This window comes from Curtobacterium sp. YR515 (assembly GCF_900113095.1).
Classification (GTDB): Bacteria; Actinomycetota; Actinomycetes; order Actinomycetales; family Microbacteriaceae; genus Curtobacterium.
In genome coordinates, this window is sequence record NZ_FOOD01000001.1 from 227,562 (window position 1) to 283,346 (window position 55,785).

The 55,785-nt window shown below is 71.8% G+C and carries 54 protein-coding genes, 2 tRNA genes and 1 riboswitch (1 of these 57 cut by a window edge); of the genes, 23 read left to right on the plus strand and 33 right to left on the minus strand.

All coding sequences use genetic code 11. The features are described from left to right. Positions 1 to 5: 5 nt before the first annotated feature. Genes BM028_RS01085 through BM028_RS01095 form a run of 3 tightly spaced genes read right to left on the minus strand, consistent with a single transcriptional unit; the run spans position 6 to position 3,105 of the window. Complete coding sequence (locus BM028_RS01085) at positions 6 to 881, minus strand: EamA family transporter (protein ID WP_083403403.1); 876 nt, start codon at positions 879 to 881, stop codon at positions 6 to 8. Positions 882 to 891: 10 nt separating this feature from the next. After that, the gene (locus BM028_RS01090; RefSeq protein ID WP_071295897.1) at positions 892 to 1,554 is read right to left on the minus strand and encodes a response regulator transcription factor; all 663 of its coding nucleotides are present in this window, start codon (positions 1,552 to 1,554) and stop codon (positions 892 to 894) included. A gap of 39 nt (positions 1,555 to 1,593) precedes the next feature. Further along, positions 1,594 to 3,105 (minus strand): sensor histidine kinase, encoded by a 1,512-nt coding sequence (locus BM028_RS01095; RefSeq protein WP_092384048.1) that lies wholly within the window; start codon positions 3,103 to 3,105, stop codon positions 1,594 to 1,596. A gap of 95 nt (positions 3,106 to 3,200) precedes the next feature. Here BM028_RS01095 and BM028_RS01100 point away from each other — a divergent pair, with 95 nt between their 5' ends. Beyond that, positions 3,201 to 3,779 carry a hypothetical protein gene (locus tag BM028_RS01100; RefSeq protein WP_092384050.1) on the plus strand — a complete coding sequence of 193 codons (579 nt, stop codon included), beginning with the start codon at positions 3,201 to 3,203 and terminating at the stop codon, positions 3,777 to 3,779. Positions 3,780 to 3,845: 66 nt separating this feature from the next. Continuing rightward, positions 3,846 to 4,673, plus strand: coding sequence for a helix-turn-helix domain-containing protein (locus BM028_RS01105; RefSeq protein ID WP_139219719.1), 828 nt, complete (start codon positions 3,846 to 3,848; stop codon positions 4,671 to 4,673). A 77-nt stretch (positions 4,674 to 4,750) separates the two neighbouring features. Here BM028_RS01105 and BM028_RS01110 read toward each other — a convergent pair whose 3' ends face one another. From BM028_RS01110 to BM028_RS01140, 7 genes are read right to left on the minus strand one after another with little or no spacing between them, the layout of a single operon-like run. Beyond that, on the minus strand, positions 4,751 to 6,403 hold the full coding sequence (locus BM028_RS01110) for a dipeptide ABC transporter ATP-binding protein (RefSeq protein WP_092384054.1): 1,653 nt from the start codon (positions 6,401 to 6,403) through the stop codon (positions 4,751 to 4,753). Beyond that, positions 6,400 to 6,981 (minus strand): GbsR/MarR family transcriptional regulator, encoded by a 582-nt coding sequence (locus BM028_RS01115; RefSeq protein WP_092384056.1) that lies wholly within the window; start codon positions 6,979 to 6,981, stop codon positions 6,400 to 6,402. Before BM028_RS01115 ends, BM028_RS01110 begins: the two co-directional genes overlap by 4 nt. Then, entirely contained in the window at positions 6,978 to 8,387 is a 1,410-nt protein-coding gene (locus tag BM028_RS01120; RefSeq protein ID WP_254789348.1) for a serine hydrolase, read from the minus strand. The genes BM028_RS01115 and BM028_RS01120 overlap by 4 nt, the downstream gene beginning before the upstream one ends. 39 nt (positions 8,388 to 8,426) lie before the next feature. Beyond that, entirely contained in the window at positions 8,427 to 9,317 is an 891-nt protein-coding gene (locus BM028_RS01125) for an ABC transporter permease (protein WP_092384058.1), read from the minus strand. Continuing rightward, on the minus strand, positions 9,314 to 10,255 hold the full coding sequence (locus BM028_RS01130) for an ABC transporter permease (RefSeq protein ID WP_092384060.1): 942 nt from the start codon (positions 10,253 to 10,255) through the stop codon (positions 9,314 to 9,316). Before BM028_RS01130 ends, BM028_RS01125 begins: the two co-directional genes overlap by 4 nt. Then, positions 10,255 to 11,682, minus strand: a complete 1,428-nt coding sequence (locus BM028_RS01135) for a M14 family zinc carboxypeptidase (protein ID WP_092384062.1) — start codon at positions 11,680 to 11,682, stop codon at positions 10,255 to 10,257. The genes BM028_RS01130 and BM028_RS01135 overlap by 1 nt, the downstream gene beginning before the upstream one ends. 16 nt (positions 11,683 to 11,698) lie before the next feature. Continuing rightward, complete coding sequence (locus tag BM028_RS01140; RefSeq protein WP_229085062.1) at positions 11,699 to 13,291, minus strand: peptide ABC transporter substrate-binding protein; 1,593 nt, start codon at positions 13,289 to 13,291, stop codon at positions 11,699 to 11,701. Between the two features lie 183 nt (positions 13,292 to 13,474). Here BM028_RS01140 and BM028_RS01145 point away from each other — a divergent pair, with 183 nt between their 5' ends. After that, a complete protein-coding gene (locus BM028_RS01145) occupies positions 13,475 to 14,134 on the plus strand; it encodes an FMN-binding negative transcriptional regulator (RefSeq protein WP_092384874.1) in 660 nt (219 codons plus the stop codon). Further along, positions 14,131 to 15,606, plus strand: a complete 1,476-nt coding sequence (locus tag BM028_RS01150) for an amidohydrolase (protein WP_092384064.1) — start codon at positions 14,131 to 14,133, stop codon at positions 15,604 to 15,606. The genes BM028_RS01145 and BM028_RS01150 overlap by 4 nt, the downstream gene beginning before the upstream one ends. A 6-nt stretch (positions 15,607 to 15,612) precedes the next feature. Here BM028_RS01150 and BM028_RS01155 read toward each other — a convergent pair whose 3' ends face one another. From BM028_RS01155 to BM028_RS01165, 3 genes are read right to left on the minus strand one after another with little or no spacing between them, the layout of a single operon-like run. Continuing rightward, entirely contained in the window at positions 15,613 to 16,539 is a 927-nt protein-coding gene (locus BM028_RS01155; protein WP_070416593.1) for an Fpg/Nei family DNA glycosylase, read from the minus strand. Between the two features lie 19 nt (positions 16,540 to 16,558). Next, positions 16,559 to 17,047, minus strand: a complete 489-nt coding sequence (locus BM028_RS01160) for a ribose-5-phosphate isomerase (protein ID WP_070416594.1) — start codon at positions 17,045 to 17,047, stop codon at positions 16,559 to 16,561. A 22-nt stretch (positions 17,048 to 17,069) separates the two neighbouring features. Beyond that, a complete protein-coding gene (locus BM028_RS01165) occupies positions 17,070 to 17,699 on the minus strand; it encodes a helix-turn-helix domain-containing protein (protein ID WP_083413707.1) in 630 nt (209 codons plus the stop codon). Between BM028_RS01165 and BM028_RS01170 the strand changes: the two genes are divergently transcribed. After that, on the plus strand, positions 17,698 to 18,225 hold the full coding sequence (locus tag BM028_RS01170; protein ID WP_092384066.1) for a GNAT family N-acetyltransferase: 528 nt from the start codon (positions 17,698 to 17,700) through the stop codon (positions 18,223 to 18,225). The genes BM028_RS01165 and BM028_RS01170 overlap by 2 nt on opposite strands. 54 nt (positions 18,226 to 18,279) lie before the next feature. Here the strand turns inward: BM028_RS01170 and BM028_RS01175 are convergent, their stop codons facing one another. Next, the gene (locus BM028_RS01175) at positions 18,280 to 18,840 is read right to left on the minus strand and encodes a mycothiol-dependent nitroreductase Rv2466c family protein (protein WP_217647222.1); all 561 of its coding nucleotides are present in this window, start codon (positions 18,838 to 18,840) and stop codon (positions 18,280 to 18,282) included. 208 nt (positions 18,841 to 19,048) lie between these two features. On the opposite strand from BM028_RS01175, the gene pepN reads away from it, so the two are divergent. From pepN to BM028_RS01190, 3 genes are all read left to right on the plus strand, one after another. Continuing rightward, positions 19,049 to 21,628: an aminopeptidase N gene (gene pepN, locus BM028_RS01180; RefSeq protein ID WP_092384070.1), complete on the plus strand. Its 2,580-nt coding sequence runs from the start codon at positions 19,049 to 19,051 to the stop codon at positions 21,626 to 21,628. Between the two features lie 77 nt (positions 21,629 to 21,705). Further along, positions 21,706 to 22,782 carry a mechanosensitive ion channel family protein gene (locus tag BM028_RS01185; protein ID WP_092384072.1) on the plus strand — a complete coding sequence of 359 codons (1,077 nt, stop codon included), beginning with the start codon at positions 21,706 to 21,708 and terminating at the stop codon, positions 22,780 to 22,782. After that, a complete protein-coding gene (locus BM028_RS01190) occupies positions 22,779 to 23,219 on the plus strand; it encodes a globin (RefSeq protein WP_229085056.1) in 441 nt (146 codons plus the stop codon). Before BM028_RS01185 ends, BM028_RS01190 begins: the two co-directional genes overlap by 4 nt. Before the next feature lie 73 nt (positions 23,220 to 23,292). On the opposite strand, the gene BM028_RS01195 is transcribed toward BM028_RS01190, so the two are convergent. Together BM028_RS01195 and BM028_RS01200 are read right to left on the minus strand one after the other, a co-directional pair. Beyond that, entirely contained in the window at positions 23,293 to 24,135 is an 843-nt protein-coding gene (locus BM028_RS01195) for an NAD(P)H-binding protein (RefSeq protein WP_092384074.1), read from the minus strand. A gap of 38 nt (positions 24,136 to 24,173) precedes the next feature. Beyond that, positions 24,174 to 24,875: a DUF8185 domain-containing protein gene (locus BM028_RS01200; protein ID WP_071301729.1), complete on the minus strand. Its 702-nt coding sequence runs from the start codon at positions 24,873 to 24,875 to the stop codon at positions 24,174 to 24,176. 58 nt (positions 24,876 to 24,933) lie between these two features. On the opposite strand from BM028_RS01200, the gene BM028_RS01205 reads away from it, so the two are divergent. Further along, on the plus strand, positions 24,934 to 25,791 hold the full coding sequence (locus BM028_RS01205) for an acyl-CoA thioesterase (protein ID WP_070416601.1): 858 nt from the start codon (positions 24,934 to 24,936) through the stop codon (positions 25,789 to 25,791). Between the two features lie 26 nt (positions 25,792 to 25,817). Here BM028_RS01205 and BM028_RS01210 read toward each other — a convergent pair whose 3' ends face one another. Beyond that, a complete protein-coding gene (locus BM028_RS01210; protein ID WP_070416602.1) occupies positions 25,818 to 26,273 on the minus strand; it encodes an acyl-CoA thioesterase in 456 nt (151 codons plus the stop codon). Between the two features lie 29 nt (positions 26,274 to 26,302). Beyond that, on the minus strand, positions 26,303 to 27,988 hold the full coding sequence (gene ettA / locus BM028_RS01215) for an energy-dependent translational throttle protein EttA (RefSeq protein ID WP_071295909.1): 1,686 nt from the start codon (positions 27,986 to 27,988) through the stop codon (positions 26,303 to 26,305). Between the two features lie 157 nt (positions 27,989 to 28,145). Here ettA and BM028_RS01220 point away from each other — a divergent pair, with 157 nt between their 5' ends. Continuing rightward, complete coding sequence (locus BM028_RS01220) at positions 28,146 to 28,868, plus strand: hypothetical protein (protein ID WP_070416604.1); 723 nt, start codon at positions 28,146 to 28,148, stop codon at positions 28,866 to 28,868. A gap of 28 nt (positions 28,869 to 28,896) precedes the next feature. Here the strand turns inward: BM028_RS01220 and BM028_RS01225 are convergent, their stop codons facing one another. The 3 genes from BM028_RS01225 to msrA all read right to left on the minus strand — a co-directional run bounded on the left by BM028_RS01225 (position 28,897) and on the right by msrA (position 30,420). Next, complete coding sequence (locus BM028_RS01225; RefSeq protein WP_070416605.1) at positions 28,897 to 29,520, minus strand: single-stranded DNA-binding protein; 624 nt, start codon at positions 29,518 to 29,520, stop codon at positions 28,897 to 28,899. A 130-nt stretch (positions 29,521 to 29,650) separates the two neighbouring features. Beyond that, entirely contained in the window at positions 29,651 to 29,854 is a 204-nt protein-coding gene (locus BM028_RS01230; protein WP_070416606.1) for a hypothetical protein, read from the minus strand. Between the two features lie 38 nt (positions 29,855 to 29,892). Continuing rightward, a complete protein-coding gene (gene msrA, locus BM028_RS01235; protein ID WP_070416607.1) occupies positions 29,893 to 30,420 on the minus strand; it encodes a peptide-methionine (S)-S-oxide reductase MsrA in 528 nt (175 codons plus the stop codon). Between the two features lie 164 nt (positions 30,421 to 30,584). Here msrA and BM028_RS01240 point away from each other — a divergent pair, with 164 nt between their 5' ends. Both BM028_RS01240 and BM028_RS01245 read left to right on the plus strand, forming a co-directional pair. Then, positions 30,585 to 30,851 carry a hypothetical protein gene (locus tag BM028_RS01240; RefSeq protein ID WP_070416608.1) on the plus strand — a complete coding sequence of 89 codons (267 nt, stop codon included), beginning with the start codon at positions 30,585 to 30,587 and terminating at the stop codon, positions 30,849 to 30,851. Between the two features lie 112 nt (positions 30,852 to 30,963). Next, on the plus strand, positions 30,964 to 32,328 hold the full coding sequence (locus BM028_RS01245) for a prolipoprotein diacylglyceryl transferase (protein WP_092384076.1): 1,365 nt from the start codon (positions 30,964 to 30,966) through the stop codon (positions 32,326 to 32,328). 58 nt (positions 32,329 to 32,386) lie between these two features. Here the strand turns inward: BM028_RS01245 and BM028_RS01250 are convergent. The 3 genes from BM028_RS01250 to BM028_RS01260 form a co-directional block, all read right to left on the minus strand. Next, a tRNA-Arg gene (locus BM028_RS01250) sits at positions 32,387 to 32,459 on the minus strand. Positions 32,460 to 32,473: 14 nt separating this feature from the next. After that, positions 32,474 to 33,034: a P-loop NTPase family protein gene (locus BM028_RS01255; RefSeq protein ID WP_092384078.1), complete on the minus strand. Its 561-nt coding sequence runs from the start codon at positions 33,032 to 33,034 to the stop codon at positions 32,474 to 32,476. Positions 33,035 to 33,043: 9 nt separating this feature from the next. After that, the gene (locus tag BM028_RS01260; protein ID WP_092384079.1) at positions 33,044 to 35,179 is read right to left on the minus strand and encodes an ArnT family glycosyltransferase; all 2,136 of its coding nucleotides are present in this window, start codon (positions 35,177 to 35,179) and stop codon (positions 33,044 to 33,046) included. A 160-nt stretch (positions 35,180 to 35,339) separates the two neighbouring features. Between BM028_RS01260 and BM028_RS01265 the strand changes: the two genes are divergently transcribed. From BM028_RS01265 to BM028_RS01275, 3 genes are all read left to right on the plus strand, one after another. Further along, the gene (locus BM028_RS01265; RefSeq protein ID WP_092384081.1) at positions 35,340 to 36,113 is read left to right on the plus strand and encodes an acylneuraminate cytidylyltransferase family protein; all 774 of its coding nucleotides are present in this window, start codon (positions 35,340 to 35,342) and stop codon (positions 36,111 to 36,113) included. After that, positions 36,110 to 36,982, plus strand: a complete 873-nt coding sequence (locus BM028_RS01270; RefSeq protein WP_092384083.1) for an N-acetylneuraminate synthase family protein — start codon at positions 36,110 to 36,112, stop codon at positions 36,980 to 36,982. Before BM028_RS01265 ends, BM028_RS01270 begins: the two co-directional genes overlap by 4 nt. 95 nt (positions 36,983 to 37,077) lie before the next feature. Further along, positions 37,078 to 38,475: a DUF6716 putative glycosyltransferase gene (locus BM028_RS01275; protein ID WP_139219721.1), complete on the plus strand. Its 1,398-nt coding sequence runs from the start codon at positions 37,078 to 37,080 to the stop codon at positions 38,473 to 38,475. Here the strand turns inward: BM028_RS01275 and BM028_RS01280 are convergent. Together BM028_RS01280 and BM028_RS01285 are read right to left on the minus strand one after the other, a co-directional pair. Continuing rightward, entirely contained in the window at positions 38,419 to 38,679 is a 261-nt protein-coding gene (locus BM028_RS01280) for a thioredoxin family protein (RefSeq protein ID WP_092384087.1), read from the minus strand. The genes BM028_RS01275 and BM028_RS01280 overlap by 57 nt on opposite strands. Positions 38,680 to 38,741: 62 nt before the next feature. Then, positions 38,742 to 39,032 carry a hypothetical protein gene (locus BM028_RS01285; RefSeq protein WP_071295918.1) on the minus strand — a complete coding sequence of 97 codons (291 nt, stop codon included), beginning with the start codon at positions 39,030 to 39,032 and terminating at the stop codon, positions 38,742 to 38,744. Between the two features lie 61 nt (positions 39,033 to 39,093). Here BM028_RS01285 and BM028_RS01290 point away from each other — a divergent pair, with 61 nt between their 5' ends. From BM028_RS01290 to BM028_RS01310, 5 genes are all read left to right on the plus strand, one after another. Next, positions 39,094 to 39,540, plus strand: coding sequence for a MarR family winged helix-turn-helix transcriptional regulator (locus BM028_RS01290; protein ID WP_175495948.1), 447 nt, complete (start codon positions 39,094 to 39,096; stop codon positions 39,538 to 39,540). After that, on the plus strand, positions 39,537 to 40,778 hold the full coding sequence (locus tag BM028_RS01295) for an MFS transporter (protein WP_070416617.1): 1,242 nt from the start codon (positions 39,537 to 39,539) through the stop codon (positions 40,776 to 40,778). The genes BM028_RS01290 and BM028_RS01295 overlap by 4 nt, the downstream gene beginning before the upstream one ends. 784 nt (positions 40,779 to 41,562) lie before the next feature. Then, positions 41,563 to 42,189: an oligoribonuclease gene (gene orn / locus BM028_RS01300; RefSeq protein ID WP_092384091.1), complete on the plus strand. Its 627-nt coding sequence runs from the start codon at positions 41,563 to 41,565 to the stop codon at positions 42,187 to 42,189. A 111-nt stretch (positions 42,190 to 42,300) separates the two neighbouring features. Beyond that, a tRNA-His gene (locus BM028_RS01305) sits at positions 42,301 to 42,376 on the plus strand. 89 nt (positions 42,377 to 42,465) lie between these two features. Further along, a complete protein-coding gene (locus BM028_RS01310; protein ID WP_070416619.1) occupies positions 42,466 to 42,810 on the plus strand; it encodes a metallopeptidase family protein in 345 nt (114 codons plus the stop codon). A 123-nt stretch (positions 42,811 to 42,933) separates the two neighbouring features. Here BM028_RS01310 and BM028_RS01315 read toward each other — a convergent pair whose 3' ends face one another. Together BM028_RS01315 and BM028_RS01320 are read right to left on the minus strand one after the other, a co-directional pair. Then, the gene (locus BM028_RS01315; RefSeq protein WP_092384093.1) at positions 42,934 to 44,214 is read right to left on the minus strand and encodes an acyl-CoA dehydrogenase family protein; all 1,281 of its coding nucleotides are present in this window, start codon (positions 44,212 to 44,214) and stop codon (positions 42,934 to 42,936) included. Then, entirely contained in the window at positions 44,211 to 45,638 is a 1,428-nt protein-coding gene (locus tag BM028_RS01320) for an LLM class flavin-dependent oxidoreductase (protein ID WP_092384876.1), read from the minus strand. The genes BM028_RS01315 and BM028_RS01320 overlap by 4 nt, the downstream gene beginning before the upstream one ends. Positions 45,639 to 45,727: 89 nt before the next feature. Here BM028_RS01320 and BM028_RS01325 point away from each other — a divergent pair, with 89 nt between their 5' ends. Continuing rightward, on the plus strand, positions 45,728 to 47,107 hold the full coding sequence (locus tag BM028_RS01325) for an MFS transporter (RefSeq protein WP_092384878.1): 1,380 nt from the start codon (positions 45,728 to 45,730) through the stop codon (positions 47,105 to 47,107). 153 nt (positions 47,108 to 47,260) lie between these two features. On the opposite strand, the gene BM028_RS01330 is transcribed toward BM028_RS01325, so the two are convergent. The 5 genes from BM028_RS01330 to BM028_RS01350 form a co-directional block, all read right to left on the minus strand. Next, entirely contained in the window at positions 47,261 to 47,848 is a 588-nt protein-coding gene (locus tag BM028_RS01330; RefSeq protein WP_092384095.1) for a nucleoside/nucleotide kinase family protein, read from the minus strand. Between the two features lie 13 nt (positions 47,849 to 47,861). Further along, the gene (locus BM028_RS01335; RefSeq protein ID WP_254789350.1) at positions 47,862 to 48,683 is read right to left on the minus strand and encodes an energy-coupling factor transporter transmembrane component T family protein; all 822 of its coding nucleotides are present in this window, start codon (positions 48,681 to 48,683) and stop codon (positions 47,862 to 47,864) included. After that, the gene (locus BM028_RS01340; RefSeq protein ID WP_175495949.1) at positions 48,680 to 50,320 is read right to left on the minus strand and encodes an ABC transporter ATP-binding protein; all 1,641 of its coding nucleotides are present in this window, start codon (positions 50,318 to 50,320) and stop codon (positions 48,680 to 48,682) included. The genes BM028_RS01335 and BM028_RS01340 overlap by 4 nt, the downstream gene beginning before the upstream one ends. Next, the gene (locus tag BM028_RS01345; protein WP_092384097.1) at positions 50,317 to 50,958 is read right to left on the minus strand and encodes an ECF transporter S component; all 642 of its coding nucleotides are present in this window, start codon (positions 50,956 to 50,958) and stop codon (positions 50,317 to 50,319) included. Before BM028_RS01345 ends, BM028_RS01340 begins: the two co-directional genes overlap by 4 nt. Continuing rightward, positions 50,955 to 51,064: riboswitch (TPP riboswitch) on the minus strand. Its footprint overlaps the gene before it by 4 nt. Positions 51,065 to 51,165: 101 nt before the next feature. Beyond that, positions 51,166 to 51,489 (minus strand): hypothetical protein, encoded by a 324-nt coding sequence (locus BM028_RS01350; RefSeq protein WP_070416624.1) that lies wholly within the window; start codon positions 51,487 to 51,489, stop codon positions 51,166 to 51,168. Positions 51,490 to 51,618: 129 nt separating this feature from the next. Between BM028_RS01350 and glgX the strand changes: the two genes are divergently transcribed. Together glgX and treY are read left to right on the plus strand one after the other, a co-directional pair. Beyond that, on the plus strand, positions 51,619 to 53,856 hold the full coding sequence (gene glgX / locus BM028_RS01355) for a glycogen debranching protein GlgX (RefSeq protein WP_092384099.1): 2,238 nt from the start codon (positions 51,619 to 51,621) through the stop codon (positions 53,854 to 53,856). Beyond that, positions 53,853 to 55,785, plus strand: partial view of a malto-oligosyltrehalose synthase gene (gene treY, locus BM028_RS01360; RefSeq protein ID WP_092384101.1) — the 5' portion only. The gene runs 530 nt beyond the window's last position; the window shows 1,933 of its 2,463 coding nt (coding positions 1-1,933); the start codon lies at positions 53,853 to 53,855; the stop codon falls past the right edge of the window. Before glgX ends, treY begins: the two co-directional genes overlap by 4 nt.

The window sequence follows — 55,785 nt, forward strand, 5'->3', positions numbered from 1 at the left end:
CGGACTCACGGAACGGGATCCGCGCCTCCCGTTCGACCGCCCCGACCACGACGCGCGGACAGCGTCACGCCCACGCTCGCGGCGGTGACGCACGCGAGGGCGACGACCTCGAGCAGCGCGAGCGCTTCGTGCAGGATCAGCAGGCCCGCGAGGGCCGCGATCGCCGGCCCGAGGCTCTGCAGGACCCCGAAGACACGGGTCGGCATCCGCCGGAGCGCGAGCATCTCGAGCGCGTAGGGCAGGACGCTCGACAGCACGGCGACGCCGCCGAACACGAGGAGGAGCACCGGTTCACGGACGACCCCGTCGACCGCCGACCGGAGCCCGAACGGCAGCGACACGAGCATCGCGACGAGCATCGACACGGCGAGCCCGTCCACGCCGGGGATCGCGGCGCCCACGTGCCGGTTCATGACGATGTAGCCCGCCCAGCACACCGCGGCGAGGACGGCGAACACGACACCGCCGACCGCGGTCACCGCCGCCGGACCGACCCCGAGCAGCACGACCCCGGCGAGCGCCAGCACCGCCCAGAGCACGTCGCGCCACCGTCGGGTGTGCACGAGGGAGAGGGCGAGCGGGCCGAGGAACTCGATCGTCACCGCGACCCCGATCGGGATGCTCGCGAACGCCACGTAGATGAAGACGTTCATGCCGCCGAGCGCCAGCCCGAGGCCGATCGCACCGAGCCACTGCGGCCGGGTCCAGTGCCGGACGCGCGGCCGGACCACGAGCGCGAGGACGACGGCCCCGATGACGAGCCGCAGTGTGGCGGCGCCGACCGAGCCGACGTCGTCGAACCGGGTCTTCGCGATCGCGGCGCCGAGCTGCACGGACACCATCGCCGCGAGGGCGAGGAGCGGCGCCGGGACGCGGTTCACCGGTGCGCCGTCACCCGAGGTAGGCGAGCACGGCGAGGACCCGCCGGTGGTCCTCGCCCGTGTCCTCGAGCGCGAGCTTGCCGAAGATGCTCGAGACGTGCTTCTCGACCGCGCCGGTGCCGATCACGAGCGCGCGGGCGATCGCGGCGTTGGTGCGGCCCTCGGCCATCAGCCCGAGGACGTCGCGCTCGCGCGGCGTGAGCGCTGCGAGCGGGTCACGGCGGCGGCTCATGAGCTGGGTGACGACCTCGGGGTCGAGCACGGTGCCGCCGGTGGCGATGCGGCGGACGGCGTCGTCGATCTCCTCGAGCCGGGTGACGCGGTCCTTGAGCAGGTAGCCGATGCCGGTCGCGCCCGCCGCGAGGACGTCCTCGGCGTAGGTGGCCTCGACGTACTGGGACAGCAGGAGCACGCCGGTGCGCGGAGCCCGGCGCCGGGTCTCGACGGCGGCGCGGACGCCCTCGTCGGTGAAGGTCGGCGGCATCCGCACGTCCATCACTACGACGTCGGGGGCACCGTCTGGGAGCGTGGCGAGGAAGGAGTCGGCGTCGGCGTACTGCCCGATGACGTCGATGCCCGCTTCGTCGAGCACACGCGAGAGTCCTTCGCGCAGGAGCACGGCGTCGTCGACGACGACGGCCCGGATGCGTGCTGCATCCGGGCCGTCGCTCATGCCGACCAGCCTAGTGGGAGCGCGGACGCTCCCGGGGGCTCACGAGCGCGTCACGGGCACGCCGTTCAGGGCACCGAGCGGGATCCGTGCCGTCGCCTCGGTCGGACCGCCCTCGGGGCTCGAGACCGTCAGCTCGCCGTCGAGGGCGCGCATCCGACCCATCAGCCCCTCGATGCCGTGCCCCTCCTGCGGGCGGGCCCCACCGCGGCCGTCGTCGGTGACACTGACCGTGAGGTACCAGAGTCCGGAGGCGTCGACCACGAGTCCGAGGTACACCCCGGCGGTCGAGGCACCGGCGTGCTTCGTGGTGTTCGTCAGCAGCTCGCTCACCGTGAAGTACACGTTGCGCTGGATCTCGGTCGCGAGCTCGAGTCCGTCGGGCAGGCGGACGTCGAGGCCGACGGGGATCGGGGTCCGGGCGACGAGGGCCTCGAGCGCGGCGACGAGCCCGCGGTCGAGCAGGATGGGCGGTGCGAATCCGCGGGACAGTGCACGCAGCTCGTCGAGGGCGTCCTGGGCGTGCTCCGACGCCTCGCCGATGAGCTGCTTCGCCTTCGCCGGGTCCTTGTCGAAGGCACGCTCGGCCGCGGACAGGTCCATGCGCAGGCGGACGAGTCGCTGCTGCGGGCCGTCGTGCAGGTCGCGCTCGATCTGGCGGAGTGCCTGGCCCTCGGCGGTGACGGCGCCGGCACGGGAGGCCTGGAGCCCGGCGACCCGGCGCTCGAGCTGCTCCGCACGGAACCCGCCGAGCAGACCGAAGTCGATCCAGAAGTGCGCGATCACGGAACCGCGGGCCCACAGCGGGAAGAGCACCACCGAGGCGGCCATCGACAGGAGTCCGAGGAACCCGAAGCCCACGACGGACGTCATGTCCCACCCGAAGTACTGCGCGCTCATGCCGTTCACGAACGCGACCCCGGCGAGGCCGATCGGCCAGAGGAAGCCGGCGAGGAGCAGTGCGCCGGCACCCACCGTGCAGAGCGCCGCGATCGGGTACACGACCGCCGCGTGCAGCAGGTACAGCCAGTAGTGCGGGTTGGCGACGGCCGATCCCGTGCGCGTCCACCAGTTCTGCTGCCACCGGGGCGTCCAGTCGACCGGTCGGATCGGGCGGTTGTCGGCCCACCCGATGCGGAGCTTCTCGAACTGGCCGAGCCACCGCGCGACGAACAGCGCGATGAAGAACATCAGCAGGACGAACGGGTTGAAGAGGTCGCGGAAGCCGCCGCCGAAGATCGCCGCGGGGAACGCGGCGTAGAGCGTGCAGAGCAGCACCGCCGTGAGGGCCATGTAGCCGAAGTCACGCGGCAGGCGCTTCCACGCCTCGCGGTAGAACGCACCGGCGGTCATGCCCGTGCCCGATCCAGACCCACCGGGCGCGGTCGGGTGTGCCGGCCGGACACTCGGGCCCTGGCCGCTCGCGGGCGGCGTCGACGACCACGTCGGGGGCGTCTGGTTCGGCTGTGCGGGCATCGGTTCGGTGGCTCCTGGCGGGACGGAGTCGTGCAGCGGGACGGTCTCGGCCTGGTCGAGGCGGGCGGTGTCGGTCATGACACCAAGCCTCGCGATCACCGGCTCGATCCCCCATCCTGCCCCCTCCCGAACCGGAGGTGGGGTTATCCCCCGCACCGGCGTACCGTGTGGCCATGGGGAACACCACGGGGGTCCGGGTCGCGTCGGCGGCCGCCATTGTCGCAGCGCTCGTCTTCGGTGCCGAGGGGCTCGGCGACGCGTGGGGGGTCCTTGCCTTCGGCCCACCGGCGTTGCGGCTCGCCGGAACGGTCGTCGCCGGTGTCTGCGGAGCGGTCGTGCTCGTCGCCGCCCTGCGTTCCCAGGACCGCCGCGCCGTCGCGTTCGGGGTCGCCGTGCTCGCGTTCGCCCTGGCCTGGGCCGTCCCCGGGCCGATCGGCGACGGGCTGTACTGGATCGCCCGGGCGGCGCTCGTGGCGTTCGGCGTGCTGACCGTCCGTGGTCTGCGCGGACCGCAGCGCGTGCTCGGCTGGGTCGTGACGATCGCCGCGGCGCTGTGGTTCGTCGTGTCCGTCCTGACGCAGACGGTCCCGCCGCCCTCCACCGCGCAGGAGGTCCTCGCCGTCGTGTACGCGGTCCCCGGTGTGCTGCAGGCGGTCGCGTTCCTCGCGGCGGCCGTCCTCGTCGCCGTGCCCCTGCTCCGCCCGGTCGGCACCGGTGCGGGGTCGCTCTGGTCCTCCGCCGAGGTCCGCTGACCCGCACGCTCCACAGGTCGGACACCGGCGCCCTCGCCCGGGTGTCCGACATGGCAGCGTCATGGCGTGGAAGATGCACTCCGAGCACTGGTGGACGCCGTCGGCCTCGACGTTCGCTACGGCGACGAGGTCCTCGCCGACGACGAGCGCTGGACGCTCGACCTCGGCTCGACGACCGACCACGTCTGGGTTGCGTCGACCGCCCGCACCGAGGTGTGGCTCCGACGCGGCGACGACGTCTGGGTGGTCTCGCCGGGGACCGCAGCGATCGTCGCGCCGGGAGTCCAGGTGACGGTGGGCACCGGCCCGGATCGCTCACCAGCACCGACGGCCGACGATGCGTGGTGCAGTCCGACGGGCGTCCACCTCGGGACCGCGTCGTTCGGCCCGTTCGTCGACGAAGCGCTCGGGCTCGGCGCGCTCGTCCACACCGAGCCACCCGAGGCACCGCACGAGGACGTCGTGCTCGCCCTCGCCCACATCGCGTCGCTCGTCGGTGGCCGGTGGAGGGCATCGCGCCGGGATGCCCTCGCGCGTGTCGTCGTCATGACCGTGCTCGGCGACAACCCACCGTCGTTCCTCGCGGATGCGAGCCTGACCCCGTGCATCGATCGGCTCCTCGACGGCGGCGACCCCGTGCCGATCGACGAGCTGCGGCGTGGCACCGGCATGTCGGCGAGCACCGTGCGGCGCCGGTTCCGCGCGACGACCGGCTGCTCGCCCGAGGAGCTCCGGCGGTGGTTCCGGTCGCTCGCCCTCCGTGCCGCACTCGCCGCCGACGACGCCGACCCGGCCGCCGTCGCTGCCCACGCCGGGTTCAGCACCACGAGTTCGATGCGGCGCTCGCTCCGGCGCGTGCGAGCGCCCGATGTCCGTGTTCCATCCGCGCTCTGACCGTTCTGGTTCGCGGATCCCGGGATCCGCGAACCAGGACGGTCAATCGCCGGACAGAACGTGCGGTCGCCCGGGGCTCACGCGCCGAGCGACGCCAGCCGTTCGGAGCGACGCGCGGCCTGCTCGACCGGGTCCGGCACGGGTGCCGCCTGGATGAGCCGCCGCGTGTACGGGTCCTGCGGTGAGCGCAGGATCGCGTCGCGGCTCCCCTGCTCGGCGACCCGCCCGCCGTGCAGCACCACGACCCGGTCGCAGAGCGTGTCCACCACGGCCAGGTCGTGCGTGACGAAGAGGCAGGCGAACCCGAGTCGTTCCTGGAGCTCCCGGAAGACGTCGAGCACCCGTGCCTGAACCGAGACGTCGAGCGCGCTGGTGGGCTCGTCCGCGATGAGCAGCGCGGGGTCCAACGCAACGGCACGGGCGATCGCGACGCGCTGCCGCTGGCCGCCGGAGAGCTCGTGCGGGAAGCGCTCGCGGAAGCCGCCGTCGAGCCCGACGTCCGCGAGCAGGCGCTCCACCCGCTCCCGGACCTCGTCCGCGGGCAGTCCGAGGATCTGCCGGAGCGGTTCGGCGACCGTCTGCCCGACCGTGTACCGCGGGTTCAGGGAACGCAGCGGGTTCTGGAAGACGACGCCGACGCGACGGCGCATGGCACGCCGGGAGGCACGGTGCGCGCCCGCCACGTCCGTCCCCTCGACGAGGACGGCGCCCGCGGTGATCGGTGCGAGTCCGACGGCGGCTCGGCCGATGGTGGTCTTGCCGCTGCCGGACTCCCCGACCAGGCCGACGATCTCTCCCCGGCCGACGGTGAACGACACGTCGTCGACCGCACGGAAGCGCCCACGGAGTGCTCCGCCGTACTCGACCACGAGGTGCCGGACGTCGAGGACGGGTGCGGCGACCTCCGCGGCGGGGTCGACCCGCGCCTCCTGGACCGCACCGGTGCCCATCCGCGGGACGGCGGCGAGGAGTTCGCGCGTGTAGTCGGCGGCGGGTGCGGCGAAGACCGCGCTCGCCGAGCCGGTCTCGACGACGCTTCCGCGGCGCATGACCACCACGCGGTCGGCGATGTCCGCCACGACGCCCATGTCGTGCGTGATGAGCAGGATCGCGGTCCCGGTGCGTTCGCGCAGCCGGCGGAGGACGTCGAGGACCTCGGCCTGCACGGTCACGTCGAGCGCGGTCGTCGGCTCGTCCGCGATGAGGAGGTCCGGGTCGGCCGCGAGCGCCATCGCGATCATGACGCGCTGGCACTGGCCGCCGGAGAGTTCGTGCGGGTACTGGCCGAGTCGGCGTTCGGGCTCCGGGACCTCGACGGCGCGGAGGAGGTCGAGCGACCGTTCCCGCACCGCGGCACGGTCGAGGCCGTCCTCGGCGCGACGGACGGCCTCGGCGAGCTGGAACCCGACCGTGAAGACCGGGTTCAATGCGGCGGACGGGTCCTGGAAGATCATCGAGACCCGGCGGCCACGTGCGGCTCGGAGGGTGCGCTCGTCGGCGCCGAGGACCTCGAGGTCACCGAGGCGGATGCTGCCGGTGGCACGTGCGCCGTCCGGGGCGATGCCCATCGCCGTCATCGCGGTCATGCTCTTGCCGGAGCCGGACTCGCCGACGACGGCGACCACCTCGCCGCGACCGACGGTGAACGAGGCGTCGTCGACCGCACGGACCACGGTGCCGTCGACGTCGAACGTGACGCTGAGGTGCTCGACGGTGAGGACGTCGCTCATGGGGTCTCCGATCGGTCGGGGTGGTCGCGGGCGTCCTTGAACGCCTCCCACTCCTCGAGCATCTTGCGGTGGTAGCCCTGCAGCCACTGCATGTAGTCGCGGCCGTTGAGCAGGCGCTCGCGGACCTCGGCGTCGACGTCGCCGGAACCGGTCCGGCCCGCCGCCTCGACGACGGCGAGACCGTGGCCGATGATGTCGCGCTGGCGGTCGAGGTACTTCCGCTCGCTCGCGAGCCAGGACCCCCACACGTCGGCTTCGGCGCGGAAGTAGTGGCTGCGCTCGCCGGGGACGGTGTGCCGCTTCACGAAACCGGAGTCGACGAGCCGTCTGGTCGCCATCGACACCGAGCCCGAGCTGGCGCCGAGGGCGGCCTGCAGGTCGGCGGACGACGAGTGCGGGGCGCGCGTCATCATGAGGTACCCGAGCACCCGGGCGTCGGTGAGGGGCATGCCCGCGGCGTCGTTGAGCATGAGGGCGAACTCCTCGACGAAGGTCTGCCGCTCGGGTTCGAGGACGACGTCGTCGACGGGGTGCTCGTCGGTGTGCGCGCGGACACCGGCGCGGTCGTCGCCGCTCACGGTGCCAGTCCAGCCGCGACCTCGGGTCGCTCGGACGGGATCGTCCAGGGTTCCTCGCTCATGCCGCCGCCTCCGCGGATCGACACCACGGTGCCGTCGGCGTCGCGCTCGAAGGTGATGTCCTCGTCGATCGACCCGAAGCGGTTGCCGTGGGTCATCCGGAGCGTGTCGGCGTCGACGACCTCGAGCCGGGTCGGGGTGTCGAGCGGCTCGGGGCCCGACGGGTCGACCTCGACGAGTCGGTCCCCGATCCGGGCGATGTCGGTGACGCCCCACGGGTTCGCGAAGCGGCCCGTGAACGTGTCGGTGTCGACGTCGTCGGGTACCAGCGTCCCGGGGGCGTCGTCATCCGCCGCGGCGTCGAGCATCCGGATGATCGCGGTGGCGATGAGCGTCGCCGGGCCGGCCGCGGCGCTGGTGAGCACCGAGACGACGAGACCGGAGGCCGGGTCGAACATCGACTGCGTGATGTGCCCGGGGAAGCCGCCGGAGTGGCCGCGGATCTCCCGGCCACCGATCCGGTCGACGATGAACCCGGCACCGTAGCCGCGCGCCGCGGGGTCGTCCGTCGCGCTCCACGCCTTGCGCTGAGCGAGCCGCTTCGAGTGGTCGTCGAGCAGGGTGCCCTGCCCGATGACGTGCTGCGAGAAGTACCGGACCAGGTCGGAGGCGGTGCCGTGGAAGCCCGTCGCCGCTGCCATCGCGCGGGTGTCGACGTGGTCGATCCGCCGACGCTGCCGAGCGACGTGGAACCCGGTGTACCCGACCACGAAGTCGTCGGCGCGCGCGGGGTCCCAGTCGGGCCCGGTGTTCCGCAGGCCGAGCGGTTCGGTGATCGACTCGCGGACGAAGTCGTTGTACGACCGACCGGCCACCGCGGCGATGACGAGCCCGAGCAGGGAGTACCCGAGGTTCGAGTAGTTGAACGACGATCCGGTGGGCACCTTCTGCCCGCGGTCGAGGACGAGCGCGAGGAGTTCCTGTTCGTCCGGGAAGGGCCGGAGCAGCGACCAGTAGTCGCCGTCGTGACCGTCCCGGATCACGCCGGCCCCCATCTCCATGAGCTCCCGGATCGTGGCGTCGGCGAGGGGCGAGCCGCCGTCCACGAGCGCCGGGAGGTACGTGCCCACCGTGTCGTCGAGCCGCAGCGACCCGCGCTCGGCGAGCTGCAGGAGCGCGGTGGCGGTGAAGGTCTTCGAGTGCGAGGCGATGCGGAAGAGATCGGTGGTGGTGAGGCGGCGCCCGGCCTCGACGTCCGCGTAGCCCCAGGCCTCGTCGAAGAGGACCTCGTTGCCGTACCCGATCGCGACCTGCACGCCGGGGACGCGGAGCTGCCACACCTTGTACGACACCCACTCGTGGATGTAGGGCAGGGTCTTCCGGTAGGCGGCGAGGGTGTCTGTCACGGTGGTCCTTTCGAGGGGCGGTGGGTCGAGTCTGACGGATCAGCGCCGTCGCGGGTCGAGCGCGGCGCGCAGCGTGTCCCCGAGCGCGATGACGCAGAGCACCGTCACGGCGAGGAACACCGCGGGCGCGATGAGCATGTGCGGCGCTCGGAGGAACTGGCTCGTCGCGGCGGAGAGTTGCAGCCCCCACGAGATCGCCGGACTCTCGAGCCCGATGCCGAGGTACGTCAGGGACGACTCCGACACGATGACGCCGCCGACGGTGATCGTCGCGAGCACGAGCAGGGGCGAGATCGAGGACGGCAGGACGTACCGCGTCGTGATCCGCCACGTGGAGAGCCCCATCGTCCGCGCGGCGAGCACGAACTCGGCGTTCCGGACGCTCCGCACGCTCGACCGCACGAGCCGGGCCATCGTCGGCCAGCCGAACAGCGCGAGCACGAGCGAGACCGTCAGCACCGAGCGCTCCCCCACGCTGTTCAGGACGACGACGGCGCCGAGCAGGAACGGGAAGCCGAGGAACACGTCGGTGAGCCGCGCGAGCACCGCGTCGACCCAGCCGCCGACCATGCCCGCGACGGTGCCGACGACGACGGCGACGACCCCGGCGAGGACCGTGGTGAGCACGGCGACGGCGATCGACGACCGCGTCCCGTAGACGACGTTGGCGTACACGTCGCAGCCCTGCAGGTCGAAGCCGAACGGGTGACCGCCGGTCGGCGACGCGCCGCTCCGACCGAGGTCGCACACGCGCGGGTCGCCGTGGCCGAAGAAGCCGGCGAAGAACCCCGGGAAGACGGCGACGAGCACGACGACGGCGAGGACCCCGGCCGGCAGCCAGAACCCCGGACGACGGACGGCCGCACGCAGGGGACGCCGCTTCGTGACGACGGAGGACGGGACGGTCGCGCCGATGGCGGAGGTGGTCATGCGGAGGCTCCTGTCCGGACGCGCGGGTCGAGGGCGGCGTGCAGCAGGTCGACGAGCACGCTCGTGACGAGGAACACCAGGATGAGTGCCGTCGAGATGCCGACGACGACGGCCCCTTCGTGCGACCGGATGCCCTGGAACAGCAGGTTCCCGACACCGGGCAGGTTGAAGATGCCCTCGATGATCACGGTCCCGCCCATCAGGTAGCCCAGGTCCGTGGCGAGGTAGGTCGCCGTCGGGATGAGCGAGTTGCGCATCACGTGCACGCCGACGATCCGTCCCGGCGCGAGTCCCTTCGCCCGGGCGGTCCGCACGAAGTCCGCGTCGAGCGTCTCGATCATCGACGTCCGTGTCAGCCGGGACACCGCCGCGAGACCGAACAGCGCGATCACGAACGCCGGCAGCACGTAGGCCGTCGGCCACCCCGCCGTGGCGCCCGCGACCGGGAACCAGTGGAGCCGGACCGAGAACACGAGCTGCAGCGCGACGCCGAGCACGAAGACGGGGACGGCACCGACCACGATCGTCCCGACCAGGACCGTCTTGTCGAGGACGGTTCCTCGGCGGAGGGCCGAGACCACGCCGAGCCCGATGCCGAGCAGGATCTCGATCGCCCAGGCCGTCAGCGCGAGCGTGATGGTGACCGGCCAGCGCGAGGCCATCTGCTCGCCGACGGACTGGCCGCTGAAGTCCGTGCCGAAGTCGCCTCGGAACAGCCCCGCGAGGTACTGCACGTACTGCAGCCACAGCGGCTGGTCGAGGTGGTACTCGGCGCGCAGCGCCCGGACGACGGCGTCGCTGAGCGGCCGGTCGCCGCCGAGCGCCTTGATGGGGTCTCCCGGCAGCGCGAACGTCATCGCGTAGATGAGGAAGGTCACCCCGAGGAAGACGACGACCAGGCCGCCGACCCGGCGACCGACGGCGAGCGCCGGGCGCATCACGCGCCTCCTGGCACGGCCGTCGCGAGGGACGGACGGGAGGCGCGGGTCGGCCCCGCACCGTGCCTGCCGTCGTCGCCTTCGGCGACGTGGCTCGCGCAGGCGAGGATCGCGCCGAACTGCACCCCCACCAGCTTGCTGATCGGGATCGGCTCAGCGCCGGTCGCCTCGTCGGCCTGCCAGGTCGCGTACCGCTGGGCGAGGCGGTCGCGGAGCCGCCGCAGCGGCGCGGGCGCGGTCCCCGCGGTCGTCTCGGCCTCGAGTGCCCGGAGCAGCATCCCGCCGTACCGCAGGCGGAAGCAGCGCACCAGGTCCTCGCAGCCGAACCGCTCGGCGACGGTGGCCGTCCGGTCCGCGGGCTCCCGGTCGGCGCGGGCACGGTCGGTGTCGGTCATCCCGGCGATCATCGGGATGAACGCGCGGGACCCCTCGAGGAACGGTGACTCGATCGTGAGCATCGGCGAGGCGTCGTCGAGGATCTCCTGCAGTTCCGCGCCCGACGCACCGAGGTCGTCGGCGCAGCGGCGGAGCAGATCCGCGTAGGACTCCGACGTCGGGGTCTGGTCGTCGGCGTCCGAGTGGCTCCAGTACGGCAGCTCGGCGACCATGCAGAGCGCACCGTGGCGCATCGCCCACGCGGCGCTGGACGCACCGTGGATGTGCTCGCCGGGGTCGACGCCGAGGCCCTCGAGGTAGTCGTACGCCGTCTCGATGCCGTCCATCGCGAACACCGCCGGGGCGAGCTCCCGCAGGTACGGCGACTCCGGCTCACCCGTGTCCAGCGGGAGCCCCAGCGAGGCCGGCACCGCGTGCAGGGTGTCGATCACGTCCGGCAGGTCCTCGGACAGGTAGTAGTAGACCCCGCCCATCTCGCCGTTGTGCAGCGACACGAGCAGGTCCGGCCGAGTGTCGTCGATGAGCCGCATGAACGCCAGGGTCTCCGGCAGCACCTGGTCGAAGTACACCGACCGGTAGCTGTTCGGGAACGTCCACTCCACCTGGCTGTCCGGTGCCGGACGGTAGAAGTGCCGCGCGTACCAGGCCCGGTCGAACGGGTCGCGGAACCACGCCTCGTTCAACCGCATGCCGTCCGGGTCGATCGTCGGGACGATGTGCCACGTCGTGTCCAGTGCCCGGGCCGTCGCCTCGTCGCCGACCATCGTCTCGGCGAGGTGCAGGGCCGTCCACGAGCCGATCGGTTCGTTCGGGTGGACGCCGCCGACGACGACGGCGACGTGCGATCCGGAACCGATGCGGTAGCTGTGGAGCGGCTCGCCGAGCCGACTGGTGCCGATCCGGGTAACGGTCACCTGCTCCGGATGGGCCGCTGCGAGCGCGTCGAACCGGGCGTGCAGGTCGTCGACGAGCGGGAAGCCGTCGCGGTCGGGGACCTCGGCGACGAGGCGGAGGATGGTGCGCTGGTCCATGCGGTGGTGCCGGTCCCTACTTGACGGTGATGGCGGGGACGACCGGGCTGCCGTCGACCGCGGGCAGCGAGGCGATCTTGTCGCTCACCACGTACGAGTACTTGTCGAAGAACGTCGGGACGATCGGGAAGTCCTCGAGCACGGCCTTCTGCGTCTGGGCGTAGTAGTCGTTCGCCTCGTCCTGCGAGCCGGCGGAGTCCGCCTTCGCGAGGAGCTGGTCGACCTCGTCCGACTGGTAGTAGCCGGTGCAGGGGGCGCATCCACCCGCGGAGGTGAACAGTGCGCGGAGGGTGTTCTGCTGGCTGGCGTAGAGCGCGCCCCAGTGCCCGAAGTGCGGCCCTTCGATCTTCTTGTCGGTGAGCTCGGAGTAGTACGAGGCCCAGTCGGTGGTGGCCTTCGCGACGGTGTCGACGCCGAGGTTCTGCCGGATCTGGTTCGCGTACGCCTGGTAGAGCGAGTCGAGGCCGTTGCCGCCGGGGTAGACGAGGGTGATGGTGCCGTCGAATCCGCCGGCCTTCGCGAGCAGCGCCTTGGCCTTCGTCGGGGAGAACTCGCACGCCTCGCCGCAGATGCCTTCCTCGGTCCCGGACATGTTCGGCGGGGTCAGCGCGGTGGCGGGTTCGTACAGCCCACCGTAGATCGCCTTGTTGACCTGCTTGCGGTTGATCGACATCGAGATCGCCCGGCGCACGTCGGGGTCCGAGTAGCGCTCGTCCCAGAGCGGGAAGCCGAGGTAGTCGATGCCGGGGGCGTCGAAGGAGTGCAGGCGGTCGCCGAAGTCCGCGCCGGCGCTCGTCATCTTGTCGGCCGGCAGGAAGAGGACGTCGGCGTTGCCCGCGAGCACGTCGGTGTAGGCGGTGTTCATGTCCGAGTAGCTCTTGAAGGTGACGTCCTTCGTCTTCGCCTTCGTGCCCTCGTAGCCCTTCCACGCGGTGACGGTGAACGGCTGGTTCGCCTTCCACGCCTCGGTCATCTCGTAGGGGCCGTTGCCGATCGGCTTCGCGTCGTAGGCCTTGAGGTCCTCGTACGCGGCCTCGGGCATCGGGTAGAACGCGGTCTGCGCCTGGCTGAGCTGGAGCGGGAACTGGCTGTCCGCGTGGTCGAGCGTCACGGTGAAGGTGTCCTTCCCGGTCACCTTGAGTCCCGACATCTCCTTCGTCTTCGGCGTTCCGGACGCCGGGTTGAGGTCCTCGTAGCCGACGATCGCGGCGAGCTCCCCGCTGTTCTCCCACGCGTTCGGGCCGTAGGCGGTGTGGTTCCACGCCTTGACGTAGCTCTCCGGCGTGACCTCCTCGCCGTTCTGGAACGTCCACCCGTCGCGGAGGGTGATCGTCCACGTGGTGTTGTCGGTCGACTCCACGCTCTTCGCGGCGACGTCGTGGAGCTTCCCCTTCGAGTCGGTCTCGGTGAGCGGCGCGAACAGGCTGAGCACCTGGGTGAAGGCCACCGTCTGGCGACCCGGTGTGAGGTGGTCGGGCTCGCCGGTGGCGTAGACGAGGCTCCCGCCGGAGCCGGCCTGGTCGTCCGCGTTCCCGGTGGCCGAACAGCCCGTGGCCACCAGCGCCAGCGTGGCTGCTGCAGCCAGCGCGGCGATCGTCCTGCGTCGCATGTGTGCTCCTCGAGTCCCAGCGCTCCCGGGTCCGGCCCGGTCGTCGTTGACCGAGAAGCTAGGCCCGGCGGAAACCCGAACACAAGACTTCTTTCAGTGATCTCTGAAAGCTTTACCGTTCTGAAACACACCGGAAACGGCGGCCCTCGCGCCGTGGTCACCGCGTGTGCCACGCTGGCGGGCATGCGACACACACCGCACTTCCTGATGACCGACGTCGACGAGGTGCGACGCCTCATCGGGGGCAACCCGTGGGCGACGATCGTCTCGCACACCGAGGCCGGGCTGGTCGCGTCGCACTACCCGTTCCTGCTCGAGACGCCCGCACCGGGCGGCGCTGCCGACCCCGACGAGCTCGTCCTGGTGTCGCACGTCGGCCGCCCGGACGAGGTGGCCCACGAACTCGGTCGACACGAGGTGCTCGTCGTGTTCCAGGGCCCGCACGGCTACGTCTCGCCCGCCTGGTACCCGCCGGAGCAGTTCGTGCCGACCTGGAACCACGTGACGGCGCACTGTTGGGGCACGCCGGAGATCCTGTCCGACGAGGAGAACTTCCGCGTCCTCGGTGAGCTCGTCGACCACTTCGAGCGGGTGATGCCCGAGCCGGTCTCCCTCGAGGTCGACGAGGAGACGGCACGCCGGATGGCGAAGGGCACCGTGGGGATCCGCATCCGCGTCACCCGGTTCGACGCCCGCGCGAAGCTCTCCCAGAACAAGGCACCGGAGGTGGTGGACCGGATCGTCGCGGGGCTGCGCGGCGACGGTCCGTACGCCTCGCCGGCACTCGCCGACGAGATGGAGCGCGCCCACGCGGCACGCGCGGCAGCCCCGGAGGCGCGGTGAACGAGGTCCTGCTCCGCACCGTCCGACGGGTGGGCACGTCCGGCGCCCCGTCCGACGTCCGGATCGTCGACGGGCTGGTCACCGAGATCGCGCCGGCCGGCACGCTCGACCCCACGGACGCCGACACCGACGTCGTCGAGACGGCCGGCGCCTGGCTCGGCCCCGGGCTCGTCGACCACCACGTGCACTTCGACCAGTGGGCCCTCGTCCGCCGTCGCGTCGACGTGTCGGCCTGCGACTCGGCGGAGGCGACCGCCGACCTGCTGGCGGAGGTGGCACGCACCGGTGTGGCGGACCGCGTCCTGATCGGCCACGGCTACCGCGACGGGATGTGGCCCCGCCCTGCACGACGTGCGCTGCTCGACCGGATCGAGCCGCGCCTCCCGATCGTCGTCATCAGCGGTGACCTGCACGCCGTCTGGTGCAACGCCGCCGCGCTGGAGCACTTCTCCGGCATCGTCGGCCGCCCGCTCGTCGCCGGCGACGACGGGGTGCTCCGCGAGCAGGACGCGTTCGACGTGACCGGCGCGCTCTCCCGCGTGCCGGACGAGGTGCTCGACGGCTTCGTCGCCGACGCCGTCGAGGCGGCCGCCGCCCGCGGCGTGACCCGGGTGACCGACCTCGAGATGACGTTCGGACTCGACCGCTGGACCCATCGTGTGCAGGCCGGCACGGACGGCCTCCGCGTCGACTCGGGGGTCTACCCGGCCGACCTCGACGCTGCGATCCGACGGGGACTCCGCACCGGCGACGTCGTCGAGGGCACTCGCGGGCTCGTCCGGACGGGCCCGTTCAAGGTGATCACCGACGGCTCGCTCGGCACCCGGACGGCGGCGACGGCCTCCGGCGACGGCGTGCTCGTGTGGTCGTTCGACGACCTCGTGGCGATGGTCCGTCGGGCGGTCGACGCCGGACTCGTCCCCACGGTGCACGCGATCGGCGACCGGGCGAACACCCTCGCGCTCGACGTCTTCGAGGCGGTGGGCGCACGCGGCACGATCGAGCACGCGCAGTTGCTGGCGGACACCGACCTGGAGCGGTTCGCACGGCTCGGGGTGGCCGCGTCGGTGCAGCCCGAGCACGCGATGGACGACCGCGACATCGCCGACCGCTACTGGGCCGGGATGACCGAGCGGGCGTTCCCGTTCGCGTCCCTCGACCGTGCCGGTGCCCGGCTGCTGCTCGGCTCGGACGCGCCGGTCGCGCCGCTCGACCCATGGGTGTCGATGGCCGCGGCCGTCGGACGCGACCGGGACGGCCGCGAGCCGTGGCACCCGGCCGAATGCCTCGGCGTGCTGACGGCCTGGCGCGGGTCGACCGAGGGCGGTCGGGTCGGGGTGGCCGTCGGCGACGTCGCGGACCTCGTGCTGCTCGAGGCGGATCCGCTCGCGGCGACCGGGTCCGGGCCGCTCCGGCGAGCCCGGGTGCTGGCGACCGCGATCGCCGGACGGTTCACGTACCGCGACGTGTGACCCGCGCTACTTCTGGTCCTTCGGGCACCAGTAGAGCTTCCGGCCGGCCATGTCGGCCATCCGGATCTCGGTGCCGCACACCCGGCAGGGTTCGCCCTGGCGGTGGTAGACCCAGTGCCGGTCCTTCCGGGACCGGACGGCCTTCGCGTGCTCGCTCTTCGACAGGCCGTCCATGGTCAGCATGAGGCCGTCGCGGACGCCCTCGTGCAGGAGCTTCGACCAGTCGTGCCAGAGCGCCTTCGCCTGCTTGACGGTGAGCTGCTTGCCCGGCTTGTAGGGGTCGATGCGCTGCCGGAACAGCAGCTCGGCGCGGTAGATGTTGCCGATGCCGCTCACGACGGCCTGGTCCATGAGCAGCTGGCCGATCGCGACGTTCCGCTTCCGGACGTTGTCGACGAAGGTCTTCTCGGCCTCGGGGCCGTCGTCGTTGATCGGGTCCGGGCCGAGCTTGTCGAGCGCCTTCTGCACGCCGGCCGGGTCCTCGACGACGCACGCCGTCGGACCGCGGAGGTCGGCGACCGTGTCCTCGGTGAGCAGCCGCACGCGAACCTGCCCGACGGGGTCCGGCGGGAACGCCTCGATCGGGTCCTCGACCTTCTCCTGCTCGGCCATCCGGTAGCGGGCGAGACGGGGAGCGCCGATCGACGTCAGGGACTCCTCGCCGTCGTCGTCCGACAGCGCCCCGGCGGTGGAGAGGTCCCCCGCGAAGTCCCACGCCCCGTAGAGGCCGAGGTGGACGCGCAGGAACCGGTCGCCCTCGAACTCGAGGAACATCTGCTTGCCGACGGCCCGGGCAGCGACCATGCGCGTGCCGTCGAGCTGGGCGGCACCGGCGGCGAACCGTCCCTGCGGACTCGACACCTCGCAGCGTTTGCCGACGAAGTGCCGGGTGAACTGGTTGGCGATGCGGTGGACGGAGTGACCCTCGGGCATTGCTCTTGTCTACTCGGCCTTACTGGTCGATCTGCTTGCCGGCGATCAGGCCGGTGGTCTCGTACTCGGCGAGCTGCGCGATGCGGCGGGCGTGACGCTCCTCGCCCGAGAACGGCTCGGCGATGAACAGGTCGACGAACCGGATCGCTTCGTCCTCGGTGTGCTGGCGGGCGCCGATCGAGATGACGTTGGCGTCGTTGTGCTGGCGGGCGAGGAGCGCGGTGGACTCGTTCCACACGAGCGCGGCGCGGACGCCCTCGACCTTGTTCGCGGCGATCTGCTCGCCGTTGCCGGATCCCCCGAACACGACACCGAGCGCCTGGACGCCCGCACGCTGGTCCTGCACCACGGCGTGCGCGGCGTTGATGCAGAACGAGGGGTAGTCGTCGAGCGCGTCGTACTCGGTCGGACCGTGGTCCACCACCTCGTGCCCGGCCTCCGTCAGGTGGGTGGCGAGGGTCTTGTTGAACTCGAGGCCGGCGTGGTCCGTTCCGAGGTGGATGCGCATGGGATCGATCCTATTCCTGCGACTACTGCCCCCGGACCACGACCACGACGTACCGCGTGGGCTCCTCGCCCGGGTTCCGGTAGACGACGTCGGCGGGGTCCCCGAGCTCGATGCGGTCCCCCGCGGCGAGCCGCGTCGGCTCGCCGCCGACGACGAGTTCGAGCACGCCGTCGACCACCCAGATGCAGTGGCGCAGGAACGCGTAGGCGGACGCCGGGTAGGCCACTTCGCGGCCGGACGGGAGGCGCACCTCGGTGACGTCCGCGGGGAAGGCCGCACTCGAGATCGGTCGACGCCGGTACCCGGTCTCGGGATCGGTCCAGGAGTCGGCGGTCGCGCCGCGCTGGACGCCCCGCGCGTCGTCGGGATCGGTCGCCCGGGGCACCTCGTGGTCGAGGGACTCGTCGAGGAGCTGTGAGACCGTGAGTCCGAACGCTCCCGACAGCCGCCCGAGGATGGTCGCCGTGGGGCTCGACACCCCGCGTTCGACGCGGTTGATCATGGCACGGGAGACCCCGGACTCCTCGGCGAGCTCGGTGAGGCTCCACTTCCGCTCCGTGCGGAGGCGCTGCAGGCGCTCGCCGAGCCGTCGCTGGTCGGCGTCGTCCGCCGTTTCCGGTTCCGACTCCGGTGCGTCTACGATGTGAGACATGACGACAGCATATGCGACGAACGGGTCGGGTCCGGCCACCGTCCGGGAGTGCGAGCCGCGCGACCTCGACGTCGTCCACGCGCTGCACGTCGACGCCGTCCTGCACTCCACCGCCATCTGGCAGGAGGAGCCGCACCCGCGCTCGTACTTCGACGGCTGGCTCGCCGAGCGTCGCGCCGACGGCTGGCCGGTCCTCGTCGCCGAGGTCGGCGGGCAGGTCGCCGGCTACGCGACGTACTCGCAGTGGCGGCCGCACCAGGGGTACCGGCTGACGGTGGAGCACAGCGTGTACGTCGTCGAGGCGTTCCGCGGGCGGGGCATCGCGACCGTGCTCATGGACGCCCTCGTCGCACGGGCACGGGCGGAGGGGCGGCACGTCCTGATGGCGGGGATCTGCAGCGAGAACGCCGGGTCGATCGCGCTGCACACCAAGCTCGGGTTCGACACGGTGGCCGTCGTGCCCGAGGTCGGACGCAAGTTCGACCGCTGGCTCGACCTGACGCTCATGCGGCTGCCGCTCGCCTGAGCCGGGCCGGCGGGGCGGACGCGCGCCGCGCCTCCTGGCCCCGCCGGGCCGACGTCAGTCGGTGGTGTCGAAGATCGGTCCGACGGTCCGCGAGCGCTTGAGCTCGAAGAAGCCCGGGTACTTGGCGACCGCGACGACGCCGTCCCAGAGGTCGAGCGCCGCCTGGCCCTTCGGCGCGGGCGAGATGACCGGGCCGAAGAAGGCGGCGCCCTCGACGGCGATGACCGGCGTGCCGACGTCCTGGCCGACCCGGTCGATGCCGTCCTGGTGGCTGGCGCGTACGGCCTGGTCGACCTCGTCCGTCCAGGCGTACTCGAGCAGGTCGGCGTCGAGGCCGAGCTCCGCGAGCACCGCCGGCACGACCTGCTCCGGGTCCTGCTCCTGGCGGTGGTGGATGTGCTCGCCGAGCGCGTCGTAGAGCGGCTTGACGATCTCCTGGCCGAGGCGGAGCCGTGCCGCGGTCACGATGCGCGGGTAGACCTGCCCGGCCACGAGCCGCTCGCGGTAGGTGTCCGGGACGTCCTGGTCCTCGTTGAGGACGAACAGGCTCATCACGTTCCAGGTGACGTCGAGGTCGCGGTGCCGGGCGACCTCGCCGACCCAGCGGCTCGTCATCCAGGCCCAGGGGCAGTTCGGGTCGAACCAGAACTCCACAGCGGTGCGGTCGGCGGTCGTCTTGTCCACAGTCGTGTCGGTCACGGATGCGAGCGTACGCGTGCTCGCTAGGCTGGAGGCGACCGTCCCGCCGGTGCACGACGCCGTGCCGGGACCCCCCTCACGCGGACAAGGACCGTCCGTGTGCAACCGCGAAGATGGAGCGTCCGTGCCCGGAGAGAACCTCACCCGAATCGAAGCCCAGGAACGTGCCGCGATCGTCGACGTGCAGACGTACGACGTCGAGCTCGACCTGACCCGCGGCGCCGAGACGTTCGGCAGCACCACGCGGGTGCGCTTCACCGCCACCGCCGGTGCGTCCACGTTCATCGACGCCATCACGAAGTCGGTGCACTCGATCACGCTGAACGGCACGGCGCTCGACGTCGCCGCCGTGAACGACGGGGTCCGCATCCAGCTCGACGACCTGCAGGAGCAGAACGAGCTCGTGGTCGTCAGCGACGCGCTCTACACGAACACGGGCGAGGGCCTGCACCGCTTCGTCGACCCGGTCGATGACGAGGTGTACCTGTACTCCCAGTTCGAGGTGCCCGACTCGCGTCGCATGTTCGCCGTGTTCGAGCAGCCCGACCTCAAGGCCGAGTTCACCTTCACCGTGACGGCGCCGTCCCGGTGGCAGGTCGTCTCGAACTCCCCCACGCCCGAGCCGCACGTCGACGGCGACATCGCCACGTGGGCCTTCCCCCCGACGGCGAAGATCTCGAGCTACATCACCGCGCTCGTCGCTGGCCCGTACGAGGTCGTTCGCGACGAGCTGACGAGCCGCGACGGTCGGACCATCCCGCTCGGCGTCTTCGCGCGGAAGTCGCTGGCCGAGTACCTCGACCCCGAGTACGTCTTCGAGACCACGAAGAAGGGCTTCGCCTACTACGAGGAGAAGTTCGACGTCCCGTACCCCTTCGAGAAGTACGACCAGCTGTTCGTGCCGGAGTTCAACGCCGGCGCCATGGAGAACGCCGGGGCCGTCACCTTCACCGAGACCTACGTCTTCCGGTCGAAGGTGACCGACGCCATCAAGGAGCGCCGGGTCGTCACGATCCTGCACGAGCTCGCCCACATGTGGTTCGGCGACCTCGTCACCATGAAGTGGTGGAACGACCTGTGGCTCAACGAGTCCTTCGCCGAGTGGGCTTCGACGATCGCCACGGCCGAGGCCACCGAATGGACCGAGGCGTGGACCACCTTCCAGGCGATGGAGAAGTCCTGGGCCTACCGCCAGGACCAGCTCCCCTCGACCCACCCGATCGTCGCGACGATCAACGACCTCGAGGACGTCCAGGTCAACTTCGACGGCATCACGTACGCCAAGGGCGGCTCCGTCCTGAAGCAGCTCGTGGCGTGGGTCGGCATCGACGCGTTCTTCGCGGGCGTCTCGGCGTACTTCAAGAAGCACCACCACTCGAACACCGAGCTGCGCGACCTGCTCGTCGAGCTCGAGGCCACCAGCGGCCGTGACCTCTCCGAGTGGTCGAAGGCCTGGCTCGAGACCGCCGGGGTGAACACGCTCCGCCCCGAGATCGAGGTCGACGAGTCCGGCGCGATCACGTCGTTCGCCGTGCTGCAGGAAGCGCCGGCCGACTACCCGACGCTCCGTCCGCACCGTCTGGCGATCGGCGTCTACGCCGTCACGCAGGACGCGGACGCACCGTTCGGCGCCGACACCGCGTCCTCCGGCGGCAAGCTCGAGCGCGTGCACCGCGTCGAGATCGACGTCGACGGTGCCCGCACCGAGGTCCCGGAGCTCGTCGGCGTGCAGCGCGGCGACCTCGTGCTCCTCAACGACGACGACCTCGCCTACGCCAAGATCCGTCTCGACGAGCACTCGCGCCGGACCGCCATCGAGCACCTCGCCTCGATCGCGAACCCGCTCGCCCGCTCGATCGTGTGGGGCGCGATGTGGGACGCCACGCGTGACGCCGAGTCGCCCGCCAGCGACTACGTCCGCCTGGTGCTCGGCAACATCGCCACCGAGACCGAGTCGACCACGATCCGCACGACGCTCTCGCAGCTGCTCCTGACCGCGCGCAACTACGTCGCGCCGGCGAAGGTCGACCAGACCGTGCGCACCGTCGGCGACACGCTCTGGAACCTCGCGTCGAGCGCCGAGGCCGGTTCCGACGCGCAGTTCCAGTTCGTGAAGTTCTTCGCGCAGATCGCCTCCACGCCCGAGCACGTGGCCACCCTGAGCGGCCTGCGCGACGGCTCGGTGACGCTGAACGGGCTCGAGATCGACACCGACCTGCGCTGGGAGCTGCTCGAGGGCCTCGTGCTCGCGGGTGCCGCCTCCGGTGCCGAGGTCGACGCCGAGCTCGCTGCGGACAAGACCGCGTCGGGTGAGCAGGCCGCCGCGCGTGCCCGTGCGACGATCCCGACGGCCGAGGGCAAGCTCGCCGCGTTCTCGTCGCTCGTGGACTCGTCCGAGCTGCCCAACGCGATCGTGCGCCAGACCACGGTCGGGTACCAGCACGTGAACAGCCCGGTCGTGCTCGAGGGGCTCGTCCCGAAGTACTTCGACGTGCTCACGCGCATCTGGGCCGAGCGCAGCTACCACATGGCCGACACCATCGTCTCGGGGCTCTACCCGGCGCCGCTCGCGTCGGCCGAGCTGCGGGACGCCGCGGCCGCGTGGCTCGAGGCGCACCCGGAGACCCCGGCGCTGCGTCGCATCGTGTCCGAGAGCCTGGCGGGGACCGAGCGTGCCCTGCGGGTCCAGGCGGCGGACGCCTGAGTCTCGGATGAGGATCGGCGGGGTCCTGGCGTTCCCCAGCGGACACCAGGGCCCCGCCCTCTAGCATCGACCGGATCATGATCTTGGCTGCAGTTCCCTCCCCGACCCCGTCAGGCCCGGCAGAGGCCGTCTCGCAGACGTTCGGCGAGTTCGTCGACACCTGGCACGTCCCGATCACGATCGTCATCACGATCCTCGCCGCGCTGGTCCTGCGGATCATCCTGCGGCACTCGATCAAGGGCGTCGTCGACCGCGTCGTGAACGGCGTGAAGAAGCGTCAGGGCGCGACCGACACACAGGCACTCATCGCCTCGCCGATCCAGACCGCCCGCGTCGTCCAGCGCACCCGCACGCTCGGCAGCGTGCTCGAGAACCTCGCGACGGTGATCGTCGTCGTGCTCGCACTCGTCGTCATCATCCCGCTCGTCATCCCGAACGCGGCCGTCGGGATCGTCGGCGGCGCCTCGCTCGTCGCCGCCGGGCTCGCGGTCGGCGCACAGAGCATCGTGCGCGACCTGCTCTCCGGCGTGTTCATGATCCTCGAGGACCAGGCCGGCGTCGGCGACGTCGTCGACACCGGCCAGGCCACCGGCGTCGTCGAGAACGTCGGGCTGCGGGTCATGCAGATCCGCGACGTGAACGGCATCCTCTGGTTCGTGCCGAACGGGCAGATCCTGCGTGTCGGCAACCTCTCGCAGGGCTGGTCGCGCGTCCTCGTCGACATCACGGTCCCGTACGACACCGACATCGACGCCGTGCAGGACGCCCTCCTCAAGGCCGCGGTCACGATGTCGCAGGAGCCCCGGTGGCGCCAGCGCATCGTCGAGAAGCCGGAGATCTGGGGGCTGCAGTCGATCACGGACGCCGGCATGGTGTTCCGGCTCGTCGTGAAGACCCGGGCGTCCGAACTCGACGTCGTCGGCCGCGAGCTCCGCGTCCGGCTGAAGCACGCCGTCGACGAACTCGGCGTGACCCTGCCCGCGATGGCGATGATCATGCCCGCCGGGTGGGAGAACGCGACCTCGATAAACGGTCTGCGCACCGTGCGGACCCAGCCCACGCCGGCGCCGACCAAGCCCCGACGCGGCCGCAAGAACGTCCTCGGTCAGCCGATCCGGACCGACGACCCCGACGCCGGGAAGGACCCGCGATGACCGACCCCACCCCGCCCGCACAGCCGATCACGCTGCGGGTCGGCGAGCACGGCGCCTCGGCCACCGGCTCCCTCTACGAGCGCATCGGCGGCGCACCCACCTTCGACCGGCTCGTCCGGCGCTTCTACGAGGGCGTGCAGCAGGACGACGTCATCTGGCCGATGTACCCGGCGGACGACCTCGAGGGGGCGATCTGGCGTCTCTCGGCCTTCCTGCAGCAGTACTGGGGCGGCCCGGGGACCTACAGCGAGGAACGCGGCCACCCCCGCCTGCGGATGCGGCACATGCCGTTCCGGATCACGTCCGAGGCCCGCGAGCGCTGGCTCCACCACATGCGCGAGGCGGTCGAGTCCCTCCAGCTCGCGCCCCTCGACGAGGCAGAGCTCTGGGCCTACCTCGACCGGGCGGCACACGCCATGACGAACACGTTCGACTGACGGACGTGCGCGGATGACGGACTGGAGGCGCGGTGCCAGCTGGCGCCGTCCCTCCAGTCCGTCACCGGTCGCGTCAGCGGACGTAGGAGCCGTCGGCGAGGTCCTCGACGAGCGGGGGCCGGGTCGGGTTCCACCCGAACGCGCTGCGCGCATGGGCACCCGAGGCCTCCTGGTGGAGCAGCAGCGCGTCGGCGTACTCGGTGCCGAGGCGCTCGCGGCTGGCGTCGACGCTCTCGGCCACGATCGGCGAACCGTGCGCTCCCGCCTCCGCGATCTCGCGGACCGTCGGTTTGTCCCCGGTGGCCGCGACGACGTAGCCGTCCTGCTCACCGCGGTGCAGGGCGAGGACGTAGAGCTCGCCGAGGTCGTCGGTGTGCACCGTCGTCCAGCGCTGCGAACCGTCACCGACGAGTCGGACCTCGTGCTCGCCGTCCCCGACGAACATCGCGGGGATGCCGGCGCCGCGGCCGTACACGATGCCGGGGGCGATGATCGTCGTCCGGACGCTGCTCGCCCGCACCGTCGCCTCGTTCGGCGCGCGCCAGGCGGTGAGTGCCGGCGGCGACAGCGGCGACTGCTCGGAGATGTCGGTCGAGTCGCCGAAGGTGAAGATCCCGCCGGTGTGCACGAACGGCTTCGGGGTGCCCTCGAGCGCGGCGAGCACGGTCGCGATGAAGTCCGCGTCGATGCCCTGGGCCGAGGCCGTGTGCACGACGGCGTCCGCCTCGTGTGCGAGCCGGCGGACGACGTCGGTGTCGGTGACGTCACCGACGAGGGCGCGGCCGCCCGCGTCGCGGACCGCCTGTGCCTTCTCGTCCGTGCGGACGAGGGCGGTGACCTCGTGCTCGTGGGCGACGAGTGCGCGGAGGACCGAGGAACCGATGTACCCGGACGCGCCGGTGAGGAAGACGTGCATGGAGCCAGCCAACCACGCCCGGTCCGGGAACCGGCTGCCTACGAGTTGAGGGTCCAGGCGCGACGCTTGACGAGCACGTGCCCGCGCGAGGTGGTCAGGCGGCTCCACGGGCCGGTCTCGAAGAGCCGCACCGGGTCGTGGCCGAGGAAGCCGAGGCTCTCCCCCGCGAAGCCGGCGCCGGCGGGGACGTGCTCGATGCCCGCGACCGGACGGCCCCAGACCTCTGATCGGACCTTGCGGACGATGGCCTCGCCGGCGTTCGTCGGGACGGCGTCGGCGACCTCGGCGATGCCGTCGCGCGCGGCACGGCGGAGGAGCTCCGGCGAGACGTCGGGCAGCGGGACCCAGCCACCGCGGGGCGGCGAGATCGCTGCCCAGGTGACGGTGTGGACCTCGAGCGGGAGCTCCACCTCGATCGGGGTCGCCCGGGTGGGGTCGGCACCGTCGGCGTGCTCGGCGTCGTGCGCCTCGGCGAGCAGCCGCAGACGTTCCTGCAGCGAGGCCAGCGGGACGACCGCGTCGACGGTCGCCGGCTGCGCGAGCGAGAACGTCCGCAGCCCGAGGACCGTCGGCAGTTCGTCGAGCAGCCCGAGCGGGTAGAGGATCGCGGTGTAGACCGCGAGGACGCCGGAGTCCGCGATGAGTCGGACGGAGCCGTCCTCGATGCGGGCGGCCCGTCCGAGGTAGGTGCGCAGGTCCCCGAGGGAGGCTGCGTCGGGAAGCGTGAACGAGGTGCCCATGTCACCCAGCAGCCTACCGGGCACGGCTCGGCGCCGGGGCGTTCGTAGACTGCTCGGTGTGAACGGCGAACCGGACTTCCTGCGGACCCTCAGACTCGAGGACACCGGCGCGAGCACCGGCGAGACGATCCTCACCGGCGCGAGCCACTGGTCCCCCGGCGGCCGGGTGTTCGGCGGGCAGGTGCTCGCGCAGTGCATCGTCGCCGCGCAAGCCACCATCGAGGACCGCGACATCCACTCGATGCACGGCTACTTCCTCCGCCCCGGCGACATCGACGTCCCGATCACCTTCGGTGTGGAACGCATCCACGACGGGCGATCGTTCGCCGCGCGGCGGGTGCAGGCCTACCAGCGCGGTGTGCCGATCTTCTCGATGATCGCCTCGTTCCAGCGCCCGGACGTCGGCGTCGAGCACCAGGACCCGTTCCCCGTCGACGTGCCCGAACCGGAGTCCCTGCCCTCGGCCGCGTCGATCCTGTCCGCCATCGACCACCCGGTCGCTCGGGCGTGGGCCGAACGCTCCATCGACCTGCGGCACGTCGAGGGCCCGGTGTTCGTCGACGTCCAGGGCGAGCACATCGCCCACCAGGCGGTGTGGTTCCGGGTCGACGGCGACCTCCCCGCCGACCCGGCGCTGCACCGTGCCGTCCTCGCGTACGCGAGCGACCTGTCCATCCTCGAGCCGATCATGCGGCGTCACGGGGTGGCTTGGGGCACCCCCGGCGTGAAGAGCGCGAGCCTCGACCACGCGATGTGGTGGCACCGTGACGGCCGGGCCGACGAGTGGGTGCTCTACACGCAGGAGTCCCCGAGCGCGCAGGGCGGTCGGGGACTCGCGTTCGGGCGGATGTTCTCGTCGGACGGGCGGCTGCTGGCATCGGTCGCGCAGGAGGGGATGATGCGCGTCCCGCGCTGAACCGGCCGACGGTGCTGCGGTCCGTCCTACGGGCGGGAGAACTCCACCGGGGCTTCGACGTAGGCGGCGCACGCGTCCCGCTCGGCCTCGGTCAGCCGACGCGGACGGTTGCTGACGGCGTCGACCATCACGAGCGCGGTCGTCGCCCGGGTGTACAGCACCGCGGGCTCGTGCCCGACCGGCGACCAGACCTCGTACGAGACGTCGATGCTCGCGCCGCCGAGCCGCCCGATCCACATCTGGATGTCGAGCGGCTGCCGCAGGTACGGGATCGACGCGAGGTACTCGAGGCGCTGCGCCGCGATCACGGTCATGGTGCCGGAACCCGGCCGCCCGTCGATGATCGGCTCCGGGACCGACCCGTCCGGAGCGCGCTCCTCGGGGTCGGGTCCCCAGAACCCCACGATGCGCGCCTCTTCCAGGAGACGCAGCATCGCGGAGTTGTTGACGTGACCGTAGGCGTCGATGTCGCTCCACCGCATGCGGACCGGAGCGTGCAACCGCGCCACGGTCAGTCGCGGGTGAGCTTGCGGTACGTCGCCCGTCCCGGCTTCGCCGCGTCGGCGCCGAGCCGCTCGATCTTGTTCTCCTCGTACGCCTCGAAGTTGCCCTCGAACCAGTACCAGTTCGGCGTGCCGTCCTCGTTCAGGCCCTCCCACGCGAGGATGTGCGTCGCGATGCGGTCGAGGAACCACCGGTCGTGCGTGATGACCACGGCACAACCCGGGTACTCGAGCAGCGCGTTCTCGAGGCTGCCGAGGGTCTCGACGTCGAGGTCGTTCGTCGGCTCGTCGAGGAGCAGCAGGTTGCCGCCCTGCTTGAGCGTCAGCGCCAGGTTCAGACGGTTGCGCTCACCACCGGAGAGCACCCCGGCCTTCTTCTGCTGGTCCGGACCCTTGAACCCGAACTGCGACACGTACGCACGCGACGGGATCTCGGTCTTGCCGACCTGGATGTAGTCGAGTCCGTCGGACACGACCTCCCACAGGTTCTTGTTCGGGTCGATGCCACCGCGGCTCTGGTCGACGTACGAGATGTCGACCGTGTCGCCGATCTTCAGCGTGCCGCCGTCGAGCGGCTCGAGGCCGACGATCGTCTTGAACAGCGTGGTCTTGCCGACGCCGTTCGGGCCGATCACGCCGACGATGCCGTTGCGGGGCAGCGTGAAGGACAGGTCGTCGATGATGATGCGCTCGCCGAACTGCTTGTGCAGCTTCTCGGCGTCGATGACCTGCGAGCCCAGGCGCGGGCCGACGGGGATGACGATCTCCTCGAAGTCGAGCTTGCGCGTGCGCTCGGCCTCGGTGACCATCTCCTCGTAGCGGGCGAGACGGGCCTTGGACTTCGCCTGGCGGCCCTTCGTGTTGCTGCGGACCCAGTCGAGCTCCGAGGAGAGGCGCTTCGCGAGCTTGGCGTCCTTCTTGCCCTGGACCTCGAGCCGGGCGCGCTTCTTCTCGAGGTAGGTCGAGTAGTTGCCCTCGTAGGGGTAGAGACGACCGCGGTCGACCTCGGCGATCCACTGCGCGACGTGGTCGAGGAAGTACCGGTCGTGGGTCACGGCCAGGACTGCACCGTGGTACTGCTGCAGGTGCTGCTCGAGCCAGAGGACGGACTCGGCGTCGAGGTGGTTGGTGGGCTCGTCGAGGAGGAGCAGGTCCGGCTTCTGGAGCAGCAGCTTGCAGAGCGCCACACGACGCTTCTCACCACCCGACAGGTGCGTGACGAGCTCGTCCCCCGGGGGGCACTGGAGCGCGGCCATGGCCTGCTCGAGCTGCGAGTCGAGGTCCCACGCGTCCGCCGCATCGATGTCCTCCTGCAGGGTGCCCATCTCGGCGAGGAGCGCGTCGAAGTCGGCGTCCGGCTCGGCCATCTGCGCGGAGATCTCGTTGAAGCGCGTGATCTTCGCGTGGATCTCGCCGACTCCTTCCTGCACGTTCTCGAGCACCGTCTTCGACTCGTCGAGCTCGGGCTCCTGCATGAGGATGCCGACGGTGAAGCCCGGGGTGAGCTTCGCCTCGCCGTTGGACGGCTGGTCGAGACCCGCCATGATCTTCAGGATCGTCGACTTGCCCGCACCGTTCGGCCCGACGACGCCGATCTTGGCGCCGGGGAGGAACGACATCGTGACGTCGTCGAGGATCAGCTTGTCGCCGACCGCCTTGCGGGCGCGGACCATCTGGTAGATGTACTCAGCCATATCGCGCCAAGTGTACTGACAGTGCGGGGCGTCCGTCTGCCCGGTCGCCGGTTCGCCGGATCACGCACGGGGGCTGTTGCGCTCGCCGACTTCGACGTACCGTTTCCCCGCTCCGCACCGGGAGCACGGTCGATCGACCACCGGAGAGGATCAGGACATGTTCACCAAGCGTCTGCGCCGTCTCGCGCTCCCCCTCGCGGGAGCCACCGCGCTCACCGTCGCGCTGCTCGCCCCGGCGACGGCTGCCTCGGCAGCGTCGCCCGTCCCGCGCGGCAACCCCTACGTCCAGTACACCGCGCACCTCATCGAGAGCGGCTCGGGCACCGGGTACTCGTCGTACATCAACGTCCACGACGCCCACAACAACGCGTTCGCCGTGGGGATCCAGTCCGACACCGCCTCGTCCGTGAGCAAGGGGCAGCCCCGGTTCATCTGGGAGCGGGTGCAGAACGGCAAGTTCACGTACGGCTACATGGGCGGCGCCTCGCACAGCAAGACGTCGGTCGGGCTGCGCTGGTACAAGAACGACGTCGCGTCGGTCATCCTCAACAACCGCACGGTCGGCACGATCGCCCTGAACCTCGACGGTCGGCTCTTCTTCAACGCCGAGGCGAACGCCCGACTCAACGGTGACGTCGTGCACTCGCAGGTGAACGACATCTCGATCAAGGTCGGCGACTCGTCCGGTCGGACGGGGCTCGCCGGCACGTGGAACACGAGCTTCTCGTTCCACGGGCTCAAGGCGAAGCAGACGAACAGCCCGAAGGTCCAGGGTGCGAGCTTCTCGATCGACGGACGGGTCTCGGGGCTCCCCCGCGGCGGCAACTGGGACACAACCGAGGTCGCGGGCATCGCGATGATCGCCCAGAACTGGCGGTAGGCGCCCGGGAGCGGGGACGGGGACCGGCTCAGGCCGCGGCACGCTCGTCCCCGTCCACCACCGGGTCGACGCCCACGACGACGTCGAACTCGTGACCGATCGCCGCCGCGGCGTGGCGAGCGGCCTCGGCGCCGTCGGGCAGCTCCTCGCGGACGTCCGGCTCCGTCGGGTCGGGGTCGACACCCGGTACGGGGGTGCGGTCCGTGCCCGCCGTGCCGACCTCGCCGGTGAGCGGGTCGACGTTCGGCAGGACGCCCGAGGTGCTCCCCGGAGGCGCGGTCGCCTCACCCGTGTGCCGCGGGACGCGGACCCAGTTGCTGATGCCCCAGGCGAGGTCGTGCCCGAGTGCCTCGGCGTCGATCTCGACGGAGGTGCCGCCGCGACCGTCCCGCTCCCACGTCCGGATGCGGATGCGCCCGGTGACGACGATGCGGTCGCCCTTCTTCAGGGAACGGTGCACGTTGGCCGCGAGCGATCGGAAGGCCGTGACGGTGTACCAGTTCGTGGCGCCGTTGGTCCAGGTCGAGGTCGCCCGGTCCCAGCGTCGGGACGGTGAGGCGAGGCGCATGCTCGTGATGGCGATGCCGGTGTCGGTCACGAGGTGACGTGGCTCGGTGGCGATGATCCCGCAGACGGTGATGGTGTCGTTCATGCGTCGATCGTCATCGAGCCCCGGGTCGCGCAAGCGACCCGGGGCTCGATCTGTGACTGGATGACTCGATCAGGTGCGTTGTGGAGGACGAGTCCCCCGCGCCTCCTGGTCGAGACGTGGCACCGCGCGTTCAGTGCGCGCGGAACTCGGGTCGGTCCGCCAACGGGCCGAGCGCTGCGTGCACGGCGCCCTTCGCCGACTCGAGCGACGGGTACGTCCCGCCGCCCGCGCTCCGACCGTAGAGCTCGACGCGGAACCCGCCGTCTGCTCGGTGGATGCTGCCGACCGCTCCCGCTGGTCCGACCGCGACCCAGGTCCCGGTGTTGTTCGTCATCGTTCGACCACCTCCTCGTGGCCCCGACGTCCGGAGTCTCAGGACGCCAGGATGTACTGACTGTAGGCCTTGCGGACCTTGTTCACCTTGGGCAGCGCCACCGCGAGGCAGTAGCCCTGACCGGGGTTCTTCGCGAAGAAGTCCTGGTGGTACTCCTCCGCACGGTAGAAGGTACCGAGCGGTTCGATCGTCGTCACGATGCCGCCGTCCCAGATGTCCGAGGCGCGCGCGATCGCCCGCTCGAACAGGGCCTTCTGGTCGTCGTCGGCCGGGAACATCGCCGAGCGGTACTGCGTGCCGACGTCGGCGCCCTGCCGGTTCAGCTGCCGCGGGTCGTGCAGCGTGAAGAACACGTCGAGGATGACATCGGCCGGGATGACCGTCTCATCGAAGGTGACCGCCACCGCCTCGGCGTGACCGGTCGTCCCGGTGCACACCGACTCGTACGAGGGGTTCTCGACCTCGCCGCCGACGTAGCCGGACACCACGTCCTGCACGCCCTGGAGCGTGCGGTACACGGCGTCGAGACACCAGAAACATCCACCTGCGAGCACGAAGGTCGTCATGGCCGCAACCTACCGCTCCCCGCTCGGAGCGAGCCGCGACCGGGGCACGCCTCCTCCACAACGCGCACGTCCCCGGCAACGCTCCCCGGATCGTCCGAGCGCACTCGGCGTGTCGGTGGTGGACCGTACCGTCGAAGACACACCGACGAGCAGGAGGCACCACGATGCAGACGACGAACGAACCGGTCTTCCGGATCCGTACCGCGCCCGTGGCCCGCTCGCGCGGCGACCTCCGGATCCTCGACGTCCGCGACGACCTCAGCCGCGTGACCCGGGCGAACGGCGAGATCGTCGGGTACGTGGACCGCGTCGACGTCGCCGGGGGCACCGCCTACCGCGCCCGTCGGTACGTGTCGACCGAGCGACGCTTCGTCGAGCTCCCGAACGTCTGGTCGGCCGACGACGCCGTGGACTGCCTGCGCTGGGGCTGATCCGGCCTCACCGGACGACATGATGTTCCACATTGGAATCATGTCCGGTCGGATGCGCGGAACACCGTCCGACCTCCCCGATGCCTGACCGTTTCGTGAGTAGGGTGCGCGCATGGACTGGTGGAACGACCTGACCGACTGGATCTCGTCCGACAACGGCTGGCGCGTGATCTCCGGCGCGCTCATCCCGTTCGTCGCGATCGTCGTGGCGGGCGTCATCGCGGCGCTCATCGGCCGCGGGGCGACGAAGCGGGTCGTGGCGATGCAGGAACGCGAAGCGCGGAACGCCGCCGTCGCGGGTATCGTCTCGGCTGCACGCAAGGCCGCGACCTGGGGCTCCCTCGGACACGACGAGCGCGCGTACGCCGACCACCTCGCCGAGGACGCCGACATCCGACTCCGTCTGCTCCCCGTTGCCGGTGCGCCCCTCGCGGCGAACTGGACGCAGCACGAGATCGCGGACATCAAGAAGAACTCCTCGACCTTCAGCTTCCAGGCGGAGCAGTCGCTCGCCGAGTTCCGTGATCGCATCCTCGAATGGCAGGCACGACCGAACCGGGCGCGCAAGCTCTTCAAGAGCGACCTCGAGCGCTGGAAGTTCGATTCGCCCGACCCCGACGCCGAGCTCATCACGCGGCAGCAGGACTGGAACGCCGACCAGGCCGCCCCCGCGCGACCGACGGACGCCGGCACGACCACGGCCCTCCCCGCCGAGCGCCCGACGCCGACGACGACCTCCCTCCGGCCCGCTCCGGCGAGCACGCCCGCCCCGGCGAACGCGCCCGCCCCGTCGAGCACGCCCGCCGCAGCCCCCGGTGCCGGCGCCGCCTCCGGCGCTGCTGGTGCAGGCTTCTCGGTCACCCGCGGCGGCTCCGCACCGGTCGACCCGAACGCGACGACGCCGATCTCGGACACCTCCAGCACGAACCGGACGACCCCGATCTCCGACACGAACGCCACGCGCGCGTACGGCGATGGCGCGCCCCGCGCGTACGGCGAGGGCGCGACCCGCGCGTACGGCGACGCGGCCGCCGCCCCGACCCGGGCGCCCCTGGGTTCGCCGGCATCGCCCGCCGGCCGCCGCGGCTCGGCGACCGAGTCGACCGCGTCCGGCACCGACACCGACAACGCCGACGCCGTCGACGACGTCCGGCCGAGCAGCCCTCGCGGCACCGACCGTCCGACCACGGACCCCCGGAGCAGCGGGCCCCGCGGGGCGAACACGACCGGTCCCGACGCGAGCGCAGCACCGCCGGTCGCCAAGCCGACCTCGGCGGACGCGCACGTCAACCGCACCACGGAGTCCGACGCCCGCGGTGTCGACACCTCGACCACCGCACACACCCGGTCGATCCCGACCCGCATCGCGGACGGTCCCGCCGAACCGGCCGACGCGAACGAGACCTCGGAAGCGCCCTACACCCAGCCGATCAGCGCGAGCGAACTCCGTCGCCGCGCTGCCGACGACGACGAGTAGGCAGTCGCCGAACGACACGAAGGCCGCCGTCCCGATGGACGGCGGCCTTCGTCGTGTGTGCCCCCGGCAGGAATCGAACCCGCGGCACGGTGGGTAGAAACCACCTGCTCTATCCACTGAGCTACGGAGGCGGACGGCCCCGATTCTATCCGCGACCCTCACCGAGGTGCTGCACGAACCGGTCGACCTCCCGCTGCGACCGGAGGTGGACGATGCGCAGGTGCGGCGCGGTCTCGACGAGCTCGGGCACCCGACGACGCGTCACGTTCCGGGTGCTGATGCCCCAGCGGAGGATGTGGCCGCGATCAGTGAAGAACGTCCACAGCGACGGTTCGACGTTGCCGTTCCACATCTCGATGCGCCCGAACCGTCGTCGCAGCGTCCGACGCAGCAGCCGCCAGAGCGCCTGGGCCGTCGGCAGGTCGATCCACACGAGGGTGTCCGCCCGCTCCGCGAGTATCGCCCGGACGGAGGTGTACTGCCACTCCGTCACCCACGCGGGTTCGCTCGTGTACCGCTCGACGTCGGCGACGAAGGTGTCCCGCGGGACCCAGCCGGGCCCGTGGTACAGCGAGTCGATCTCGGTGTGCGGGATCCCGAGGACTCGGCCGATCCGCCCTGCCGTGGTGGTCTTCCCGACGCCCGTGGTGCCGGCGACGAGGACGCGACGGGGCACGGGGTCCAGGGGGTCGTCGGCGCCGAGCACTCGTCGACCCTAGCCCGCGGTGAGGTCGTAGACCGTGACGCCTCCGATCATCGACGAGGTGAAGGTCGACTCGACCCACGCCGAGATCTCCGACGCCGCGTCGCTGCCGCCGTTCGACTGCCCGACGCTGCCGGCGATGAAGTAGTGGATCTTCCCGGCAGCGACGTCTGCCTGGAACTCCTCGAGGGTGGGTGACGGGTCCGAGCCGTTGAAGCCGCCGATGGGCATCACCGAGGTGCCCGTGGCGAGCTGGTAGGTCGCGGCACTGTTCGACCCGATGGTGGCGGCGACCCAGGTGTAGTCGTCGGCGTCCTCCAGGAGCGCCTTCCGCAGCGTCGAGGAGACCTCGGTGGACCCGCCGAGCAGCCCACCGGCTCCGCCGAACCCGCCGCCACCCGCACGACCCGTCCCGGTCCCGCCACCGGTCCCCGTCCCGGTCCCGGTCCCGGTCCCGCCACCGGCCCCGGTCCCGGTCCCGGTCCCGCCACCGGTCCCGCCGGCCGCGCCCGTCCCACCCGGTCCACCGGTCCCGCCGGCCGCGCCCGCCCCACCCGGTCCACCGGTCCCGCCGACGCCAGCCGCGCCTCCAGGGCCGCCGCCAGCACCACCGAACCCGCCGCCGCCGCGGGCCCCGCCACCGCCACCCCCGAACCCGCCGCCGGCGACGGTCGGTCCGGCCGAAGGCAGCGCCCCGGTGTGGGCGGTCGTCACCGTGTCGATCGAGTACGCCGCCGGTCCGAGCAGCGCCGTGACGACCGCGCCGACGACCGCACCGACGACCGCGACGCTGCCGACCGGACGAGACCACCTCGCGAGCCCGCCGCCGTGCACCGGCACCAGCACCGCCCCCGCCGTCACCACCCCGACCACGAGCACCACCCACCGGATCCACGGCTGCCACCCCGACGCCGCCGTCAGCAGGTGCCACTGCCACACCACCGTGACGACCACCGCGAACGCCGCCGTCCCTCGCCACCACCACGACGCGCGCCGCTCCCACAGCACCCCGGCACCGATGCCCACGAGCCCGGCGATGTACGGCGCGAGCGCGACCGTGTAGTACGGGTGGAAGATCCCGCCCATGAAGCTGAACACCAGCCCGGTCACGAGCAGCGACCCACCCAGCGCGATGACCGTGGCGAGGCGGGAGCGAGCAGACGGCGTCCGCTGCCGGAACCCGATCGCGACGAGCGCCGCCACGAGCAGGACCAGTGCGGTGGGCAGCAGCCAGGTGATCTGCCCGGCGAACTCCGACCCGAACAGCCGCAGCAGCCCGGTGGCGCCCCAGGAGCCGGCTCCGGCAGTTCCGCCGCCCCCGGTCACGCTGCCGGTCTCGTCGCCGGTGACCCGCCCGAGGCCGTTGTAGCCGAAGGTGAGCTCGAGGAACGAGTTCGTCTGCGACCCGCCGATGTACGGGCGGGACGACGACGGCACGAGTCCCACCACGGCGACCCACCACCCGCCGGCGACGACCACGGCGAGGGCCGCCCACAGCAGGTGCACGACGCGCTTCACGAACGGCAGCGACGAGCAGTACAGGTACACGCCGACGAGCACGGGCAGGATGAGGAACCCCTGCAGCTGCTTCGTCAGGAAGGCGATCCCGACGGCCACGCCGGCCAGGACGACCCACCGCAGACGCCCGCTCTCGACACCGCGCAGGACGAGCCAGAGCGACAGCACCATGAGCAGGGTGAGCAGTGCGTCCGGGTTGTTGAAGCGGAACATGAGGGCCGCGACCGGGGTCGTCGCGAGTGCGGCACCCGCGACGAGCGCGGCCCCGGCGGAGAACCGCCGCCGGACGATGACGTACAGCAGTGCCACGGTCCCGACGCCCATGAGGGCCTCCGGCACGAGGATCGCCCACGAGTTGAGGCCGAACAGGCGCACGGACAGCTCCATCACCCAGAGGAACGCCGGCGGCTTGTCGACCGTGATCGAGTTGCCCGCGTCCGAGGAGCCGTAGAAGAACGCCTCCCAGCTCTGGCTCCCCGCCTGCACCGCTGCCGAGTAGAACGCGTTCGCGTACCCGTTCACCCCGAGGTTCACCAGGTACAGGACGGCCGTCGCGACCAGCAGGCCGAAGAAGGCAGGACGTTCCCACCGTGCTCGCTGGACGGCGGGTGTGCGGGAGCTGATGCGCATGGTCCCAGCGTCACCGGGTCGGCTTTCGGCATCCGTTGGCAGCGCTGTGGAAGCGCCGGGAGGCGCGGCGGGCGTCCGCCGGGTCGGGTTCCGGAACGGTTCGGCGCGCGTCTGCCTGGTGTTCGCCTCCGCGACACCGCGGCTTCGTAGCGTCCCGAGCATGCGCCCCACCGGTTCCGTCGTCGCGGTCGTCCCGGCCCGTGCGGGGTCGAAGGGCATCCCGGGCAAGAACCTCCGACCCGTCGCCGGGCGCTCCCTGGTCCGTCGCGCGGTGGAGTCCGCCCGAGCAGCGACGACGATCGACACCGTCGTGGTCTCGACGGACGGCGACGCCATCGCCGCCGAGGCCGTGTCCGCCGGCGCCCGGGTCGTCCGGCGTCCGGCAGCGCTCGCCGGGGACGAGGCCTCGTCGGAGTCCGCGCTGCTGCACGTCCTCGACACGCTCGCGGCCGCGGGCGAGGAGCCCGACGTCGTCGTGTTCCTGCAGGCGACCTCGCCGTTCATCGACCCGGTCGACCTCGACGCCGCCGTCACCCGGGTCCGCGACGGCCGCGCCGACTCGGTATTCGCCGCGGCGCCCTCGCACGCGTTCCTCTGGCGCATCGGCGCCGACGGCTCCGCCCGCGCCGTGAACCACGACCAGGCCGTCCGCCCCCGGCGGCAGGACCGCGAGCCGGAGTTCCGCGAGACGGGCGCGTTCTACGCCTTCCGGGCCGCCGCCTTCCGCGAGCACCGCCACCGGTTCCACGGCCGCGTCGAACTCGTCGTCGTCGACGGTGCCGGAGCGATCGACGTCGACGACCCGGCCGACCTCGCCCTGGCGTCCGCCCTCGCACCACGGCTCGACCGTCCCGCGCACCGGTCCGACGAATACGCACCAGACCACCGTCCGGCCACCGAGCCGCACGTCCCCGCACCGAACGGAGCACCATGACCGTCACCATCGGCACGTCCACGATCGGCGCGGGCCACCCCGCGTACCTCATCGGCGAGATCGGCCTGAACCACAACGGCGACGTCGACATCGCCAAGCGACTCATCGACGTCGCGGCCGACGCCGGGCTGCAGGCCGTGAAGTTCCAGAAGCGCACGCCGGAGATCTCCACGCCGGAGCACATGAAGCAGACGCCGCGCAGCACGCCGTGGGGCGAGATGACCTACCTCGAGTACCGGTACCGCGTCGAGTTCGACCGCGACCAGTACATCGAGATCGGCGACCACGCCACGCTCCGCGGGCTCGACTGGTTCGCCTCGCCGTGGGACGAGCCGTCGGTCGCCTTCCTCGAGGACCTCAACGTCGTGGCGTACAAGATCGCCTCGGCGTCGGTGACGGACCTCGGACTCCTGGCCGAGGTCGCCGCGACCGACAAGCCCGTGATCCTCTCGACGGGGATGTCGACGCTCGAGCAGATCGACCGTGCCGTGGAGGCCCTCGGCACCGAGCGACTCGTGCTCATGCACGCCACGTCGACGTACCCGCTCCCCGCCGAGGAGGCGAACCTGCGGATGATCGACACCCTCGCGAACCGCTACGCGGGCGTCCCGGTCGGGTACTCCGGCCACGAGCCCGGGCTGCAGATCTCCATCGCCGCGGTGGCACTCGGCGCGACGGCCGTCGAGCGCCACATCACGCTCGACCGCACGATGTGGGGTTCCGACCACGCTGCGTCGCTCGAACCGCACGGGCTGCAGACGCTCGCGCGCGACGTCCGGATCATCGAGACCGCGCTCGGCGACGGCGTGAAGCGGGTCATGCCCGGCGAGCGGGCCCCGCTCGCGAAGCTGCGCCGCGTCGGAGCGTGACGGGCGGCGACCTGGACGCGGCCGGCGGCGGGGGCGAGCCGAGGGACGGACGGGAGGCGCGCCTCCCGTCCGATGCCCTGCCACGCGTCCGACGCGTGGTCGGTCTGGTCGACACCGACTCGTTCGCGAAGTGGGGCGCCCACCTGCTCGCCACGGCACCCGCGTACTGGGACCTCGAACTGCTCACGGTGGCGACGCCGCGATCCGCGAGCCGCGCGCAGCTGCGGTCCGCGTTCCGGGGGCTCGACGACCGGCTCGCACACCTGGCCGCCGCGCCGCCTGAGGCACGCGAGGTCGACGCCATCGTCGAACGACTCCGGCAGGACCCGCCCGACGCCGTGCTGGTGTCCCTGATCGGACCGGTGGCGGAGCTCGTCATCGAGGAGGTCCACCGTCGTGTGCCACGGCGACCCGTCCTCGTGACGGGGCTGCCCGGGATCTCCTACCCGGCGAAGTGGAAGGGCGTGTTCTTCCGGGCGCGCGCCGACCTGTTCGTGCTGCACAGCCACCGCGAGGTCCGCGCCTACGAGGAGCTCGCGACCGAGGGCGGTGTCGAGCCGCACTTCGCGCTCGCGACGCTGCCGTTCGCGCGGCCGTCCGGAGCCGCTGCGAGCCGTGACGGGGTCTCACCGCGCGACTCCGTCGTCTTCGCCGCACAGCCGAGCGTCCCCGCGGAACGTGCCGAGCGGGAGCGTGTCGTCGGGTGGCTCGCCGAGACCGCCCGTCGGCACCCGGAGTGGCGCGTGGTGATCAAGGTCCGTGCTGCCGCCGGAGAGCACCAGACGCACCGCGAACAGGACCCGTACCCGGACCTCGTACCGACGGACGCGCCGGCGAACCTCGTGGTCGAGAGCGGGCCGATGTCCGCGCACCTCGACCGGGCGGTCGCCCTCGTCACGATCAGCTCGACGGCCGTGCTCGAAGCGGCGGCCCGGGGCATCCCCGCGCTCACCCTGACCGACTTCGGCATCGGGCGGCACCTCATCAACGAGGTGTTCGTGGGCAGCGGGCTCGAGGGCGACGCCGTCGACCTGGTGGACGGCCGGTTCGGGACGGTCCGGGAGGAGTGGATGCACGACAACCACTTCCACCCGGAGTCCGAGGACGACTGGGCCGAGCGGACCGAGCAGCTCATGGCGTCACGCGACGCCGGCGTCCTGCGCGACCGACCGGCGGCACGCCGGAGTCGCGGTGGCGTGCTGCGTCGGGCCTGGGAGCGGAAGAACGCACTCGGGCCGGACGAACGGAGTGTCCTCGGGGCCGTCGCGCTGGTGATCGGGGCGCCGGTGCGGGCGCTGAAGCGGGTCGTCCGGCAGGTGCGGCGGGTGGTGCGGCCGGCGGAGGTGCCGGTGTTGCTCGCGCCGACGAGTCAGCGTGTCAGTGGGTCCGGGTCGGGCAGGGCCGCGTCCGGAGGGGCCGCGTCCGGTGGTGGCCCGTCAGACCGCCTTGGCGATCGCGAGGAGCAGTTGGTCCCGGGTCGGGACGCCAGGTGACCGGAAGACCTCGGCACCGTCGTCCCGCCGCACGATGATCGTGGGGGTCGACCGGATGCCGAGGTCCTCCGCCTGGTCGGGGTGGTTCGCCACGTCGCGCTCGGTCACGTGCAGCCCGGGGACGAGCTCGGACGCCTCGGCCGACACCCGGCGGGCGGCGGCGCACGGGGCGCAGAACGAGGACGTCCAGAGGTCGAGCTGCATGTGGTCCCGCAACGCGGGCGCGGCCGGATCTACTCCCGGTGCGTGTGGTGCGGCGCTGTTGCTTACTCGCGGTCGAACTCGCCGCTGCGGTCCCCGCGGTCCGCGAGGTCGTCCACCGGGTCGGACTCCCCCGGCACGTACTCGAACTCGGCCGAGGTCTGGTCGAGCACCTGGCGGGACTTCGTCATGCGGTAGGTGAACGCGGTCTGGAGTCCCTCGACGTCGGCGAACACCGTGACCTCGTCGTCCAGCGCGTCGCTCGTGGCCGTGCGGGTGTCGGTCGTGCCGTCGAAGGGTCCGCCGTGGAAGATCGCGGTGTACTCGTCGCCTTCGTGGATGGTGATGTCGCTCATGCATCCCTTCTACCAGGGACCGCCTGTTGACACATTCATAGCCTCGCTATATAGTTTTGCTATGGAATCACCGCGTGAACAGACGATCGAGACGCTCCTCGTCTCCGTCAACCGCCTGATCCGCACCGCAGCGCAGGCGACGGGGAACACCACGTCCTCCGCCGTCTGGCGCACGCTCGGCATCCTCGAGACCGACCAGCCGCTCCGCCTCGGCGAGCTCGCTGCCGCCTCCCGCGTCGCGCAGCCCACGATGACCCGCCTCGTCGCGGGCATGCTCGCCGACGGGCTCGTGTCCCGCAGCGTCGACCCCGACGACTCCCGCGGGCAGCTCATCGAGCTCACCGACGCCGGCCGTGAACGCCTGGCGTCCTGGCGGGTCACCCTCACCCGGACGGTCGGCCCGCTCTTCGCCGACCTGTCCGACGACGAGTGGGACACCCTGCACGGCGCCGTCGAGGTCATCGCCGCCCGAACCTCCACCGCCACCAGAACGGAGACCCACGCGTGAACGCCCACGCACCCGCCGCACAGTCCGGCAGCATCCTCAAGCAGTCATCGGCGGTCTGGGCGATCGCCTTCGCCTGCGTCGTCGCCTTCATGGGCATCGGCCTCGTCGACCCGATCCTCCCCGCGATCGCCTCGTCCCTCAAGGCCACCGCGGCGCAGACCGAGCTCCTCTTCACGAGCTACCTCGCCGTCACCGGTGTCGCGATGTTCTTCACCAGCTGGGTGTCCAGCCGCATCGGCGCGAAGAACACCCTGCTCATCGGCCTCGCGCTCATCGTGCTGTTCTCGGTGCTCGCGGCGACGTCGAACAGCGTCTGGACGATCATCGACTTCCGCGCGGGCTGGGGTCTGGGCAACGCGCTCTTCATCTCCACCGCGCTCGCGACGATCGTCGGGGCGGCCTCGGGTGGCACCGCGTCCGCGATCATCCTGTACGAGGCGGCGCTCGGCCTCGGCATCGCCGTCGGCCCGCTCGTCGGCGGCCTGCTCGGCTCCGTCAGCTGGCGCGGCCCGTTCTTCGGCGTCACGACGCTCATGGCCATCGCGTTCATCGCCATCGTCACGCTCCTCAAGACGAAGAACCTCGAGAAGCCCACGCCGACCAAGCTCTCCGCACCGTTCCGCGCGCTCGGTCGCCCGGCACTCGCCGCCCTCGCCGTCACCGCGCTCTTCTACAACATCGGCTTCTTCGTCCTGCTCGCCTACACGCCCTTCCCGCTCGGCTTCGGCGCACTCGGCATCGGCTTCACCTTCTTCGGCTGGGGCGTCGGCCTCGCGATCACCTCGGTCTGGGTCGCCCCGATGCTCACCGCACGACTCCGCCGCACCACCGTGCTGAAGATCGCGCTCCCGCTGCTCGCGCTCGACCTGTTCGCCGCCGCCGTGGTCGTGCAGTCGCAGGTGGGCCTGATCATCTGCGTCATCATCGGCGGCCTCGTGCTCGGTGTCCTCAACACCGTCCTCACCGAGTGCGTCATGGAGGCCACCGACCTCCCCCGCTCCGTCGCCTCGAGCGCGTACTCCGCGGTGCGCTTCATCGGCGGTGCGATCGCCCCGCCCGTGGCCACCCTGCTCGCCGACCAGTTCGCCCCGTCGGCCGCGTACGTGTTCGCCGGGCTGTCCGTCGCCGTCGCGTTCGTCGTCGTGGTGTGCACCACGCGCGTGCTGCGCCGGGTAGACGACGGCGCCGAGCCCGAGCCCGTCGAGGCCGAGGCCATCGCCGCCGGCGAGATGGCGTAGCCTGCGGCCCCGGCGCGGCGCTGGCCGGGCTCCGCGCTCCGCGCTCCGCGAGCGGGCGAAGTACGTCCCGCTCACCCGCTGCACCCAGCACCTTCTGCCCGCTCGCGCGCTCACCCGCGCGAGCGGGCGTTTTCCGTCCCGGTCGCACCCCGCATCCCGCGCATTCCGCCCGCTCGCGGGTCCCAGGGTGACCGCCTGGAGGCGCGGGTCGACCCCCGAGACCGGCACCGCGCCTCCAGGCACTCGCGCCCACCCCGCGAGCAGGCGAAATCGGGCTCGCTCGCGCCCCACAGCCGTCACGTACCGCCCGCTCGCCGCGTCGCACCCGCGAGCGGGCGAAATCGGGCTCGCTCGCGCCCCACAGCCGTCACGTACCGCCCGCTCGCCGCGTCGCACCCGCGAGAGCGGGCGAATGCTGCGCGGCCCACGCCCCGCACCCCGCGCATTCCGCCCGCGCGCGCAGATGGCACGGGCGCCGCCTGGAGGCGCGGGTCGGCCCCCGAGACCGGCGCCGCCCGTCCGGACGCTTGCCCGCGCCCCGCGCCACGAACGGGCGAAAAACGTCCCGACCGCGGCTCGTAGCCCGCACATACCGCCCACTCGCGCTCCCCCCGCACCACGGGCGGGCGGAAAACGTCCCAGCCGCGCCCCTCAGCGCGCGCATACCGCCCGCTCGCGGGCCGGGCGGGCCGTGCGGGCCGTGCGGGGCCGCGGGCGCGAGCGAACGGGCGCGGGCGCGCGGGCGGAAAGCGACCCCGCCCCGCCGCGGAATAGGATCGACACCATGGCAACTGCGAACGACCGCCTCGTCTGGATCGACTGCGAGATGACGGGCCTCGACCTCGAGGTCGACGAACTCGTCGAGGTGGCCGTGGTCGTCACCGACTTCGACCTCGTCCCCGTGCACCCCGGCTTCGACATCGTGATCAAGCCCGACCAGTCGGCGCTCGACAACATGAACGAGTTCGTCACGAACATGCACACCACCTCGGGGCTGCTCGAGGAGATCCCGAACGGTGTGAGCCTCGCGGACGCCGAGTACCAGGTGCTCGAGTACATCCTCGAGCACGTGCCCGCCGAGGGATCCGCTCCCCTCGCGGGCAACACCATCGGCACCGACCGATCGTTCCTGTCGAAGTACATGCCCCGCGTCGACGGGCACCTGCACTACCGCAGCGTCGACGTGTCGAGCATCAAGGAGCTCTGCCGCCGCTGGTTCCCGCGCGTGTACTTCAACGCGCCGGAGAAGCACGGTGGGCACCGTGCCCTCGCGGACATCCTCGAGTCCATCCGCGAGCTCGAGTACTACCGCCGGGCGGGCTTCGTGGCCGAACCCGGCCCCACCTCGGACGACGTCAAGGCCGTCGCGAGCGAGGTCGTCGCCAAGTGGGAGCCGCGGCTCGCGCAGTAGGACACACCGCCTGCGGCGCGTCCAGGAGGCGCGGCTCACCCCTCGTGTTCTGACCCGCCCCCGGCATGTACTACTATTGAGTGGTCGCGCCGGTCGCCCGGTGTACACATGGTGGATATAGCTCAGTTGGTAGAGCGCCTGGTTGTGGTCTAGGAGGTCGCGGGTTCGAGACCCGTTATTCACCCCAGTGCTGATGCAGATCAGCGGAAGGCCCCGGTCCCTCGGACCGGGGCCTTCGTTGTTCGATCAGGTTGTCCTGCAACGATCGGCGACGTGATGGAGATGTCCGCCGACGCGTTCGAACAGCTCGTGACCGACGAACTCGACCTGCTGCCGGACGAGATGGTCGACGGCCTCGACAACGTGGTGTTCGTCGTCGAGGACGAACCGGAGAACGGCGAGGAACTCTTCGGCGTGTACGACGGCATCGCGGCGACCGAGCGCGGGCAGTACGGCTTCGGCGAGCTCCCGGACCGCATCGTGGTGTTCCGGAAGCAGCACCTCGCCGAGTGCGACACGCTCGAGGAGCTCAAGGACGAGGTCCACACCACGCTCGTGCACGAGATCGGGCACTTCTACGGCATCGACGACGAGCGCCTCCACGAGCTCGGCTGGGCGTAGCCGGACCCGCGCCCACGCCCACGCCGCCCGAGTCTCGGCTGGGCGGACACTTTCGTGGCGGTGCGGGCGCGAAACTGTCCGCCGGGCCGAGTCTCGCCACCCGCCGGCGCCCGCCCCAGCACCTCAGAACCGCGTCGGCCCCACCTCGTGGTACTTCTCCCACGCGTCCACCGGCCCCCGCCCGTGCAGCGCGTACTCCCCCACGAGCCGCTCCTTGTAGACCGCCGGGTTGTGCGACGCCACGACCCGGGCGTTCCGCCAGTGCCGGTCCAACGCCCGCGTGCGATCGGCCGCCGAGGCCCCACCGACCTCGAACAGCTCCGACGCCGCCCGGAGCACCCGCGGCCCGACCTCGATCTGCGCCTGGTAGACCGCGTTCTCGGCGGCGTCCAGCAGGGCACGGTCGACGCCGGCCCCGGGCTCGTTCGTGCCCACGACCCCGTCGAGCAGCCCCGCCGCGGCGGCGACGAGCGAGCGGGCCGTGAACGCCCCGGCCGACAACCGACCGAGCACGGCCAACACCTGCGGGTCGTCCCCGGGCCGCGCGGCGTTCGCGTGGATGTACGTCCGGGTCCGCGGTCGCACGAAGGCGACGGCGTCGTCGGACACCGCCTGCCCGATCCCGGCGAGGACCGCCAGCAGGTACAGCTGGTAGAAGGCCTGGATGTGCGACAGCGGGGCGTCCTTGTACGCCGAGACCACGGAGGGGTCGACCGGCACACCATCGAAGACGGTTGTGCCGGACGCGGTCAACCGCTGCCCGAACCCGTCCCAGTCGTCGACCGAGGTCACACCGACCGCATCGGTCGGGATCGCGAACGTGACCCGGTCGCCGTCCCGGTCCGCCGCGAGGTAGATCCAGTCCGAGTAGAGCGTCCCGGTCGAGTAGAACTTCCGGCCGTCGAGACGGACGGAACCGTCCTCGGCGGGGCGCACCGTGGTGGAGATGTCGGCGAGCGTCGTCCCGGTCCGCTCCGACGTCGCGTTCCCGATGATCGCGCCGTCGACGATCCGCTGCAGCCACTCGTCCCGCCCGGCCGACGACGGCCGGAGGAGCACGAGTTCGGTGTACCCGAAGTGCCCGCGCCACAGGTGCGCGATGTTCGAGTCGGCAGCGGCGAGGTCGGCGACGAGGTGCACGAGTTCGACGAGCGTCACGCCGAACCCGCCACGGTCCTCCGGCACGCGGAGCCGTCCGAACCCCGCGTCGGCGAGCGCACGGACCTCGTCGTGCGGCAGCGGCCGGTCCCCCGGCGTCCCGGACGCCAGCTCGCGGTCGACGGCCCCCTCGCGGATGCGGTCGAACAGCGGCCGGAACCGAGCGCGCAGTTCCGTCAGGCGGCTGGTCCCGGTGCCGCTCTGGAGGGACGGCTCGCCCCCGGTGGTCGTCGTCGCGTCGGTCATGCGGTCACCTCCACGGCGTCGCGCGCGGTGTCCGCGCCGGTTCCGGCAGCTCCGCCCGTGAACGCTCCCCGCCACCGCCGCGCCGGGTGGCTCTCGGGCAGCTGCGGGTGGCCGAAGAGCTTCTCGCGCAACGTCCCCTCGCGGTACTCGGACTGCATCAGTCCGCGTTCCTGCAGGGTCGGGGCGATGTGGTCCACGAACTCCTCGTAGGAGCCGGGCAGCGTCCAGTTGATGACGTTCACCCCGTCGACCCCGGCGCGCTGCCAGTCGGCGAGCTCGTCGGCGATCTGCTCGGGCGTCCCGACCACGCGGGCACGGAGCTTCGCGGAGAGTCGGGCGAGGTCGGCGATCGTCGGCTCCCGGTCGCCGGCGGCTTCCCGGAGCCACTGCAGGTGGGACTGGCCGGCGTGCGTGCGGACCTCGGACAGCGGCGTCTCGGGGTCGAGGGCCTCGCCGGTGTCGGGGTCGAACCCGAGGTTCGAGTGCACGAGGAAGCCGTCGGCCGCGAGGTACTCGTCGATCTCCGCTTCCTTCGCCTTCGCCTCGGCCTCGGTGGCCCCGGTGACGAACGTCAGCCCGAGGAAGAAGGCGATGTCGTCCCGCTGCCGCCCCGCTGCCGAAGCGAGGTCGCGGGTCTCGCGGATGAGCTGCTCGGTGGCGTCGCGGTTCGACGTCAGGATGAACTGGGCCTCGGCGTTCCGCGCGGCGAAGGCACGGCCGGCCGGCGAGGACCCCGCCTGGAAGAGCACGGGCGTCCGCTGCGGCGACGGTGCCGACAGGTGCGGGCCCTGCACGTCGTAGCGCTTCCCGTGGTGGTCGATGCGGTGCACCTTGTCGGGGTCGGCGTAGCCGCGCACCGGGTCCTTGAGCACGGCGCCGTCCTCCCACGACCCCTCCCAGAGCTTCGCGCAGACCTCGAGGTACTCCTCGGCCCACACGTAGCGCTCGTCGTGCTCCTCGAGCCGATCGGCGCCGAAGTTCCGCGCGGCGCTGTCGAGGGCGCTCGTGACGACGTTCCAGCCGATCCGACCCCGGGTGATGTGGTCGAGGGTGGAGACCTTGCGGGCGAAGTCGAACGGGTGCGACTGGATGACGCTCGACGTGAACGCGAGCCCGAGGTGCTCCGTCGACACGGCGAGCGCCGAGAGCAGGACGGACGGGTCGTTCGAGGGGATCTGCAGCCCCTCGCGCAGGTTCGTCGAGTAGTCGCCGCGTCCGGGGCCGTACGTCCCGACGACGTCCGCGAAGAACATCGCGTCGAACTTCCCACGCTCGAGGGTCTTCGCGAGGTCGGTCCACAGCGTCACGTCGTCGAAGTCGGCCTGGCGGGCGTCCGGGTGCCGCCAGAGGCCGTGCTGGATGTGCGACGTCGTGTTCATGACGAAGGCCGCGAAGCGCAGCGGGCGGTTCGGTGCATCGCTCATGCGGTCCATGTTCCCCGCCGGGGTGTCGCGGGAGGGCGTGACGTGACCTCGCGTTACGCGGGGTGTTCCCCGAGGTGCGCGACGCGACCATGCTCCTGAGGGTGCCGAACTCGACCACCGCAGCCGCGCCTCCAGTCCGTTCCACCGCACCGTCGACCACCGCGACCCGCCGTCGCGTCGCCCTGGCGTCCTTCGTCGGGACGACCGTGGAGTACTACGACTTCTACCTGTACGCGACCGCGTCCGCGCTCGTGTTCGCGCCCACGTTCTTCCCCTCCGTGACCCCCGCGGTCGGCGTCATCGCGTCGTTCGCGACCTACGGTGTCGGGTTCGTCGCCCGTCCGCTCGGTGGGATCATCGCCGGCCACCTCGGCGACCGGATCGGGCGGAAGAAGCTGCTCGTCGCGTCGCTCGTGCTGATGGGGATCGCGTCGACGCTGATCGGGGTCATCCCCTCCGCCGCGACCATCGGCGTCGGTGCCGTCGTCGCGCTCGTGGTCCTGCGGCTGCTGCAGGGTGTCGCGGCCGGGGCCGAGTGGGGCGGCTCGGCGCTGCTGTCCGTCGAGCACGCACCCGAGCGGCACCGCGGACTGTTCGGGGCGTTCACGCAGATGGGGTCGGCGGGCGGCATGCTCCTCGCGACCGGTGTCTTCACGCTCGTCCGGGGGTTGCTCGGCACCGAGGCGTTCCTGGCGTGGGGCTGGCGGCTGCCGTTCCTGTTCTCGGCGGTGATCGTGGCCGTCGGACTCGTCATCCGGCTCGGCGTGCAGGACGCGCCGGTGTTCCAGGAGCTGCGCGCCTCCGGGAACGTCGAACGGTTCCCGGTGTGGCAGGCGATCCGGCGGCACCCGCGGGCGATCCTCGTCACCGCGGGGCTGCGGCTCGTGCAGCCGGCGCTGTACTCGATCCTCACGACCTACTCGCTGACGTACCTCGGGTCGGTGCGGGGCCCTTCCGGCGCTTCGGCCTGGCTCCAGGCCGTGCTCGTCATCTCGGCGGTGTCGCTCGTGTCGACGCCGTTCTGGGGCTGGCTGTCCGACCGCGTCGGCCGCCGGGTGCTGACGATCTGGTCGGCGGTGGGGATCGCGGTGCTCATCTGGCCGTTCTTCGCGTTCCTCGACGCGGGGCCGCTCGTGCTGCTACCGCTCGTGGCGCTGATCGGGATGTGCGTGTTCCACGACAGCATCTACGGGCCCCAGGCGGCGTGGTTCGCGGAGCAGTTCCCGACCGGTCGGCGCTACTCGGGGATGTCGCTCGGGTACCAGATCGGGTCGATCTTCTCGGTGGGGCTCACGCCGTTGCTCGCGGCCGTGTTCGTCGAGCTCGGTGGGGGCTCGCCGTGGATCCTGTGCGGGTACCTCGGGGTGTACGCGGTGCTCTCGATCGTCGCGGCGGTGTTCGCGGTGGACCCGGTGGCGGCGGCCCGGCGGGGTGCGCGGGGTGCGGCGGGGAGGGTGCGCGCTGGCTGAGGTTTCGCGCTGAGCGACACATCACGGGCGCGATCCGACGTGAAGTGTCGCCCAGCGCGTGAACTCGCCGGCCGCCCGCGCCGGGCCGGGCGCCGGGCCGCGCGCCCGCGCGCGCCGCACGCCCCGCGCGCGCCGCCCCGCACGCGGAGCGCCCTACGTCCGCAGCACCACGTCCGCCAGCTCCGCCGGCCGCTCGGCAGCGATGAACGCCGCCTCCTGCGCCGCCCACCGGTCCCACTCCCGCGCGAAGGACTCGCCGTCACGCCCGATCGCCCGCTCCCACCGGGTGTCGTCGTCGGCCTCGAGCCACACCCGCAACGACGCGAGCGGCGCCGAGTCCCGGGACAGCGCACCGCACCCCTCGACCACGATCGGCCGCCCGGGGTCGACGGTGGCCCACTCCGCCGGGCACGACGTCGCCCAGTCCCACCGTCGGTAGCCGGAGCGTTCCCCGAGGACGTCGGTCACCACGGCCTCCGCGGCGGCCCGCAACCCGTCCCATCCCGGGTAGACGTCGTCGAGGTGGACGACCTGCGCGCCGAGCCGGTCCGCCAGGGAATCGCCGAGCGTCGTCTTGCCCGTGCCCGACCTGCCGTCGACGAGCACGACGAGTCGCGCTCCGGAGGCGGCCGCGACCCCGGCGGCCGCGGCGGCGAGGGCCTCGACGAGCGAGTCTCCGGGGCCCGGAAGCCGGCCGACGGGCCGCCCCGACGCACAGCTCGCGCCGCGCGCGCCACCCACGTCGGGTTCCCCCTCAGGCACGCCACGTCCCCGCGCCCACGGCCACCGCGATCGACACGACACCGATCCCGACGAGCACGCCGACCATCGCCCACTCCGGCCCCGCGAACCGCACACTCCGCGCCCACGTCCGCCGCCCGGGAGCGCCGAACCCCCGCGACTCCATCGCCACCGCCAGCGTCGTCGCCCGCCGCAGCGCCAGCACGAGCAGTGCGAACGCCATCGACGCGCCACGCCGCAGCCGTCCGGTGTCCGCGACGCCGCGGGCCCGACGGGCCATGCCGAGCTGTCGCCAGTCGTCCCCGAGGAGCGTCATCATCCGGATCGCCGCGAGCGCCCCGAGCACGAACCGTGCCGGCAGCCGCAGGAGCTGCGCGAGCCCGTCCGCGAGGTCGGTCGGGTCCACCCGCACGAACAACGCCACCGCCGGCAGCCCGATCGCCAGGACACGGAGCGCCGTCGCCAGCGCGAGTGCGAGCGACCCGTCGGTGACGTGCGCGAACCCGAGGTCGAACCAGGACCGCCCGGACGGCCGCCCGTACAACGCGATGCTCAGCGCGGTCAGCGGCACCGCGACCAGGACCGGCGAGGTCCGCAGCAGCAGCGTGCGGAGCGGGATCCGCAGGAGCGGCAGGAGCAGGAGTTCGAGACCGAGCGCGACCGTCGCGGACACGACGTCGAGGCTCAGCACCAGGCACACGCCGAGCGCGAGGACGCCCAGCAGCGAGGCCACCGGCTGGACTCCGCGGACGCCGCGCGCACGCGTGGTGCCGTCGGGTGGTCCAGGAGGCGCGGCTCGTCCGGGCAGACCGGCCGCGGCCTGGTGCGCGGTCACGGTTGCACCTCCGTGGCCGGGTCGCGCAGGTCGGCGGCCGGCCCGACGGTGCTCGCCCCCGTCGCCCCTGTCGCCCTCGTCGTCCCCGTCGTCCCCGTCGCCCCTGTCGCCCCGAGCACGACCTCGTCCGCATCGAGCGCGCGGACGAGGTCACGGTCGTGCGTCACGGCGACGATCGCCGTGCCGGCGTCGGCGAGTTCGCCGAGCCGTTCCACCACGGCCTGCCAGGTCGCCCGGTCCTGACCGGACGTCGGCTCGTCGAGCACGACGACGGGCGGCCGGGAGGCGATGACCGTCCCGATCGCCAACCGCCGCTGCTCGCCGCCGGACAGCGTGAAGGGGTTGGCGTCGGCGAGGTGCGCGAGGCCGAACGCGTCGAGGAGCTCGTCGACCCGGGCATCGACGTCCGCCGCTCCGAGGGCGCGGGGGCCGACGGCCAGCTCCTCACGCACGGTGCGGGCGACGAACTGGTGCTCGGGGTCCTGGAAGACCGTGCCGATCCGACCGGCCAGCTGCCTGCTCGTCCACGCGGCGGGGGCGTCACCGATGCCGTCGGCGAGTGCCGTGCCCGCGCGGAGCGACCCCGCGGCGGGGCGCAGGAGCCCGGCGAGCGTGAGGCCGAGCGTCGACTTGCCGATGCCGTTCGGCCCGGTGACCGCGAGGACCCGTCCGGCCCGGACGTCGAGGTCGATCCCGCTCCCGACCGGCTGCCGCTTCCCCCTGGCGGTCCCGAGCCCCCGCGCCGCGAGCAGCACCGGGTCCCGATCGCCGAGCGGGCGGAATGCGTGCGGTCCGCCGCGGACCGTCCCGTGCATTTCGCCCGCTCGCGGCGGCGTGCGGGTACCCCGACGCGCCGAACCCCGCTCGGGCTCGGACCCGGGCACCCAGACGCCGGCGGCGGTCAACGCCGGACCGTGCTCGGCGAGCACGTCCGCAGGCGCACCGTCCGCTGCGACACCCCCGGCCGGCTCCAGCAGCACGAGTCGGTCGACCAGGTCCAGCCAGGTGCCGATGCGGTGCTCGACGACGAGCAGCGAGCACCCGGTCTCGTCGAGCAGCGCCCGAACGGCGTCGTGCACCTGCACCACGCCGGAGGGGTCGAGGTTCGCGCAGGGCTCGTCGAGCACGAGGGCACCCGGGCGCATGGCGAGCACGCCCGCGAGCGCCAGCCGCTGCCGCTGCCCGCCGGAGAGCATCGTGGTGGACCGGTCGAGCGGCAGGTCGAGCCCGACGACGTCGAGAGCCGACCGGACGCGCTGCCAGGTCTCCTCCCGCGGGACGCCGGCGTTCTCGCAGCCGAACGCCACGTCGTCGCCGACGCGGGACATCACCGTGTGCGCCTCGGGGTCCTGCATGACGAGGCCGACGCGCCCGCGGACCGCGCGCGGTTCGGCACCGTCGACGAGGACCGACCCCTGGACGGAGGCCGCGGTGTCGTCGGTGGCGTCCGGCTCGTCCGGAAGCACGCCCGCGACCGCCCGCAGCAGCGTCGACTTGCCGGCGCCCGAGGGACCGACGATCGCGACCCGCTCCCCCGGCTCGACGGTCAGGTCGACGCCCCGGACGGCCCAGGCGTCACGTTCCGCGTACCGCCAGCCCCAGTCGGAGAAGGTGACCCGCGCGGCTGCCACGGTCACGCGACGGTGCGAGGACCGCGTCTGGAGTGCTCACGGCCCGCCGCGAACGACGACAGGACGCCGGTCGCGGCGAGCGCTCGGACGAGGAACCACGAGCCGACGCCCGCGATCAGCGCACCGGAGACGATCGCCGAGACGACGTAGATGACCTTGAAGGCCAGGTCGAGTCCGGGGTACCAGAGCACCGTGTCGTTCAGCCCGAGCGCCAGCCCGGCCGCGGCACTGGCGAGCACGACCACCGGCAGGCGGTACACGCGGTACAGGAAGAGCGCGAGCACCAGCTCGGCGCCGAGGCCCTGCACGAGGCCGGCCTCGAGCGTCAGCCAGCCCCACTGCGTGCCGAGGAGCGCCTCGACCGAGGCGGCCACCATCTCGGCGTAGAGGGCCGCTCCGGGCTTCCGGACGATGATCGCGACGACGGGCCCGGCGAGCAGCCACACCCCGCCGAAGAGCGCCTGCGTGCCGGGGAGCACGAGCGCGGCGACGGCGCTGATCGGCTCGTAGCCGAACTCCCAGAGCTTGAAGACGACACCGATCGCGACGGCGAGCACGCTCGCCACGACGATGTCGACGACCCGCCAGCGCAGCGAGCGCCTGACGGGGATGGACGGAACAGCAGTGTGCGTGCTCGTGGACATGGCCCTGGACTCCTCCCTGCGCCGGCATGATCCGGATCAGGTTCGACGGTCGGAGCGCCACTCGCTCCCTCTCAGCCCGGCGATCCCGGACTCCCGTGTGTGTCCCGCCATTGTAGACGTGGTCGCGACCCGGTGACGGATCGCGACCACAGGACGTCCTGGAGGCGCGGGGCGGGCCCGCACCGCGCCTCCAGGTCCGTCAGTGGGTCACTTCTTCAGGACGCGGACCAGCTTGCGCAGGACGGTCCCGGTCACCCAGATGACCGGGACGCTCACCGCGAGGAGGGAGATCAGGTTCGGCTCGAACTCGAGGTCCTTGCCGGGGCGTCGGACGTAGGCGCCGATCGGGATGGAGACGGCACCGCCGCCTCCGCCACCGTTGTCGTCGCCGTCCCCGCCCCCACCGAAGCCGAACCAGCCGAGGGACACCGGGATGAGGGTCTGGTCGCCGACCTCGACCGGCTCCCCGTAGTTCGTGGACACGCCGACGGGGCGTACCTTCTCTGCGATCTGCGTGACGATGTTGGCCATGCGCGCGACGCTACCCGCCCGTTCCTCCACAGGCAGAGCTACCCGCGCATCCGTCCACGGCCGGAGCTTGTCTGCGGACGCGGTCGGCTCCCGCCGATATGTTGGCGGGACCCACACCTGGAGGACCGTTTGCACACCTGGCCCGGCAACCCGTACCCGCTCGGGGCGACCTACGACGGGAGCGGCACGAACTTCGCCCTCTTCAGCGAGGTCGCCGAACGCGTGGAACTCTGTCTCTTCGACGACGACGGGAACGAACAGTGCATCGACCTCGTCGAGGTCGATGCGTACGTCTGGCACGCCTACCTCCCGAACGTCGGCCCCGGCCAGCAGTACGGCTTCCGGGTGCACGGCGAGTACGCCCCCGAGAAGGGGCTCCGCGCCAACGCGAACAAGCTGCTCCTCGACCCGTACGCCAAGGCGACCAGCGGGGACATCGACTGGGACCAGGCGCTCTTCTCGTACACGTTCGGCGACCCGGACTCGACCGACGACCAGGACTCGGCGCCCCACATGATGAAGGGCGTCGTCATTAACCCGTTCTTCGACTGGCAGGGCGACCGGGCTCCTCGGATCCCCTACGGCGAGACCGTGATCTACGAGGCACACGTCAAGGGCCTCACCGAGACCCACCCCGACGTGCCCGAAGAACAGCGGGGGACCTACGCGGGGGTCGCGCACCCGGCCGTGATCGCGCACCTGCAGCGGCTCGGCGTCACCACGCTCGAACTCATGCCCGTGCACCAGTTCGTCAACGACTCGACCCTGCAGGACAAGGGGCTGTCGAACTACTGGGGCTACAACACGATCGGGTTCTTCGCGCCGCACTCGCACTACTCGTCCTCGGGCGACCACGGACAGCAGGTGCAGGAGTTCAAGGCGATGGTGCGCGAACTGCACCGTGCCGGCATCGAGGTCGTTCTCGACGTGGTGTACAACCACACGGCCGAGGGGAACCACCTCGGACCGACGCTGTCCTTCCGCGGGATCGACAACGCCGCCTACTACCGCCTCGTCGAGGACGACAAGCGGTACTACATGGACACCACGGGCACGGGCAACTCGCTCAACGTCGGGCACCCGCACTCGCTGCAGCTCATCATGGACTCGCTGCGGTACTGGGTCACCGAGATGCACGTGGACGGCTTCCGCTTCGACCTCGCGGCCGCCCTGGCGCGTGAGTTCTACGAGGTGGACCGGCTGGCGGCGTTCTTCGAACTGGTCCAGCAGGACCCGATCGTGTCCCAGGTGAAGCTCATCGCCGAGCCGTGGGACGTCGGCCCCGGTGGCTACCAGGTCGGCAACTTCCCGCCGCAGTGGTCCGAGTGGAACGGCAAGTACCGCGACACCGTCCGCGACTTCTGGCGGGGAGAGCCCTCCACCCTCGGCGAGTTCGCGTCGCGGATCTCCGGCTCGGCCGACCTCTACGAGCACGACGGCCGCACGCCGAAGGCGAGCATCAACTTCATCACGGCGCACGACGGCTTCACGCTGTACGACCTCGTCGCCTACAACGAGAAGCACAACGAGGCCAACGGCGAGGACAACAACGACGGCGAGAGCCACAACCGGTCGTGGAACTCCGGTGCCGAGGGTCCGACCGACGACGAGTCGATCAACGCCCTGCGGCTGCAGCGCCGACGGAACTTCCTCGCGACGCTGCTGCTCAGCCAGGGCGTGCCGATGATCGCCCACGGCGACGAGCTCGGACGCACGCAGTCTGGCAACAACAACGTGTACGCCCAGGACTCCGCGCTGAGCTGGATCGACTGGGACGCCGCCGACGACGACCTCATCCAGTTCACGGCCGACGTCGTGAAGCTCCGGCACGACCACCCGACGTTCCGCCGCACGCGGTACTTCAACGGGCGTCCGGTCCGCCGCGGGCAGGACGAGCCGCTGCCGGACGTCGTGTGGCTCACGCCCTCCGGCGACGCCATGGAACCCGAGGACTGGGATTCCGGCTTCGGCAAGAGCGTCGGCATGTACCTGAACGGCAACGGGATCCGCGGGCGCGACTCCCGCGGCGAGCGTGTCACCGACGTCGCCTTCATCACGTACTTCAACGCGCACGACGACACCGTGACGTTCACGCTGCCCCCCGAGGAGTACTCGCCGGGCTGGACGGTGCGGATCGACACCGCCGAACCGGGTGCGCGTGACGAGGTCCTCGACGCCGGCACGCCGCTCGACGTCCCGGCACGCTCGATGATCGTGCTGCGGGCCGAGCCCGACCACGAGGTCACGGTGACCCCGGTGGACACCGACTCGTCACGACCGGCCACGGCGGCACCGCAGGACGCCGTCACACCGGTGAACCCCGCCGGCGCCACGGCTCCCTCCGCCGCGAGCGGCGGCCAGCAGTGACCGCCCGGCGCGTCCCGACCTCGACGTACCGGCTGCAGGTCACGCCGGACTTCGACCTGTCGGCCGCACGCGACGTCGTCGACTACGTGCGCGACCTCGGCGCGGACTGGCTCTACCTCTCCCCGGTGCTGCAGGCCGAGCCCGGGTCCCAGCACGGCTACGACGTCGTCGACCACGGCCACGTCGACACCGAGCGGGGCGGTGACGAGGCGCTCCGAGCGCTCGCCGACGCCGCCCACGCCGTCGGCCTCGGCGTCCTGGTGGACGTCGTACCGAACCACGTCGGTGTGGCCACGCCCGCGGTGAACCCGTGGTGGTGGTCCCTGCTCGAGCACGGCCAGGGGTCCCCCGTCGCCTGGGCCTTCGACGTCGACTGGGACGCCGGAGACGGCAAGCTCCGCGTCCCGGTGCTCGACGACCGGCTGCTCGACGCGGTCGAACTTCGTGACGGCAGGCTGTACCTGGGCGACACGGCCTACCCGACCGCTCCGGGCACGGTGCACGACGGCGACTCGGTGGCCGACGTCCACGCCCGGCAGCACTACGAGTTCGTGCACTGGAAGCGCGCCGACCACGAGCTGAACTACCGGCGGTTCTTCGCGGTGAACACGCTCGCGGCGATCCGGGTCGAGGAACCCGAGGTCTTCGCGGCATCCCACGGCACGATCGGCGCGTGGTTCCGCGACGGCCTCGTCGACGGACTCCGCATCGACCACCCCGACGGGCTGTACGACCCCGCCGGCTACCTGCAGGACCTCGCGGCGCTCACCGACGGCGCCTACACGCTCGTCGAGAAGATCCTCGAGCCGGGCGAGGAACTCCCCGCGAGCTGGCCGGTCGACGGCACCACCGGCTACGACGCCCTCGGCGTGCTCGACCGGGTGTTCGTCGACCCCGCCGGCGAGGACTCGCTGACCGCGGCGTCCGGGGCCGAGCCGACCGACTGGCAGCAGCTGACGCACGACACCCGTCGCGGCATCGCGGACGGCATCCTCGGCAGCGAGGTCGAGCGGCTCGCGCGGCTGCTCGGCCCCGGCACCGGCAGCGCCGCGTCCGCACCGCTCCCCCACGAGCGGATCGTCGACGCGGTCGCCGAGATCGTCGCCTCGTTCGACGTGTACCGGACGTACCTGCCCGAGGGCGCGCACCACCTCATCGACGCCCTCGAAGGTGCGGCCTCGGCGCGGCCGGACCTCGACGACGTCATCGACCGGATCGCCCCGGCGCTGGTCGACCCCGCGAACGCCGCCGCGATCCGCCTGCAGCAGACGAGCGGCATGGTGATGGCGAAGGGCGTCGAGGACACCGCGTTCTACCGGACCTCCCGCCTGACGTCCCTGAGCGAGGTCGGCGGCGACCCGAGCGTGTTCTCGGTGTCGGTCCGTGCCTTCCACCAGGCGCAGCGCGACCGGCTCGGCAGCTGGCCGCACACGATGACGACCCTCACGACGCACGACACCAAGCGCAGCGAGGACACCCGCGCGCGCATCGCCGTGCTCGCCGAGCTCGGGCACGAGTGGGCGTCGACGCTCGAACGCCTGCAGTCCCTCGCCCCGCTCGAGGACGCCGTGCTGGCCGACCTGCTCTGGCAGGCGATCGTCGGCGCGCGCCCGGCCAGCCGGGAACGCCTGCACGCCTACGCCGAGAAGGCCTCGCGCGAAGCCGGTGACAGCACCACGTGGACGGCTCCGGACGAGGACTTCGAACGCCGCATGCACGCGCTCGTCGACGCCGCGTTCGACGACCCGGCCGTGGTCGCCGTGCTCGATGCGCTCGACGAACGGATCGACGCCGCCGGGTGGTCGAACGGGCTCGGACAGAAGCTCGTGCAGCTCACCGCGCCCGGGGTGCCGGACGTCTACCAGGGCACCGAGTTCTGGGACCGCTCGCTCGTCGACCCGGACAACCGTCGCCCGGTGGACTACACCG

Bases quoted from the DNA above. Each gene is read 5' to 3' on its own strand.
- BM028_RS01125 (WP_092384058.1), bottom strand. From the start codon at position 9,317: ATGACCACCTCCGCCATCGGCGCGACCGTCCCGTCCTCCGTCGTCACG.
- BM028_RS01280 (WP_092384087.1), bottom strand. From the start codon at position 38,679: ATGCAGCTCGACCTCTGGACGTCCTCGTTCTGCGCCCCGTGCGCCGCC.
- BM028_RS01160 (WP_070416594.1), bottom strand. From the start codon at position 17,047: ATGCGCATCCACCTCGGAACGGACCACGCCGGCCTCGAGTTCAACAAG.
- BM028_RS01170 (WP_092384066.1), top strand. From the start codon at position 17,698: ATGACGACAGCATATGCGACGAACGGGTCGGGTCCGGCCACCGTCCGG.
- BM028_RS01345 (WP_092384097.1), bottom strand. From the start codon at position 50,958: ATGTCCACGAGCACGCACACTGCTGTTCCGTCCATCCCCGTCAGGCGC.
- BM028_RS01285 (WP_071295918.1), bottom strand. From the start codon at position 39,032: ATGAGCGACATCACCATCCACGAAGGCGACGAGTACACCGCGATCTTC.
- BM028_RS01350 (WP_070416624.1), bottom strand. From the start codon at position 51,489: ATGGCCAACATCGTCACGCAGATCGCAGAGAAGGTACGCCCCGTCGGC.
- BM028_RS01155 (WP_070416593.1), bottom strand. From the start codon at position 16,539: ATGCCCGAGGGTCACTCCGTCCACCGCATCGCCAACCAGTTCACCCGG.
- BM028_RS01310 (WP_070416619.1), top strand. From the start codon at position 42,466: ATGGAGATGTCCGCCGACGCGTTCGAACAGCTCGTGACCGACGAACTC.
- BM028_RS01245 (WP_092384076.1), top strand. From the start codon at position 30,964: ATGGACTGGTGGAACGACCTGACCGACTGGATCTCGTCCGACAACGGC.
- BM028_RS01200 (WP_071301729.1), bottom strand. From the start codon at position 24,875: ATGGGCACCTCGTTCACGCTTCCCGACGCAGCCTCCCTCGGGGACCTG.
- BM028_RS01165 (WP_083413707.1), bottom strand. From the start codon at position 17,699: ATGTCTCACATCGTAGACGCACCGGAGTCGGAACCGGAAACGGCGGAC.
- BM028_RS01320 (WP_092384876.1), bottom strand. From the start codon at position 45,638: ATGAGCGATGCACCGAACCGCCCGCTGCGCTTCGCGGCCTTCGTCATG.
- BM028_RS01325 (WP_092384878.1), top strand. From the start codon at position 45,728: ATGCTCCTGAGGGTGCCGAACTCGACCACCGCAGCCGCGCCTCCAGTC.
- BM028_RS01110 (WP_092384054.1), bottom strand. From the start codon at position 6,403: ATGAGCGACGTCCTCACCGTCGAGCACCTCAGCGTCACGTTCGACGTC.
- BM028_RS01210 (WP_070416602.1), bottom strand. From the start codon at position 26,273: ATGCGGTGGAGCGACATCGACGCCTACGGTCACGTCAACAACTCCGCG.
- BM028_RS01130 (WP_092384060.1), bottom strand. From the start codon at position 10,255: ATGCGCCCGGCGCTCGCCGTCGGTCGCCGGGTCGGCGGCCTGGTCGTC.
- BM028_RS01140 (WP_229085062.1), bottom strand. From the start codon at position 13,291: ATGCGACGCAGGACGATCGCCGCGCTGGCTGCAGCAGCCACGCTGGCG.
- BM028_RS01100 (WP_092384050.1), top strand. From the start codon at position 3,201: ATGGGGAACACCACGGGGGTCCGGGTCGCGTCGGCGGCCGCCATTGTC.
- BM028_RS01195 (WP_092384074.1), bottom strand. From the start codon at position 24,135: ATGCACGTCTTCCTCACCGGCGCGTCCGGGTACATCGGTTCCTCGGTC.
- msrA (WP_070416607.1), bottom strand. From the start codon at position 30,420: ATGACGACCTTCGTGCTCGCAGGTGGATGTTTCTGGTGTCTCGACGCC.
- BM028_RS01225 (WP_070416605.1), bottom strand. From the start codon at position 29,520: ATGAACGACACCATCACCGTCTGCGGGATCATCGCCACCGAGCCACGT.
- BM028_RS01220 (WP_070416604.1), top strand. From the start codon at position 28,146: ATGTTCACCAAGCGTCTGCGCCGTCTCGCGCTCCCCCTCGCGGGAGCC.
- BM028_RS01175 (WP_217647222.1), bottom strand. From the start codon at position 18,840: ATGACGAGCCGCTGGGTCGGCGAGGTCGCCCGGCACCGCGACCTCGAC.
- BM028_RS01190 (WP_229085056.1), top strand. From the start codon at position 22,779: ATGACCGACCCCACCCCGCCCGCACAGCCGATCACGCTGCGGGTCGGC.
- BM028_RS01145 (WP_092384874.1), top strand. From the start codon at position 13,475: ATGCGACACACACCGCACTTCCTGATGACCGACGTCGACGAGGTGCGA.
- BM028_RS01240 (WP_070416608.1), top strand. From the start codon at position 30,585: ATGCAGACGACGAACGAACCGGTCTTCCGGATCCGTACCGCGCCCGTG.
- BM028_RS01135 (WP_092384062.1), bottom strand. From the start codon at position 11,682: ATGGACCAGCGCACCATCCTCCGCCTCGTCGCCGAGGTCCCCGACCGC.
- orn (WP_092384091.1), top strand. From the start codon at position 41,563: ATGGCAACTGCGAACGACCGCCTCGTCTGGATCGACTGCGAGATGACG.
- BM028_RS01315 (WP_092384093.1), bottom strand. From the start codon at position 44,214: ATGACCGACGCGACGACGACCACCGGGGGCGAGCCGTCCCTCCAGAGC.
- BM028_RS01230 (WP_070416606.1), bottom strand. From the start codon at position 29,854: ATGACGAACAACACCGGGACCTGGGTCGCGGTCGGACCAGCGGGAGCG.
- BM028_RS01185 (WP_092384072.1), top strand. From the start codon at position 21,706: ATGATCTTGGCTGCAGTTCCCTCCCCGACCCCGTCAGGCCCGGCAGAG.
- BM028_RS01270 (WP_092384083.1), top strand. From the start codon at position 36,110: ATGACCGTCACCATCGGCACGTCCACGATCGGCGCGGGCCACCCCGCG.
- ettA (WP_071295909.1), bottom strand. From the start codon at position 27,988: ATGGCTGAGTACATCTACCAGATGGTCCGCGCCCGCAAGGCGGTCGGC.
- BM028_RS01265 (WP_092384081.1), top strand. From the start codon at position 35,340: ATGCGCCCCACCGGTTCCGTCGTCGCGGTCGTCCCGGCCCGTGCGGGG.
- BM028_RS01260 (WP_092384079.1), bottom strand. From the start codon at position 35,179: ATGCGCATCAGCTCCCGCACACCCGCCGTCCAGCGAGCACGGTGGGAA.
- BM028_RS01290 (WP_175495948.1), top strand. From the start codon at position 39,094: ATGGAATCACCGCGTGAACAGACGATCGAGACGCTCCTCGTCTCCGTC.
- BM028_RS01090 (WP_071295897.1), bottom strand. From the start codon at position 1,554: ATGAGCGACGGCCCGGATGCAGCACGCATCCGGGCCGTCGTCGTCGAC.
- BM028_RS01095 (WP_092384048.1), bottom strand. From the start codon at position 3,105: ATGACCGACACCGCCCGCCTCGACCAGGCCGAGACCGTCCCGCTGCAC.